This is a genomic window from Porphyromonas somerae DSM 23386, from assembly GCF_000372405.1.
In the GTDB taxonomy this organism is placed as follows: domain Bacteria; phylum Bacteroidota; class Bacteroidia; order Bacteroidales; family Porphyromonadaceae; genus Porphyromonas_A; species Porphyromonas_A somerae.
In genome coordinates this window covers 1-50,460 of the sequence record NZ_AQVC01000013.1, presented here as the reverse complement: position 1 = coordinate 50,460, position 50,460 = coordinate 1, and the positions used below count along the sequence as shown (strand labels likewise).

44 protein-coding genes and 2 pseudogenes are annotated in these 50,460 nt (G+C 47.4%); 5 read left to right on the top strand and 41 right to left on the bottom strand.

Annotated features, from left to right (window positions below):
• Nucleotides 1–340: 340 nt before the first annotated feature.
• From dnaJ to cmk, 40 genes and pseudogenes are all read right to left on the bottom strand, one after another.
• A complete protein-coding gene (gene dnaJ / locus A3GK_RS0103915) occupies nt 341–1,501 on the bottom strand; it encodes a molecular chaperone DnaJ (RefSeq protein ID WP_018028180.1) in 1,161 nt (386 codons plus the stop codon).
• Between the two features lie 21 nt (nt 1,502–1,522).
• Nucleotides 1,523–2,080 (bottom strand): nucleotide exchange factor GrpE, encoded by a 558-nt coding sequence (locus A3GK_RS0103910; protein ID WP_018028179.1) that lies wholly within the window; start codon nt 2,078–2,080, stop codon nt 1,523–1,525.
• 65 nt (nt 2,081–2,145) lie between these two features.
• Nucleotides 2,146–3,261 carry an ABC transporter permease gene (locus A3GK_RS0103905; protein WP_018028178.1) on the bottom strand — a complete coding sequence of 372 codons (1,116 nt, stop codon included), beginning with the start codon at nt 3,259–3,261 and terminating at the stop codon, nt 2,146–2,148.
• 4 nt (nt 3,262–3,265) lie between these two features.
• A complete protein-coding gene (locus A3GK_RS0103900) occupies nt 3,266–4,390 on the bottom strand; it encodes an ABC transporter permease (protein WP_018028177.1) in 1,125 nt (374 codons plus the stop codon).
• Nucleotides 4,387–6,095, bottom strand: a pseudogene (locus A3GK_RS11855) (ATP-binding cassette domain-containing protein). The gene A3GK_RS0103900 and the pseudogene A3GK_RS11855 overlap by 4 nt, the downstream one beginning before the upstream one ends.
• A 9-nt stretch (nt 6,096–6,104) precedes the next feature.
• The gene (locus A3GK_RS0103885) at nt 6,105–7,025 is read right to left on the bottom strand and encodes an HlyD family secretion protein (protein WP_244860720.1); all 921 of its coding nucleotides are present in this window, start codon (nt 7,023–7,025) and stop codon (nt 6,105–6,107) included.
• Nucleotides 7,022–8,320: a TolC family protein gene (locus tag A3GK_RS0103880; RefSeq protein WP_018028173.1), complete on the bottom strand. Its 1,299-nt coding sequence runs from the start codon at nt 8,318–8,320 to the stop codon at nt 7,022–7,024. The genes A3GK_RS0103885 and A3GK_RS0103880 overlap by 4 nt, the downstream gene beginning before the upstream one ends.
• 3 nt (nt 8,321–8,323) lie before the next feature.
• On the bottom strand, nt 8,324–9,106 hold the full coding sequence (locus A3GK_RS0103875; RefSeq protein ID WP_018028172.1) for a formate/nitrite transporter family protein: 783 nt from the start codon (nt 9,104–9,106) through the stop codon (nt 8,324–8,326).
• 416 nt (nt 9,107–9,522) lie between these two features.
• Complete coding sequence (locus tag A3GK_RS0103870; RefSeq protein ID WP_018028171.1) at nt 9,523–10,695, bottom strand: FtsX-like permease family protein; 1,173 nt, start codon at nt 10,693–10,695, stop codon at nt 9,523–9,525.
• A 55-nt stretch (nt 10,696–10,750) separates the two neighbouring features.
• Nucleotides 10,751–11,107: a 30S ribosome-binding factor RbfA gene (rbfA, locus tag A3GK_RS0103865; RefSeq protein WP_018028170.1), complete on the bottom strand. Its 357-nt coding sequence runs from the start codon at nt 11,105–11,107 to the stop codon at nt 10,751–10,753.
• Nucleotides 11,108–11,122: 15 nt separating this feature from the next.
• The gene (locus tag A3GK_RS0103860; RefSeq protein WP_018028169.1) at nt 11,123–11,770 is read right to left on the bottom strand and encodes an O-methyltransferase; all 648 of its coding nucleotides are present in this window, start codon (nt 11,768–11,770) and stop codon (nt 11,123–11,125) included.
• A complete protein-coding gene (gene pyk / locus A3GK_RS0103855) occupies nt 11,767–13,221 on the bottom strand; it encodes a pyruvate kinase (protein ID WP_021903648.1) in 1,455 nt (484 codons plus the stop codon). The genes A3GK_RS0103860 and pyk overlap by 4 nt, the downstream gene beginning before the upstream one ends.
• A 37-nt stretch (nt 13,222–13,258) precedes the next feature.
• On the bottom strand, nt 13,259–13,690 hold the full coding sequence (locus tag A3GK_RS0103850; protein ID WP_018028167.1) for a type II 3-dehydroquinate dehydratase: 432 nt from the start codon (nt 13,688–13,690) through the stop codon (nt 13,259–13,261).
• A gap of 87 nt (nt 13,691–13,777) precedes the next feature.
• A complete protein-coding gene (locus A3GK_RS0103845; RefSeq protein WP_040575962.1) occupies nt 13,778–14,656 on the bottom strand; it encodes a phosphatidate cytidylyltransferase in 879 nt (292 codons plus the stop codon).
• 12 nt (nt 14,657–14,668) lie between these two features.
• Nucleotides 14,669–15,775: an endonuclease/exonuclease/phosphatase family protein gene (locus tag A3GK_RS0103840; protein WP_018028165.1), complete on the bottom strand. Its 1,107-nt coding sequence runs from the start codon at nt 15,773–15,775 to the stop codon at nt 14,669–14,671.
• A 1-nt stretch (nt 15,776) separates the two neighbouring features.
• Entirely contained in the window at nt 15,777–16,421 is a 645-nt protein-coding gene (locus tag A3GK_RS0103835) for a rhomboid family intramembrane serine protease (RefSeq protein ID WP_021903644.1), read from the bottom strand.
• Entirely contained in the window at nt 16,396–17,064 is a 669-nt protein-coding gene (locus tag A3GK_RS0103830; RefSeq protein WP_018028163.1) for a rhomboid family intramembrane serine protease, read from the bottom strand. Before A3GK_RS0103830 ends, A3GK_RS0103835 begins: the two co-directional genes overlap by 26 nt.
• A gap of 71 nt (nt 17,065–17,135) precedes the next feature.
• The gene (locus tag A3GK_RS10390; protein WP_244860719.1) at nt 17,136–18,638 is read right to left on the bottom strand and encodes a glycoside hydrolase family 10 protein; all 1,503 of its coding nucleotides are present in this window, start codon (nt 18,636–18,638) and stop codon (nt 17,136–17,138) included.
• A gap of 24 nt (nt 18,639–18,662) precedes the next feature.
• The gene (panC, locus tag A3GK_RS0103820; protein ID WP_021903642.1) at nt 18,663–19,511 is read right to left on the bottom strand and encodes a pantoate--beta-alanine ligase; all 849 of its coding nucleotides are present in this window, start codon (nt 19,509–19,511) and stop codon (nt 18,663–18,665) included.
• Nucleotides 19,512–19,647: 136 nt separating this feature from the next.
• Nucleotides 19,648–20,331 (bottom strand): lipoyl(octanoyl) transferase LipB, encoded by a 684-nt coding sequence (lipB, locus tag A3GK_RS0103815; protein ID WP_018028160.1) that lies wholly within the window; start codon nt 20,329–20,331, stop codon nt 19,648–19,650.
• A 12-nt stretch (nt 20,332–20,343) separates the two neighbouring features.
• Nucleotides 20,344–23,280 (bottom strand): PD-(D/E)XK nuclease family protein, encoded by a 2,937-nt coding sequence (locus A3GK_RS0103810; RefSeq protein WP_018028159.1) that lies wholly within the window; start codon nt 23,278–23,280, stop codon nt 20,344–20,346.
• A gap of 50 nt (nt 23,281–23,330) precedes the next feature.
• A complete protein-coding gene (locus A3GK_RS0103805) occupies nt 23,331–24,749 on the bottom strand; it encodes a DUF4270 family protein (RefSeq protein ID WP_018028158.1) in 1,419 nt (472 codons plus the stop codon).
• Nucleotides 24,750–24,828: 79 nt separating this feature from the next.
• The gene (locus A3GK_RS0103800) at nt 24,829–25,677 is read right to left on the bottom strand and encodes a glycogen/starch synthase (RefSeq protein WP_018028157.1); all 849 of its coding nucleotides are present in this window, start codon (nt 25,675–25,677) and stop codon (nt 24,829–24,831) included.
• 773 nt (nt 25,678–26,450) lie between these two features.
• Nucleotides 26,451–27,884: an aspartate ammonia-lyase gene (locus tag A3GK_RS0103795; protein WP_018028156.1), complete on the bottom strand. Its 1,434-nt coding sequence runs from the start codon at nt 27,882–27,884 to the stop codon at nt 26,451–26,453.
• A 127-nt stretch (nt 27,885–28,011) separates the two neighbouring features.
• Entirely contained in the window at nt 28,012–29,262 is a 1,251-nt protein-coding gene (locus A3GK_RS0103790; protein ID WP_018028155.1) for a DUF1015 domain-containing protein, read from the bottom strand.
• 92 nt (nt 29,263–29,354) lie between these two features.
• Entirely contained in the window at nt 29,355–30,278 is a 924-nt protein-coding gene (locus A3GK_RS0103785; protein ID WP_018028154.1) for an NAD(P)-dependent oxidoreductase, read from the bottom strand.
• Between the two features lie 110 nt (nt 30,279–30,388).
• Entirely contained in the window at nt 30,389–31,453 is a 1,065-nt protein-coding gene (gene serC, locus A3GK_RS0103780; RefSeq protein WP_018028153.1) for a 3-phosphoserine/phosphohydroxythreonine transaminase, read from the bottom strand.
• Between the two features lie 169 nt (nt 31,454–31,622).
• On the bottom strand, nt 31,623–32,156 hold the full coding sequence (locus tag A3GK_RS0103775; RefSeq protein ID WP_018028152.1) for a ribosome maturation factor RimM: 534 nt from the start codon (nt 32,154–32,156) through the stop codon (nt 31,623–31,625).
• Between the two features lie 17 nt (nt 32,157–32,173).
• Nucleotides 32,174–33,481, bottom strand: a complete 1,308-nt coding sequence (gene murA / locus A3GK_RS0103770) for a UDP-N-acetylglucosamine 1-carboxyvinyltransferase (RefSeq protein WP_018028151.1) — start codon at nt 33,479–33,481, stop codon at nt 32,174–32,176.
• Nucleotides 33,482–33,510: 29 nt separating this feature from the next.
• Nucleotides 33,511–34,149, bottom strand: a complete 639-nt coding sequence (locus tag A3GK_RS0103765; RefSeq protein ID WP_018028150.1) for a DUF4290 domain-containing protein — start codon at nt 34,147–34,149, stop codon at nt 33,511–33,513.
• 5 nt (nt 34,150–34,154) lie between these two features.
• Complete coding sequence (locus A3GK_RS0103760; protein ID WP_018028149.1) at nt 34,155–35,495, bottom strand: glucose-6-phosphate isomerase; 1,341 nt, start codon at nt 35,493–35,495, stop codon at nt 34,155–34,157.
• A gap of 11 nt (nt 35,496–35,506) precedes the next feature.
• The gene (locus tag A3GK_RS0103755; RefSeq protein ID WP_018028148.1) at nt 35,507–36,511 is read right to left on the bottom strand and encodes an NAD(P)H-dependent glycerol-3-phosphate dehydrogenase; all 1,005 of its coding nucleotides are present in this window, start codon (nt 36,509–36,511) and stop codon (nt 35,507–35,509) included.
• Nucleotides 36,504–38,048, bottom strand: a complete 1,545-nt coding sequence (lysS, locus tag A3GK_RS0103750; RefSeq protein ID WP_018028147.1) for a lysine--tRNA ligase — start codon at nt 38,046–38,048, stop codon at nt 36,504–36,506. The genes A3GK_RS0103755 and lysS overlap by 8 nt, the downstream gene beginning before the upstream one ends.
• Nucleotides 38,049–38,190: 142 nt before the next feature.
• Nucleotides 38,191–38,937, bottom strand: coding sequence for a cell division protein FtsQ/DivIB (locus A3GK_RS0103745; RefSeq protein WP_018028146.1), 747 nt, complete (start codon nt 38,935–38,937; stop codon nt 38,191–38,193).
• A complete protein-coding gene (gene murC, locus A3GK_RS0103740; protein WP_026161698.1) occupies nt 38,934–40,307 on the bottom strand; it encodes a UDP-N-acetylmuramate--L-alanine ligase in 1,374 nt (457 codons plus the stop codon). The genes A3GK_RS0103745 and murC overlap by 4 nt, the downstream gene beginning before the upstream one ends.
• 2 nt (nt 40,308–40,309) lie before the next feature.
• On the bottom strand, nt 40,310–41,464 hold the full coding sequence (gene murG, locus A3GK_RS0103735; protein ID WP_018028144.1) for an undecaprenyldiphospho-muramoylpentapeptide beta-N-acetylglucosaminyltransferase: 1,155 nt from the start codon (nt 41,462–41,464) through the stop codon (nt 40,310–40,312).
• Complete coding sequence (locus A3GK_RS0103730) at nt 41,461–42,786, bottom strand: FtsW/RodA/SpoVE family cell cycle protein (protein ID WP_040575955.1); 1,326 nt, start codon at nt 42,784–42,786, stop codon at nt 41,461–41,463. The genes murG and A3GK_RS0103730 overlap by 4 nt, the downstream gene beginning before the upstream one ends.
• 13 nt (nt 42,787–42,799) lie before the next feature.
• Nucleotides 42,800–43,138 (bottom strand): hypothetical protein, encoded by a 339-nt coding sequence (locus A3GK_RS0103725; RefSeq protein ID WP_018028142.1) that lies wholly within the window; start codon nt 43,136–43,138, stop codon nt 42,800–42,802.
• A gap of 434 nt (nt 43,139–43,572) precedes the next feature.
• On the bottom strand, nt 43,573–44,493 hold the full coding sequence (locus A3GK_RS11685; protein WP_040575968.1) for a 4-hydroxy-3-methylbut-2-enyl diphosphate reductase: 921 nt from the start codon (nt 44,491–44,493) through the stop codon (nt 43,573–43,575).
• A gap of 84 nt (nt 44,494–44,577) precedes the next feature.
• Nucleotides 44,578–45,159: pseudogene (cmk, locus tag A3GK_RS11680) on the bottom strand ((d)CMP kinase); the annotation flags it as partial.
• Nucleotides 45,160–45,353: 194 nt separating this feature from the next.
• Here cmk and A3GK_RS0103715 point away from each other — a divergent pair.
• The 5 genes from A3GK_RS0103715 to upp are packed head-to-tail and all read left to right on the top strand — an operon-like array spanning nt 45,354 to nt 49,954.
• Nucleotides 45,354–45,926: a DUF5063 domain-containing protein gene (locus A3GK_RS0103715; RefSeq protein WP_018028140.1), complete on the top strand. Its 573-nt coding sequence runs from the start codon at nt 45,354–45,356 to the stop codon at nt 45,924–45,926.
• On the top strand, nt 45,910–46,674 hold the full coding sequence (locus tag A3GK_RS10985; protein WP_018028139.1) for a 3'-5' exonuclease: 765 nt from the start codon (nt 45,910–45,912) through the stop codon (nt 46,672–46,674). Before A3GK_RS0103715 ends, A3GK_RS10985 begins: the two co-directional genes overlap by 17 nt.
• 8 nt (nt 46,675–46,682) lie before the next feature.
• Complete coding sequence (locus tag A3GK_RS0103705; protein ID WP_018028138.1) at nt 46,683–47,867, top strand: class I SAM-dependent rRNA methyltransferase; 1,185 nt, start codon at nt 46,683–46,685, stop codon at nt 47,865–47,867.
• Between the two features lie 3 nt (nt 47,868–47,870).
• The gene (locus A3GK_RS10380) at nt 47,871–49,286 is read left to right on the top strand and encodes an MltF family protein (protein ID WP_018028137.1); all 1,416 of its coding nucleotides are present in this window, start codon (nt 47,871–47,873) and stop codon (nt 49,284–49,286) included.
• Nucleotides 49,287–49,297: 11 nt separating this feature from the next.
• Nucleotides 49,298–49,954 carry a uracil phosphoribosyltransferase gene (gene upp / locus A3GK_RS0103695; RefSeq protein WP_018028136.1) on the top strand — a complete coding sequence of 219 codons (657 nt, stop codon included), beginning with the start codon at nt 49,298–49,300 and terminating at the stop codon, nt 49,952–49,954.
• 256 nt (nt 49,955–50,210) lie between these two features.
• On the opposite strand, the gene A3GK_RS11600 is transcribed toward upp, so the two are convergent.
• Nucleotides 50,211–50,460: hypothetical protein (locus A3GK_RS11600; protein WP_211205454.1), on the bottom strand; the 250-nt coding region annotated here is incomplete at its 5' end.

The window sequence follows — 50,460 nt, the reverse complement described above, 5'->3', positions numbered from 1 at the left end:
TTAATTCCTCCTATTTAGGGAGGCGAATAGGTGATCTGATAGGTGGTCTGAAGAAGCTATAACATCCATAAAGAGAACGAGATGTGCTTTACTTCCCAACACAAAGCTATCAACCAAAAAGAATACGGCAAGGCGGTGTCTCCGCTGCGCTACGACAGCCTTGCCTTAATTCTTTCTTGGTCTATCTTTGTTGTTTATGGGAAGCAAAGCGAAAAAAATAAGTACATTTGCAGTTCAAAGAGGCATTCTGCCTTACACACTTTTTGGGTTACTACCGGACGAACCCCTTCGGGGTATAATAATGAGCAAAAAAAAACACCCGCTAGGGTGTTTTTTATCTTTACATTTCGTATCTGGCTCGTTGCTGCTCGATTAGCTTGCGCTTATCGGCCTCGGAAGGCTCGAAGTGCTTGCTTTGACTGAGCTGCTCTATCAGTTTCTTATCCTTCGCATCTAGCTTGTCTGGGATAAAGATGTGTACGACGATCAACTGATCGCCCTTGCCGGCCCCTCTCACACTTGGTAGTCCCTTATTCCTCAGTCGCAATATCTTGCCCGACTGAGTTCCTGGCTCAATGGTTACCTTAACCTTGCCATCAAGTGTGGGTACGACCACTTTATCGCCTAGTAGAGCTGTAGTGACAGGAATGAGTAGGTTGTAAACCACATCATTGCCGTTGCGGATAAACTCTGCATCGCTGATCTCCTCAAACTGCACTAGTAGGTCGCCATTCGGTCCTCCATTCGGTCCTGCATTTCCCTTGCCACGCAGGGTCATTTGCATACCCGAGGCGACACCAGCTGGTACATTGATCTCTATCAACTCTTCGCCTTGCTCTATCCCAGTTCCCGAACAGTGGGTACACTTATTCTTGATCACTTGTCCCGTACCATTACAGGTGGTACAGGTGGACTGGGTTTGCATGCGTCCGAAGATACTATCTTGCGTCCGAATGACACGACCCGAACCGTGACAGGTAGGGCAAGTCTCCTTGCTACTTCCCGCCTCTGCACCTGAGCCGTGGCAGTGGCTACAAGCTACGTTTTTCTTTACCTTGATCTTCTTGGTGGTGCCATTGAGTACCTCCTGTAGCGTCACATGGATACGTACGCGAAGGTCACTGCCATAATTGACGGTACTTCCTCCGCCTCCTCCAAAGCCACTGAAGCCTCCAAAGCCACCGAAGCCGCCCATACCTCCGAAGAGGTCACCAAACTGGCTGAAGATATCCTCCATGGACATACCACCGGCACCTCCAAATCCAGCGTTGCCATCTACTCCTGCATGTCCATACTGGTCGTAGCGAGCTCGCTTATCGGGATTGCTAAGGACGTCATACGCCTCTGCTGCCTCCTTAAACTTCTCCTCGGCCTCTTTGTCACCAGGGTTTCGGTCGGGGTGATATTTAAGTGCAGTCTTGCGGTATGCCTTTTTTATCTCATCGTCCGAGGCACCTTTACTGACACCAAGGACCTCGTAGTAGTCTCTCTTTTCTGCCATTATTGTCTTGCTCCTCTGCTATTAATTGCCTACCACCACTTTGGGGTGACGAATTACCTTGTCATTGAGGGTGTAGCCAGTCTGTACACAATCAATCACCTTGCCCTTTTTATCTGCCTCCTCGGTAGGTACCATAGCGACTGCTTCGTGTTGGTCGGCATCAAAGTCCTTGCCGATCACCTCCATGGCATTGACCCCCTGTGCCTTGAGGGCAGAGACAAACTTATTTTGTATGATCTCTACTCCCTCCACTAAGCCTTCTACCGACTCCGCCTGCTTCATATTCTTAATGGCTAGTTCGATATCATCCATAATATCTAGGAAGCCCCCCACTATCTTCTCACCGCCATATTTGATGAGGTCGCTCTTCTCCTTCAGTGTACGTTTGCGGTAGTTTTCGTACTCCGCACGCAATCTTAGGTAGTCGTCTTGAAGCGACTCTAGCTCGCTCTTCAGTGCCTCTACCTCATCTACTTCTGTTGGCTGCTCCTCTTGATTTGTTTCCGTGTTCTCTGAGGTCTCAACCTGCTCCTCATCGAGGAGCTGCTCCTCTCTCTCTATATCCTTATCTTTCTTCATATCTTCTTATTTGATTTATGTTTCTATCCTATTACTAGCAATAACCTTGCCAATCGGCCCAATTGTCAGTCGGCTCGTTTCTTGTGCGTCACTACTGCAATAACCCCAAATACCACTAGGAATGCGAGTAGAGCCAACAAGTCGGGGACTATCTCTAGGAAACCAGATCCACGTAGGTAGACCATTCGGGTGAGGCGATTGAAGTAGGTGAGGGGGTTGGCGTAGGCGATCACCTTTGCCCAAGCTGGCATGGCATCAACAGGGGAGAAAAGCCCACTCATTAGGAAAAATATGAGGATAAAGAAGAGGGTGAGGAACATTGATTGCTGCAATGTCTCAGAAAAGTTGGAGAGAATTACCCCCATAAACGAAAGAGCGATAGCAAAGATCAATACGCAAAATAGGTAGAGAAGTATGCTCCCTTGGAATGCTAGCCCATAGACCCAATAGATAACCGGAATGCTGATGAGGACAGAGATGATTGCCAATATCCAAAACGGTATAATCTTGGAGAGGATAAGAGTGGAGCGACGGATAGGGGTCACATTGAGTTGCTGGAGTGTCCCTTTTTCCTTCTCTTGTACAATGCTCATAGCTGGGAATATACTGCAGTACATGGTGAGCATAATGACCAGCAAGGCAGGTAGCATAAAGTACTTGTAATTGAGTGTACTATTGTACCGATAGGTTGGGAGTACGGCTATTGGTTCGATCTCTTCTTGCGAAAGCCCAAGCTCCTCCATCCGTAATTGCTTCGAATAATGTTGTACCAATCGGAGTAAGTAGCTCTGTGCTAGTCCAGCTTGTGTGCCATCCACCGCATTGATGAGCAGCTGTATCGAAGGCTCTTCTTGTAGCTGTAGCTTTTCGCTAAAATCTTTGGAAAAGACCATCACTGCCTTTGCTTTCCCTTGCTCAATATCATTCAAGGCAGATGGATAGTCGGGGTAAATACTTTGCACCTCTATGCTTTTCGTTGCCTTCAGCTTACCGATCAATCTTTGGGCATACCCGCCTGTATCGCTATTGACTATGGAAATCTTAAGTGACTTCAGCTCCTGAGTTACTGGCCACGGAAAGAAGAAGAGCACCATAATGGTGTAGAATATCAGCACCCCAACGATGACAGGGTTTCTGGAGAGTTGTTTGAACTCCTTTTCAAGTAAATAACCTAGTACCATCTTTCTACTTCAATCTTGGGCGAATACTTACAATCGCGATGGTGAGCATCAGTACCGCAAAGAGGGTGAGGGCAAGAACCTCTTGCCATATTCCCATAAAGGAGAGCCCCTGTATCATCACCTTTCGTGTGGCACCGATGTAGTAGGTGGCCGGCACGAGATAGGAGATCCATCGGAGGGCGGCCGGGATATTGGCCAGGGGAAAGAGCATGCCTGTGAGTAGAATGGTGGGCATCATCATACCAAAGCCTGAGACCACCACTGCATCTCTCTGCTGGCTAACCAGACTGGAGATCGCCAACCCAATAGCAAGTGCGACGAGTACGTAGAGCATTGTAACCAAGATGATGAGCAACAACGAACCTCGGATAGGTACTCCTAGCACAAAGTAGGAGAGTATCAGGATAGAAGCAATGTTGATGAGCGACACCACAAAGTAGGGCACCGCTTTCGCTAGAACCATGGTAGTGGCGTGCACTGGAGAGACCAGTAGTAGCTCCATACTTCCTCGCTCCTTCTCGCGAGCGATGCTCACGCTAGTCATAATGGTGCAGAGCACAATCAGAACCAGTCCCATAATTCCTGGCACAAAGTTGTAGCTCGACTTCATCATCGGATTATAGAGCATTCGGCTATTGACCTCTATCGAATAAGGAAGTCGGCTATCGCCACCAATATCCTCTACCACTACACTTTGTAGCAGTGCAGAGGCGTAGGATACCCGTATCTCTCCCGCATTAGGGTCGGAGGCATCCACCACCATCTGCACCTGCGTCGGCTGTTTTCGGTAGATACTTGCCTCAAAGGCGGTGGGCATCACAATGAAGAGATCCAACTTATCCTTTTGAAGTAGCTCCTCCGCCTCAGCCACCGAAATATGCTCCTCATAGAGTATAAAGTCGGGATGACTTCGGATCTTCGCCTCTAGTCGCTGCGTGTATCTATCTGGCTCCAAGGTGACTAATGCGGTACGGATATTGGTCACCTCCATATTGAGTGCAAAGCCAAAGAGTAGTAGCTCCACCACCGGCATAAGTAGCAGAATTAGCAATGTATAAGGGTCTCTAAAGATATGGATGAACTCCTTAGAGACAAAGGCATGGAATTGCTTAATACCTGACGCTTTCATTCTACTCGCCTCCCCTCTCTCGCCAATTGCTTAAATACCTCATCCATATTGCGTGCCCCCGTCTTTTCTTTGAGCTCATCAGGAGTCCCCATAGCCTTAATCTCACCATCCACCATAATAGAGACCCTATCGCAGTACTCCGCTTCATCCATATAGTGCGTAGTGACGAATACGGTAATCCCTTGACCGTAGGCTGCCTCGTAGATCAGTTCCCAAAATTGTCGCCTAGTAACGGGGTCCACCCCTCCAGTAGGCTCATCGAGAAATACGATCTGAGGCTGGTGAAAGATAGCAATGGAGAAGGCCAACTTCTGCTTCCACCCAAGTGGCAGCTTCTTCACCAAGGTCTTTTGGTATTCCAGAAAGTCAAGTCGCTTCAGTAACTGAGTAGTTTTCTGCTTGATCTCGGAATTGGGAATGCGATAGATGCCAGCAAAGAGGCGGATATTCTCCTCTACCGTAAGATCTTCATATAGGGCAAACTTCTGGCTCATATAGCCGATATGCTTCTTGATCTCTTCGTTTTCATGCAGGATATCGCACCCAGCCACCTGTCCCTCGCCACTCGTTGGTTTGCTCAATCCACATAGGATCTTCATCGCCGTGGTCTTGCCTGCTCCATTGGCCCCAAGGAAGCCAAAGATTTCTCCCTTTCTCACCTCAAAGGAGATATGATTGACCGCCAAGAAACTACCAAACGCTTTGGTGAGCTCCTTGACCTCAATCACTATTTCATTTTGATCGCTGACTCTCATAGGCTCCCTTATTCGGTTTTTGAAAGTAGTAAAAAGGCATCCTCCAATCCAGCTGTGATGGGGCGAACCTCACCACTTCCAATATGTCGGGCAATATCACTCGCTTCTACTCCTGCCTCGGTAGTGATGTGAAAGACGTCGCCAAAGGCAAAGCTATTGATCGCCCTTGGGAAGCTGTTGAGCCTTGCGAGTAGCTCCAGTCGGTTCTCCCCTTTCACCTCAAAGATAGGGTAGGGGTATTGCTTGGTGAGTTGCTCAGGACGATCAATCGTGAGGAAATTCCCTTCTTGCATAAAGGCCAAGCGGTCACACTGCTTTGCTTCGTCCATATAGGGAGTTGAGACCACGATGGTTACCCCTTGCTTTGAGAGTTTATGGAGCATATTCCAAAGGTCTACTCTACTGATCGGGTCAATGCCAGTAGTCGGCTCGTCCAAAAAAAGTATCTCGGGGCTGTGAATAAGGGCTGAGGAGAGTGCCAGCTTCTGCTTCATTCCTCCCGAAAGTGACTTTGCCTTGCGGTGCTTAAAAGGCTCTATCTGACTGTAGATGTCCTTTATCTGATCGTACTTCTCGGCGATAGTCGTATTAAAGATGGTGGCAAAGAAATTGAGATTTTCCTCCACCGAGAGGTCGGGATAAAGTGAAAAGGTGCCCGGCATATAGCCCACTACCTGTCTCAGTGCTTTGTAGTCCTTCACTACATCATATCCCACTACTCGGGCGGTGCCACTCTCGGGTAGCATTAGAGAGCAGAGCAGTCGGAAAAGCGTGGTTTTGCCAGCCCCGTCAGGACCGATCACCCCAAAGATTTCCCCTTGTTCCACTTCAAAGGTCAACCCACCGGGAGCAGTCCCTACACCTACTTTCCCCCCTGTAGGGGATGAAAAAGTAAGTCGTAGTCCCTCTGCCGATATGGCTGCTGCTTTCTCACTCTGTACGACACTCATACCACACTTTTATCGTACTACCTCTCCGTACATTCCTATCCGAAGGGTGCCATCAGAATTAGGCACACGCACCTTAATGGCATAGACAAGATTGGAGCGCTCATCATCGGTCTGTACCGTCTTGGGCGTAAATTCTGCCCGACTAGAGATCCAGGAGATCGTACCTGGGTAGCTACGCTTCTCTCCATTCTCTCCATCCACCTGCACCTTTACTTCATCGCCTAGGTGGAGAGTGCCCAATTGGTCATTCTGTACGTAGGCTCTTAGGAATAGCGTCTCAAGATTGCCCACTCTAAATAGCGGGCGCCCCTGCCCTGCTAGTTCCCCACGGTGAATATAATTGGCTAGTACCGTACCGCTGATCGGTGCCGCAATCTTTGATCGCTCAATCAAATCATCCACCTGTGCCACCTGTATGTCTATGGCAGAGCTTTGGGCAGTAATCTGACTACTTTGATTAGAAAGCGTACTGCGAGCAGCCGAGAGCTGACTTTCTACGGCAGCTATGCCACTATCTAGGTCATCTAGTTGCTTCTGTGTCGCCACCCCAGCTTTTAGCAGACGAGCGGTTCGGTCGCGATTGGATTGTAGCTCCTCCAACTTTACCTCCAGAGCTTTGGTCTGAGTTGCGATATTTGGCTGATTCGCCCTTACCCCTTTGCCCGAGCGAAGGAGTGCTTCACGCTGTAGAAATAGCTGAGTAGTATCTACCAGTCCTACTTGCTCCCCTTGCTGAATGTTGCTTCCCTCTTCAATCTTCCACTCTAGCACTCTGCCATTCACCTCGCTAGAGACCAGCACCTCGGTTGCTTCAAAGCTCCCCGAGCCGATCACTTCGCTTTTCTGGTTGTGGCAAGCCGATAGGAAAAGTGTAGCAGTAGCCACTGCTAGCCACCCCATCCAATGATCCCATTGATTCCTTTTTATCATAGTCCTAATCTATTTTGTACACGATACTTAGCCCTTAAGAGCTGTAGTTGGTCAACCTCTAGTGTCCTTTTGGCTGCATCTAGTTTGCTCTTCTGCTCCAAATACTCCGAGGTGGCAAGTGTACCCTCCTCTTCACTCTTCTTGGTGCGATTCAGTACCCGCTCTAGGGTCTCCACTAGCAGTTTGTCGCTAGTGATCTGTGTCTCATACCTCTCTACTTCATTGTATGCTTCACTCAGTTCACGTTGGAACTCCTTTTCGAGTGATGCTCGCTCAAGCTCTACTAGACGTTGACTTTGGTGGAGCTTCTTTTTTTGTGTCGAAAGATCGTATAGTTTGCCAAAGTTCCAGCTCAGCTTCGCTCCTGCAATGTAGTAGAATGAGGGGTCGGGGTTCATCATATTCAGACCAGGTCGACCATATCCCCCTCTAGCAAATAGAGCCAAAGTAGGCATTCCTTTAGCTAGATAGGCCTTCCAATCGGCCGATAAGCTCCTCAGCCGGCTATCCAGTAGCAGATGCTCAGCCCTATTGGGTGCCACCCGAGACCCCTTTTCAGTGGGGAGGGCGGGCAAACTAGGCAATTGTGCCACTGCTCCTTCTGAGAGCTTCAGCCCTGTATATATAGAGAGCGTTTCTAGCAGAGCCTTCCGACTTTGCTGGAGCTGATCACTCGTTTGCTTTGCTTTGATTTGTTCTACAGTAACCAAATCTAGGTCATTTTCGCTAGCCATCCCGGTGGCCAGTAACGAAGTAACCTTATCGGCTTGGCGATCGAGTTCCTCAATCACCACCTTCTGTAGCTCCATCTGCTTATCCACCAATAGCAGAGCAAAGTAGAGCTCCACTACCGCATCACGTACCTTTTTAGCACGAACTTCAGTCTCTGCTTGTTGAGCCACCGTCTCCGACTTTATCGCCTCGGTGCCGGCTTTTACTCTACCACCATCCCAAATCAGTTGCGTCACCTGAAGATAGGTATTGTACTGAAAGTGAGGTATCTTGGGCAGATCCGGAGGGGGCACCTTGATCCCCATCACCTCTGGCATCTTGATATCCAATTCCACCACATCGCTGAGATAATTAGCAGAAGCCTCTAGCGAAAGCTGAGGGACGTAAGCCAACCAAAGTGCCTTGCGTAGCTCTTCCCCAAGCTTCCCTTGGAGCTGCATCTGTTCGGCAGTAGGGTGGTGAGCAGTAGCCGCTTCTAGGCACTCCCCAAGCGTGATGCTCTGAGCCTGCAATGCTAGTGTGTTGAAAACTACTAGTACTAGCCAAATAACTCCTCTTTTCATAGTTTACTTTTTTGATCCGTAGGCATAGCTATAGACCATACCTACTAGGATAGCTCCTCCTACAATATTGCCAAGTGTCGCGGGAATCAAGTTATTCCAAACCATCTCCCATACGGTCACATCGGCACCCGACATAATCCCCATAGGGATATAAAACATATTAGCAATGCTATGCTCGAAACCGAGCGTCACGAAGACCATCACAGGGAGCCAAAGCCCCACCAATCGGCCAAACATTTCATTCGAACTCATTCCCAGCCAAATAGCAAGGCATACCAACCAATTGGCACCAATCCCTTTTAGAAATATTACGTGCCAAGGCTGCGAAACTTTACTGCTAGCTATACTAGCAATGCCACTTTGCCAAGGCTCTACTTGTAGTAACCCTGTTAGATGTGCGAGAAAAAAACAAACCAGTACCGCACCCACAAAGTTGGTAAGCCATGTCATCAGCCAGTTGGCAAATACGTATCTCCACGAGATAAAACCTTTACGAGCACCAGTGAAGAGGACTGCCGTATTGCCGGTGAATAACTCCCCTCCTACTAGTGAAATGAGTACTAGACCAATAGGGAATGCTAATCCTTGTATGAGCCTAAAAAAACCAGGAGACCCCTCCGTAATACCTTGTGATCCATAGGCTAAATAAAAGGAAAATAAACCACCTAAAGAGATGAATGCACCACCTAGGATGCCTAGAACTGCTAGCTTAATTTGCGACCCCTGATACTTATTAAGTGCCATTTGCTCTGTATTCTTTAGCACTTCAGCGGGTGAGTTGATCATATTACGTTTGTTATATTATTACTAATTAATTATTGACTCCCTCGTACAAAGGTACCAAAAAAGAGTGGGGCAACCATATGTGGCGATTTTAGGCACAAGGGTGACGCATTTGGTTACTCTTACTATAACGCTGTACAGGTAGGTCAAAAGTTGAGATGCAACTAAGCAATTGGCGAGTTGCAACTAAGCATTTGCCGAGTTGCATCTCGCCGATTGCTTAGTTGCATCTCGGTTGACGCTTATATATGATGTTGAATTTCAGTGAGTTATGAGGGTCGCATTTTGCTCTTTTTTAAGCGGTTTTTTCAAACTCTGAAAAGGTGAGTCCCCGATGGTACAAAAAAAGGTGCCTTCGCACCTCTAATACATAACCCCGTACTTTGGATAGGAGTTGTAAGAAACATAATAAGCAGAGCCTACCCTCGTTTATTCCAGCGGAAAAGTCGGAAGGCAATGAGACTACTCAGTATGCCAATCACCAGGATCACTAGTGAGACAAGCAGTAAGTCGAGTGGTCGGTAGTCTACAGGATAGGCCTCAATAAGGAACATTGAGGTATCTCCTCCTCCTAGCTTCGCAAAGCCAAACTGCTGCTGGAGCCATACCAATACTGACCCTACCACTAAACCAATTACCAAGCCCGTTGCTGAGAGTAGCCACCCTTCAATCAAAGGAATCAAATTGATCATCCTATCCCTTGCTCCGAGAAACATCAGCGTGCGAGCATCTTCTCGCTTTTCAATAATCAGCATACCAAGCGTACTGATCACACTAAAGAGGGAGAGCAGTAGCACAAATAGGAGTAGTACAAAGGAAAACCACTTCTCTATCTGTAGGATTTTATAGACATCGGGGTGTTGCTGATACCTGTCAAGGATCTGAAAGCCCTCTGGCACCTCAATCGGTGCTGAGAGGGCTAGATATCCTACCTCATCTTCATCGTACTGTAGAAGTCTCCGCACCTCATCTAGCAGTACAAATACCACCTCCGTATCCTCTGCTTGATCGGTACTGAAAATGCCTGTAATATGGTAGCTACCGCTCTGAAAGCTTCTAAGAGGGTTGATGGTAGAGATACGCCCTAGTCGCTTTGGCAGCATCACCTCCAGTGGTGAGACATATCCTGCTCCAGCCCCTAATGGCATCGCCACCCCTAGGCCTAAGATAGCTGTAGGTACCTCAGTAGTCCCAAGGTCAAAGTCTCCAGAAAAAAGATACTCTTGCAATGGCACTATCTCCGAGTAGCCATCACCCAATCCTACCAACTTGATAGCGGTGCTATTATCCTCAAACCGTGCTACCGCCTCCGTTTCGAGCACCCCAACTCCCTCACTGATCCCGTAGGCAGAGGGTGAAAAAGGTTGCCCATCATTTCGCTGTAACTTATATTCGGGCGATAGGCTAGAGAGCTGTGAGGTGGTGAAGAGCTCAAAGCCATTGAATACAGAGAGTACCACCACCATAGCAGTAGTGACTAGAGAGATCCCTAGCACTGCTATGATAGATAGGATATTGACTGCGTGGGTACTCTTTGGCGAAAAAAAGTAACGCCATGCAATCCTAAATGCATTGGTGAAGTGGTACGACATATAGCCTGAACGGTTGGTAGAAAGCTTCCTAAAAGAGGAAGTAGCTCCAAGCGGATTACTCCTTAGTTGGTTGGTCAGTTAGCCCCAGTAGTTCATCAATTCGCTGAGCGTAGGCCTCACTATTATCTATCTCAAAGATAAGCTCTGGGATATGTCTTAGTTGTGACGCCATCCGATTGCCTAGGTCATAGCGAACCGTCGAAGCATTCTCTTTAATCCACTTCATCATCTCCTCCGCCCTTTCATCGGGGAAGATGCTGAGGTACACTCGAGCACTACTTAGGTCAGGTGAGAGCCGTACCTCCGTTACCGATATCATGATCCCTTTGGTTTTACGGGTCTCCTCCTGAAATAGTATTCCTAGTTGGCGTTGTATCTCTCGTGCTACTTTTTTAGTTCTTAGTTGATCCATAGTTATCTCCTTTTATTAGTTAATCATGATCATTGTGAGCCCATCTCGCATCGGGAGGATCACTTTCGATACCCTCTGATCTTCGGCCACAAGTTGGTTAAATCTACGTATTCCCACAGTTTGTGGATCGTGAAAATTATCGTGCCATACTTTTTCGCCCCAAAGCGTGTTATCGGCCAATATGAGGGCGCCCTTGGGGAGGCGAGAGGCGAGCAATTGGTAGTACTCAGGGTATTGAGCCTTATTGGCATCGAGGTAGACTAGCTGGTACTCCTCTAGCGGTAGCTCGCTGATGATCTCAAGAGCATTACCCATCAGTAGCTCCACTCGATCCTCTACGCCCGCTTGCTGGAGGTGGTCAAGGATACGACTACGCAATTCGTCATTCAGCTCTATCGTGGTGAGCTTTGCTCCCTTCGGCAAAGCCGTGGCGAGGGCAATGGTAGCATAACCGACAAAAGTGCCTATCTCTAGTACCTTTGAGGGCTTCATCAGCTCTACAATCATCTGGAGAAACAAGCCCTGAATATGCCCAGACACCATGCGGGGATGGGTGAGCGTGAGGTGAGCTTCTCTACTGATTTTGGCCAATAGATCTGGCTCTGGTGAGGAGTGGGTGGCGATGTACTCCTCCCTTGCTAGCTCCTCTAATCGCCGATTCATTTCTTTTGCTCTTCCTCGCTATAGAAGTCAAGTAGGTCACTTACTCTATTAAATTCAAGGCTGGTAGTGCCCACCTCATTGCTTAGGGTACCTCCAATATAGGCGATGAGGTCATCTGTCTTCAGCAGGCCACGCTCCAAAAGTGTCTTTACCGCCTTGACATAATACTGGCGCCTATTGTATCCCTCATGACTCAGGTAGATAGGATAGACACCGAAAGAGAGATTGAGCTGACGGGTAATGTATTGATCCTTACAAATAGCATAGATCGGAGCCTCTCCTCGGTAGGCACTTAGGTTGCGTGCACATCTTCCCGAAGCCACATCGGTGATGATCGCTTTCACTCCAAGCCGGAGGGTGGACTTCACGGTGTACTTTGCTAGGTAGCTAGTAACCCCTAGGATATCATTTTCGCCCTTACGAAGCTTAATACCGCCCCGATAGCTAAGATGCTTCTCCGCCTCTACGATGATACGCTTCATCGTCTTAACCGCATCCACAGGGTATTTACCATTGGTAGTTTCCCCACTCAGCATCACCGCATCAGTATTCATCAAGATAGCACTAGAGACATCCGATACCTCTGCACGGGTAGGGCGAGGATTGTGGATCATGCTGTGGAGCATCTGTGTGGCAATGATTACTGGCTTCTTCTTCAGGATACAGCGGTGTACAATATCATTTTGGATGGCTGGAATCTTCTCGAAGTCTATTTCAATGCCAAGGTCGCCTCGAGCGATCAAAATACCATAGCTGGCATCAATGATCTCATCAATATTATCTACTCCCTCTTGATTTTCAATCTTAGAGATAATCTTGATCGCCTCGCCACCATTTTCATCTAGGATACGGCGTACCTCATCCACATCTTTATGGCTACGTACAAAGGAGTGAGCGATAAACGCAAGCCCTCTCTCTATCGCATAGAGGATGAATTGATGATCTCGGTCACTCACTGCAGGTAGATTGATATGGACATCAGGCACATTGACACTCTTGCGAGAGCCTAAGACGCCATCATTCTCTATCACACAGTAGAGCTGCTCTGTATCCTTGTCTAGCACCTTAAGACCCACTTCGCCATCATCAATCAGGATGCGAGCACCTACAGGTACATCGTGTACAAAGTTCTTGTAATTCACATAGATACACGCTTCGGTGGAGGTTCCCTCAGGGTCGGCCGCTATGGTGATCTTATTTCCGGCTACGAGGTTAGCTTGATGCTCAAACTTTGTGGTGCGTACCTCTGCCCCTTTGGTGTCAATCATAATTGGTACCTGAGGATCTACGCTACGGACGTTGTCAATTATCCGATCAAATCCCTCCTTATCAATATGTGCCGAGTTGAGTCGAACGACATTAACACCGGCATCAAATAACCTTTTAAGAAACTCTGTGTCACATCTTTGGTCAGAAATTGTGGCAACTATTTTTGTCCTTTTATTGTCCATAATCAATCAATCGTAATATATACTTTCTTTCTTTCTTTTACCTTCTAGCAATTAAGTGTGCAACAGCCAAGCGGTATCCATCTAGCCCAAACCCCATCAAGGTCCCTACACACACCTCGCTCAGGAGGGTGATGTGTCGGTGAGGCTCCCGTGTAGCAAGGTTGCTAATATGCACCTCTACCACAGGACACTCTATCGCACGCACCGTATCCTGTAGAGCATAGGAGTAGTGTGAGAGGGCACCAGCATTGAGAATCATCCCACTAGAGTAGGGGGCTTGGCTCTGCATATAATCAATTAAGTCTCCCTCGTGATTGCTTTGGAAGTAGACCAATTCCCATGCCGGAAATAGATCCCTCAAGCGTTCGAGGTATTCATCAAATGGGGTGCACCCATATATCTCTGGCTCCCTTGTCCCCAGCATATTGAGGTTGGGACCGTTTATGATATGTATCTGTCTGCTTTCCATGCTATCGCTTCCTTTGTCTATTGCAAAGATAATCAATTTATTCGTGGCGGAAAATAGCGGATCGTACTATCTGCATAGATGCTTCCCTTACGCCAAGATGACCAAATTAATGTAGAAAAAGGATGGGATCGCTACAAAGAGAAGACTATCAATCCGATCCAAGATGCCCCCATGCCCAGGGAGAATGTTGCCCGAGTCCTTTACTCCATAAGAGCGCTTCAAGAAACTCTCAAAGAGGTCACCGAAATTGCCAAAGAAAACAATCAACACCGCCAGCGTAATCCAGTTGGACATAGTTGCTACCTCAGGGAAAAGGGAGTGAAACCCAATAGCCCCAAGAATGGCTACCACGCCACCACCGATAGCACCCTCCCAACTCTTATTAGGGGATACACGGCGGAATAGCTTGTGCCGACCCAGTAGCGAGCCGATGAGATAAGCTCCAGTATCATTGAGCCAAATGGTTACCATAATGGGCAGTAGCCAAAAGGTGTCGGGGAAAGCAAAGTCGCTGCCTAATCGCTCAGCCACACCATATCGGCTTCCCATGGTTAGTACCAGTAGACCAAGTGGTAGAGCTGTATAAAGGTGGGCAAAGAAAGCGTGCCCCAACTCAACTGAGGGCTGCCGTTGAAGCCTATAGATCTCTCCAATCAGATAGAATAGTAGGTAGCAAAAGTAAGGGAGTAGTACTAGGAGTGTCCTTTGCCAATCCCCCGAATAGTCAACCAGTGTATAGGCGGCTAAGATAGGAAGACCAGCCACCATACCATGAACAATTCTTAGGAAAAGGGCATAGAGATTGGCCCCAGTCATCAATTGATATTCGTATGAACCTAGCATGGCGAAAAGGGCTAATACCCAGGCCATTAAATCGATCCGATTGGTCAGTATGCAACCTAAAATGATACCGACATAGACAGCTCCTGTAACCGCTCGTGAGGCTAATGATTTAAGTTTCGACATACAGATATTTTGCTAATTCCACTTGAAGTCAACAATAAGTGGATTGTGATCACTATACAATTTATATTTTGGAATACTACTTCCAATCGCTTTAATTTCCCCCTCATAAAAGAGGTGGTCAATGCGGAAAGGCATAAGCCGTTCGTTGAATGAGACAGAAAGTCCTAGCCCAGTTTCGCTATAGGCATCTCTCATCCGGCTCCTTAGCTGACTGTAGGTATAGCTCATGGGCGTATCGTTGAGGTCCCCTACAACAATTGTCGCCTGAGGCTGATACTTATTCTGTAGCTTTTCCACATCCTTTCGCACCTTACTTGCCACGCTAGCCCGTTGGTTCAGTCTAGGACCCAATCGACGCTTCACCTTGATAAATTGCTGAGGTAGATCCCTTATGCTAAAGTCTTTAATATAACCTTTGTATTCCTCTACTTCCGAACTATTAAGGCTATAAGACTCTAGATGGTTATTGACCAATAGTAGAGTGCAACCCTCCTTTAATTCAATGAGGTACCCGCACGATCCATTGTGTGACGATTCATACTCAATATCCTCTACAGCCTTGATTGGAAACTTTGACAGGATGGCTTGTGTCTTGTGAACGTGTCGGTAGGGGTAGCTACTGAAAAGGCTCCTCAGCTTCCCATCTGTTGGGAATTGGTCGGGGTATAGATTTGCCTCTTGGAGAGCTAGAATGTCGGGGTCGTAGCTTTTAATTAGTTGAGGTGCTAAGAGTGTTCCCGCTTCGTCTCTGCCCAGAAAACTCTGTACGTTGTAGCTCATCACCCTGAGGTCATACTCCTTCTTTAGACCCTTACCAAAATGAATGGGGAAGTAACTAAATATATAGCCTATTGATAGGATGAATAGCAATGTATAGCAGCCGAAGTAGAGCCACTTACGACGGAGTAGATAAAAGAGCCAAAGAAGCAACAGTCCAGCTAACAATAGGGGGTAAGCAAGATTAAGAAAGGCTGGGATCTGTGTCTTAAGTGGCGAAATAAAGGGAGAGAGCACCGCCAGAATGTAGAGTGCAATAAAGAGTAGGTTTGGAATCAACTCAATAGCACGAAATGTGGTATTGAGCAGACGAATAGTCCTATCCTTACGCATCCTCTTCATATTACTTGAGCTGCTCCTGCTCCTCCCTCGTGAGTGAATGATAGCCAGAAACCCTCGTCTTTTCCACGAGTAATTCGGCAGATGGTGTCTCCCCTAAATGCTTCTTCCGCTCAGAGAAAATAACCCATAGAGTTCCCACAATATAGCCCATCAGATGTACCCCTTGAGTCACCTGCCCTAGCTTTCTTTGCGTTGCGAAGTCAAAGACGAGCACAAATAACATTGCATAGAGTAGCCACGCTCTTTTTTGGCGAACCGACTTATAGAGCACTAGTGGCACAAGGGCGGCAATGCCAGCAGAAGCACCTACCAATACGCCATCGCCTATGAGCAGAAAGAGCAAGCCCCCTGAGAGAATGCCGCAAAGAAATAGGCCCAGTACCGTACGGTTACTAATGCCACAACCCACAGAAAAGAGTAGTAGCATCAAGAGCATCCCCACATTGATTACTATATGACGCCAATAGGTATGCACAAAGCCGTAGGTCACTAGGCTCCACGGCTGGCTGAGAAAGGTACCCCCATCACTAGGAAGTACTAGCCTGCTGATAGCCCCGTTCCCCCACGATATCACTACCCAATAGAGCAGAAGTATCGGGATAAGCAGTGCAAATCGTCTATTAGTAAAAGTCTTGCCAGCCATCATCGAGTTGTCGTGCTCTAGCTCTCTTTTCCCAAAGTTTGATTAGAATAAATCCGAAGAGCATCCCCCCTAGGTGGGCAAAGTGAGCTACTCCATCTGCCGAGCCTGTCACTCCCAAGAAGAGCTCCATCACACCGTAGCCGATTACCAGCCATTTTGCCTTGATAGGAATAGGGATAAACATAATGAAGAGAGGCACATTTGGAAACATCATGCCGAAGCCGAGCAAAATGCCATATACCGCACCACTGGCCCCTATCGTAAGCAGCTGCTCAAGGAGGTAGGGTGGGTATCCCGCAAAGCTAAAGCTCCACACCAGCTCCTGCATCAGCCCTGCACCAATACCTGTAATGAGGTAGAAGAGGAGAAATCGCCAACTGCCCCACAACCGCTCCAACGTATTGCCAAACATCCAAAGGGCAAACATATTGAAGAATATGTGACCCAGTCCTGGGGCGTGTAAAAACATATAGGTGACCAGCTGCCAAATCCTAAAGGAGTCAGACCCAATATAGTGCAGACCCATATTCCAGGTGAGGTCATACCCTATCCTTGGTAAAGCAGACTGTGCTAGCCAGCATATCACATTGATGATGATGAGGTTTTTCGTAACATCCGAAACCCTATCTCGTAACTCTATTCTCATCCTATTTATCCTCTATTTGCGTGCTTACTACTTCACAAAGATACTCTTTTTTCTCGTTCTTTCCTATCTCTCTACTGCACGGGGGCCTCCTCTTCCCTTTCCCTATAGTAGTAGACCCCTCCAGTCAGCGGAAGTACTTCTAGTTGAGTTGATAGATCATACTCACTTACTTTGATACCGATGAGCTGACCCCGCTTCAAGACACTCCATGGGATAGTTGCTTCCTCTTTAGTTGTAACAAGAAAGGGGGCTTCTACCCCATTTGGCACCTCTCCATCGTGTGAAAGATAGAGCGCAAATAATTGTCCCTTACTACTTCCATGCCACGCCACATGTAGCCCATTAGGCCGTCCCTCAATCTGTAGTTCCTGGCCATCGAGCCAGTCCATCCATACTCCTCTATCGAGGGGCAACTGTGCTCTTTTATCCCAAAATTCTCTCAATGGTGTAGACAAACCAATGCCATGCGAGATGGCGTGCTCTGCTCTGAAAAGAGCCACCCCAGCAATATTGGAGAGACTATCAAGATAATTGATCTGATCCATCACCTCATTCTTGGGCCAATTACCCTCTCGCTCCAATACCATATAGGGTGCCAAGCCCACTACTAGCGGCACATTGAGTAGCTTTTGCCACTCCTTCACAAAAGGGTAAAAGCGTTCGCCACGAGAGTACATCATCGGCACCACGAAGTCGATAATACTATCACGGCACCAAGCCACTGGGTCTTGCCAAGCCTCATTCATGGCGGTCCAACCACTATACTTCAGCCCTGGCACATTGTCGTAAGTGCCAATCACCGATGCACTCAGTAGCACGTCAGGGTGTCCCTCCTTAGTCGCTTTATGAAGAGCCTTCACCAGTTGCGTAATATTGTCCCGACGCCACTCGTCTAGGCTCTTGCCTCCGCCACTCTTTCGATACTCATCGGCATCGGGAAATTGCTTTGCTCTATCGGGGTAGCGAATATAGTCGAGGTGTATGCCTGCTAGAGAGTAGCGATCAAGTAGTTCCCGAATGAGACTGCTGAGTAACTCAGCAGTACTTGCCTTAGCTGGGTCTAGATACCAGCCCCGTTTATACCTCGCCATCTCATTGCGGTACTTTTTGGGAAAGCTCCACGACGGCATGCTATTCACCTGCTTGTCATTGCCCATGGGCGTCACTGCCACCCACGCATGCACCACCATTCCTCGTTTGTGGCACTCTTTGATGGCAAAGTCAAGGGGATCGTAGCTCAGTTGGTAGCTACTACTTACAGGCACAAAGTCGCCACTCATCGGCTCAATCTTTGAGGGGTAAATGACCCGCCCTCTACTACGCACCTGCAGAAATACGGTATTGATGCCCAGTTTTTGAAGCTGGTCTAGCATCCGTACCAATTCTGCCTGCTGCTGTCTCTCTCCTGATACGCTAGTGGCGGGGCGGGAAGGCCAGTCAAGACCGTAGTTTGTGGTAAGCCACACCGCTCTCATTTCATACTTTCTGCCTACCTCTGATGCCCACAATGATGATGTGGAGAACCAGAGGAAACCCACAAGGAGTAGAGCGACTATTTGTCTCTGCCTACTCACAGATTGCAACTTGCTCACCCTCTATTATCCTTCGAATGAGATGTGGTCAATCAAGCGTACTTCACCGCAGTAGACTGTGATACAGCCAGTAGTATTGCCGTTCCAGGCCTTAGCCTCCTCCAGAGTGTCGCTGTTGACGATGCTAAAGTACTCCACCCGAAGGAGCGGGTCTGCATTTATCTGTTTCACCACAGCCGCATGTACCTCTGCCACACTCTTGCCAGATTCCTTCAGTCGCTTTCCCTCTTGCAACGCCTCGTAGATCTTAGGGGCTGCCGCACGCTCCTCCTCAGAGAGTCGGCGGTTGCGGGAACTCATCGCTAGACCATCACTCTCACGAATAACCGGGCAAGAGATAATCTCAATATCCGCCAAGTCGGGGCATAGAGCACACATTCTCTTGATGACCGCAATCTGCTGAAAGTCTTTCAAGCCAAAGTAGGCTCTATTGGGTCGAACCAAGCGGAAGAGTTTGCTCACTACCCATACCACGCCACGGAAGTGGCCAGGTCGGTGTGCACCCTCCATCACCTCTCCTACACGTCCGAGGTCTAGGTTAGGTGCCTCCTCTCCTTCCTCATACATATCCTCGGCAGTTGGAGTAAAGACAATATCTACACCCACCTCGCCCAGTAGTTTCAGATCCTCCGCCATATCGTGCGGATAGGTCTTCAGGTCGTTGGGGTCATTAAATTGCGTGGGGTTCAAGAAAAGACTCACCACCGTTAGTTCGCATTCACGCAAACTACGCTCCACGAGGCTCATATGTCCCTCATGTAGTCCGCCCATAGTAGGTACAAAGCCCACCAGTTTCTCCCCTCTTATCTCATTTAGCTGAGCTACTAGCTCCGCTTTAGTCATTGCTATCTTCATAAGTCAATACAATTACCATTCTCCATATTCCCCTAACTAATACTATTCTACACAAAAGTAAAGATAATTTATGACACTCATCACAAAGAGTGGGCAAAAACGACTGTTCCCACCTTGCTACAGAGACTTTACCAAATTAGATGGCTATATTTCTCTGGAATATCTCTTGGAAGCTCTCTATAAGGTCCTCCTTAGCTTGCTTCATAGAGATTTCGTGCTGAGCCTCAATAGAAAGATTGGTAACCCCTCTATCCGTAAATCCGCAGGGGTTAATCACATTAAAGGCTTGAGGTGGTGTGCTAACGTTAAAGGCGATGCCGTGCATGGTAACAAACCTGCTAGCTTGGATCCCGATGGCGCATAGTTTGCGTGGCCGTTGAGAAGGATCTACCCAAACACCAGAAGCCCCATGCATCCGCTCCCCTTTTACACCATACTTAGCAGCCACATTAATGGCCACCTCTTCAAGTAACTCAACATAGCGACGCAGTCCTATCCCTAGCTCCTCGAGATCAAATATAGGATAAATTGTCCACTGTCCAGGCCCATGGTAGGTGACATCCCCTCCTCGCTCTATCTGGTAGCATTCTATTCCTTGGGCGTGAAGGCGCTCAGGAGAGAGTAGGATATTATGCGGGTCGGCATGCTTACCAAGTGTGAGCACAGGGTGATGTTGATTGAAAATCAGATGGTGCTGCACTGGTAGGTGTTGTCGCTTTGCTTCAAGGGCTTTCTGGAAGAGATCCTTTTGCTGAGCAAGTGAGTCTTGGTAACTAATGAGCTGACCTGTGGGGCTATTGTCAATGAGTTGAATATCCATAGTAATATATAGTTATCTGTTTGGAAAGAGCTTTGCCTTATTGCAGAGCTCTCTACCAGCACAGTAGTTGCAGCTATTCTTTCGGTTGTTGGGAATAAATTCATCATCTGTTTCGGCGATACGACGAAAGGCTTCATTCAATTGCTCTTTGAATCCTGTCTCAATCAGACTAAAGCTATCAATTGTCTCATTTTTAGTCTTGTCAATATTGTGTACAAACCAGCCCTGATCGGCATCGCGTACTTTGATGAGCATAGGAGCGATATCCTTGACCGCTTTCTTTCCATAAGCCTCTAGATACATCACGCAGTAGGTGAGAAGCTGTATGGCAGCCCTATCAATATTGCTGTTTTCGGGGTCAAAACTTCTTTCGAGGTTAAACTCTAGTTTATCGCTACCAGTCTTGTAATCTACCAGTCTTATTTTGCCCTGCTTGATATCAATACGGTCGATGGTGCCACGTAGATGGATGCATTCTCCATTTTGTCCGTAAGAATACAGTGTGGATATGGTCTGTTCCCCTCCGCAGTAGGTAAAAGGGGCGTTTTTGTTGATGTCCAGTTGAATGGTATTTTGGACGTCTTGAAAGATGAGGTCTTTGTACATCTCAAAATAACCATTGAATTGGGTTTCATCTGTCTGATAGGCTTTATAGTAAGCTTCTCGGACGGCATTGATGATAAGGTCGGGTTTGTCAAGAATCCCCTTTAGATGTTCTTTGGTCACCACGATTCCATTAAAGCCATTATACAGTATCTCAAGGGCTTTGTGGGTAATGGTTCCGACATCATTTTTTTCTAGTACATCGGTGAGCTCGTCTGGGTCCCGTAGTCCAAGAATGTTTTGGTAGTAAAACTTTCGGGGGCAGGTGAGGTAGTTGATGAGAGCACTCGGAGAGAGCCCATACTTGGATTGCGGCTCTTTACTAGTCAACTGGGCTCTATATGCTTGGATCTTCTGAAGGTCGGGCTGTAGCTCTTTAGAAGGTATGGGAGAAAGTGGAAAGTAGGCATTGTACCGCTTGGCTGACACTCCGTAAATATGAGTGAGAAGTGTAAGGTAACGAGAGGGCTCTCCGCTAGCTCTTGCCGTTTTACGAGAATCATAGAGGGCGTACAGTCGCTCACTTCGCCCAATCATGTGGAAAAAGTTGTAAGCACGGATAGCATCTTGCCATTTGTAGGTGGGGAGCCCTTTCTCATACCGTATGTTCTGAGGAATGAGTCCATATTTCCGGCTTTTGGCTGGTAAGAGCCCTTCGCCCGCATCCATCACGATGATATTCTCAAAGTCTATGGAGCGTGCCTCCAATATTCCCATCACTTGTACCCCTTCAAGAGGTTCGCCTGAGAATGGAATTCGAGCTTGAGAAATAGTGGTATGAATAAGGTCGTGTAGGAGGGGTAGGGTGAGCTGATTTCGTGCCGTTTCGTGGGCCGTAACAAATCTGTCGAGCGAACCTTTGATCTCCAGGAGTAGCTCTTCTACCACGGTAAGAGCCATTTTGATGGTAGCATCATCGTAAAACTTCTCTTGAAGGTGTGTGAGTAGCGTGAGCGTATTATGTAATAGGTCACCTTGCTCGGATCTGTCAAGGTTGAAAAGCAGGCGTAGGTCTTGGTGCTGCTCTATTTCAATCGCCTGAGAGAGCTCCTCCTCTGTGAAGTAGAGCTTCTTAGAGGTTTTAGGGTTGAGTAGCTTGGTGGTATCAAAAGTGCCTTGATCTAGCTCCAGCCCGAAGAGATCAATTAATTCCTCCCGCCGCCAAATGGGCATCTCGTTCTTCCGACGTCCATAGGCTAATCTCTGGAGATTCAGGAGGTGTAGTAGCTTGGCGATAATCGGAAGGTACTTGATGGGAAAGCCCATAGTGATATTGAGCTTGAGGGGAGCTTTCCCAACTTCACTATCCTGTAAGTTGGAAAGGAGATTGGTGAGCTGGCTTTCATCTGGAAGGATAATGGCGGTATTGGGGTCGCGTAGGTTGATCAGCTCATCGGTCTGTAGTTGTGGGATAATCTTTTGAGCAATATAATTTGCTTGACCTAGTTTGGAGGGGATAGAGATAATATGTAGCTGTGGCTGGTGTCGTGAGTTTTTATCTCTCGTATAAGCCAGCTTATCATCTGTAGGCTCAGGGAAAAGGCTATCTCTTACTTTTCTGTTTTTACCTGTAAACTTCTGCTGTACGAGGTAGCTATCATAATCCCAATAAAAAAGGGTCTCGCTATTTTCCTTGAAGTGCTTGAGTATCCTTTGCTCGCTTTGTGAAAGCGCATTGAGTCCGATAAATACATTGACCTTGGACTCTTTGAATAGCTTTAACTCCCCATTCTCTAGTCTTTGGGTAATGTCACGCATAAGCATGCCATTATAGACCAGCCTCTCGTCTTGGAGGGTTTTCTTGAACTGGGTGTAGATTTCAGGGACGTACTGCCAAAAAGCCGTATATCCCTTGTCTAGGTTTTTCTCGAAGTTAGGTGCATATTTTTTTAGAGCGTCAATCTGATCTTGGTTCAGTAGATCCTTGGCTGGTATCGTGAGCTCATCGAGTAAATCCATATTCTCAAATATCGATAACGCATCGGCAAGATGATTGTCGATATCATTGAAGTCAGCCAAGAGTTGCTTCCCTATTTCGTAAAAGTTCTCAAAGCTATATTCACTCTCTTTGTATACTAGCTTATAACTGGTGTAGAGGTGGTAGATGAGTAGCAACTCATTATTGACATTCTCCTCCGGAAGATGGACTGCCCGCCTCAAAAAAGCGCCTAGTGTCGTTACCTCAGGAAGTAGTAGCAACTCGTCTCCTGCCACTTGCCTGAGATAGTGGAGAAAGAAATGACCGGATCTTTTGTTGGGAAAGAAGAAACGGTACTTATAGAGTTGCTTGCCTTCGGTCCGAAAGAAATGCTGTGCTAGTCCCCTGAGGTATGAAGTGTGGCTCATAGTGATGCTACAAAACTTTTATGGTGTGGAAATGCCAGCTTTCTGATCAATTAGAAGGGCTTACCCTCTTTACGCTGTATGATAGTAGCTTCGAGCTTAGTATTCTGTGGGGTGATAGCAAACTTAACTGCTGAAGGTGGCACCAAGTGGGTAAGACTAATGGTGGCTCCTCCTGCATCTTGGCTCGCTTTCGTTAGCTCTACAGGAAGGATATAGACCTCTAGGTCTTTATTCGGTTCCTCTTTGATATGCTTGATAATAGCAGAGCCAATATTGCCGAAGTGATAGGTGCTGGAACCCCTTACGACCATCTCGCCGATAAATGAGGTATAGGCAGCTCCAAGTGAGTTTTCAGTTAACTCCTTTTCAAAAAACGTCTTGGTACTATCTACTGGTAGCATGAGAAGGGTTTCGGGAATGCCATATTTTGTGGCAGTAGCCGCTGAGGCGGTAGTCCCTTGCAGGGTATATGTGACTGCATTGAGTGTGCGGGAGTAGCCTGCTGGCGCCTCTTTTAGCTCCTTGGCAATCGCGCGAGTAGGTAGTGTGGCTTTTATCCAAAGACCTGCTGGTGCTTTGATAGTAGCAAATCCTTGATCCTTAAGTAGCTGATCCACTCTGAAATTGGCAAAGCGCGATAGCTGTGGTACCTCCGAGGTGTGTATCAATCTCTGTGCAAATGGCTTGATCTCTTTCTTCTTTTTCTTGGTTTTGGTATCCTCTACCTCAACCTCCTTGGAGTACCAAAAGGCTAGCTCAGTACTGGTGACTCTTATGACACTTCCTTGCCCCGCCGTAGTGTGGAGGTATAGGCCAGAGAACCACTGGTCAAAAGCGGCCTGATTGGCAAAGACGGGGTCTCCAGCTTTGGAGCGTGTGAAGAACTCCTCCCCTAGTTCCTTGGGGAGTGCAATGGAAAGCATATAGTTTCCTTTTCCGGAATTATCTTTTATCCTCTGTGACCCTCTGCCTGCCCAGTAGGAAAGGGAGCCGAGCTCTTCTCCTACATACTCCTTTACCTCTGTGATAGAGTATTTATTATGCTTCAGTGGCTGCTTAACTCGGTTGGCAGTCACGGTCATGCTGGAGATAGTATCACCAGCAAATCCGTCGTAGTAGATGTAGAGCATTACGGAGTCAATGCCAGTGATGACTGACTCGTCTTTGAATCTAAATCCGCTAGGAATGCGAAACTGGGTTAGATACTCTGTCTCAATGCCCCCGAACTCTTCGCTGGACATCCGACCTAGGTAGCCCAATGCACTACCTACATAGATATCATTATTCCCAGCTTCGGTACCTGCTGGTACGGTGCGAAGTGTGAGTGCAAAGTCTTTGCTTATGGGCTCTCCCTTAAGATATTCAGGGAGCAAATCCAATCCAGTGGCATGTTGATCATTTTCACAACCCACTAGGAGTATTGCTAGCACTACTCCTACACTTAGCCAACCTTTTATAGTTCTATTCATATATTTGCTCTATATATTGATAGCCTTTTATACAGCTATCCTACCGAATTTTATTATTGGAAAAACATCTTTTTTGTCCCTATTCTTCACTCTCTTCCTCTTCTTCTTCACCAATAATGCTATTGTAGAAGTCTGCTACCGACTCTATCAATTGGTCATCGCTTTGGAAGTCAAGTACACTCTTCCCTGAGCCCTCTATTGCAGCAATAAGTTCTTCAGAACTATTGGTTTTGGAGTAGATGATGCCATCCACATATTGTAGAATAAGCTCTACAAGTGCTTCCCGATTAAGTGCCTGCCCATCCAGAAGTGGGTGCTTGATCTGGTCATACGCCAGTACCTCGGTGAGTTGTTCATCAAACGGATACTCTGGAGCTGTATCGTAAGCAGAGTAGACGATCTTGGCACGGGAGAGGGCTGGGTCATCCTTGAGTAGTGTCCTCAAATAAAGGGGGGCTAATCCGGTGAACCAACCGTGACAGTGGATCACATCGGGTACCCATCTTAGTTTCTTTACGGTCTCAAACACTCCACGGATAAAGAATACGGCACGCTCTACATTATCCTCGTAGTAGGTGCCTTTTTCATCTGTGAATACCCCTTTTCTACCAAAGAAATCCTCATTATCAATAAAGTAGACCTGCATACGCTGTGGCATCAGGCTCGCTACTTTCACCACTAGCTGGTGTACTTTGTCATTGACAGTAAGATTGACACCCGATAGACGGATCACCTCATGAAGTTGGTGGCGACGTTCGTTGATCACTCCATAATTGGGCATAAATGTACGGATATCATTGCCTCTACCCATGATGCCCAAAGGGATAAGTTTTGAATCCTTACCTACCTTACTATCCTCTAGGTAGGGATAGATTTCTTGTGCTAAGTATAGCACCTTCTTCCTTGCCTGTCGCCGTTTCCTTATCATTCTTTTTCTCCTTTGTTTTTAATATATATCTGCCAATTCCCTCGCTAAATAACTTGGCAAACATCCGTCTTAATAGGCTACTCATCCCCCATTAAACTCCTCAAAGTTACTCATTTTTCAGCACATAGGCAAAAGTCGCTATTTATCGTATGGAGGCAATTTCATGTTGTCGTTGCTCTGTTAGCTACTAATTCTTGTGAGCTACTCCATCATCGTTGGGCAACTCTTCCAATCTCATGTTTTAGAGGTTAATTGTCCAAGAGATAAGAAAGGAAAAGTTTAGTTGCAACTAAGCAAATGACGAGTTGCAACTAAGCAATCGGTGAGTTGCAACTAAGCATTTGCTGAGATGCAACTAATTTGGGGCTAATTTATACGACTGGATATCAGCTTGTTATAAAATGACTCTTGGCATTGGCTAACTCCTTCGTTTGATATTCTCAATGATTGAGAATATCAAACGAAGTGCCATTCTCGCACATTTGAATCAAATGCGCTGAGACTTTGAACGAAGGATGAGATGCAAGGCCTGAGGGTGAGGGCAAGGTGCCGTAAGGCACCAAGGCCCAACTAGGGCGCTGGGAGCGTACTCACGTACGTGACCGAGCCCGAATCCCGAAAGCAACGCCGCAGATCGTCTTCGTGCAACAGTCTCTGATTGATTCTAATCGCTTAGTCCTAGCTACTGGCTTTCGGTGGAAAGTGTAAAAAATAGGGGTGGCATGTCTATGACACACCACCCCTATGGCAGTATCCATTATGTGGATATAGGATTAGTCCTCGAAGTTTTTGAGAGGCTTGATATCTAGACGTACTGGCTTGATCAGGTTTTCTGGCGCTAGTATTTGGTCTAGTTGCTCCTTGGAGAGGATGCCCTTTTCTAATACAATCTCTACGATGCCTTTGCCGGTGTTGATCGCTTCCTTGGCAATCTTAGTAGAGTTCTTATAGCCGATGTATGGGTTAAGTGCCGTAACAACACCAATGCTACTATGTACTTGCTCTTCGGTAATGTTTTTATTGGCAGTGATGCCATCGATACAGAGTGTGCGAAGAGTATCGCAAGCCTCTACCAATAGGCGAGCACTCTCAAAGCAGCACTGTGCCATAATTGGCTCCATGGCATTGAGCTCCATCTGTGAAGCCTCACCAGCCATCGTAACGCACATATCATTGCCTATGATCTTCATAGCAACTTGAGTCACTACCTCTGGGATCACTGGATTGACCTTACCAGGCATGATGCTGGATCCTGGCTGACGTGCAGGAAGGTTGATCTCGCTAAGTCCTGCTCTTGGACCACTAGATAGGATACGAAGGTCGTTGGATATCTTGCTGAGCTTTACAGCGATTCGCTTGATGGCTCCAGAGAAGCCAATCATGTGTGAGGTATCGGAAGTGGCAGCAACCATATCCTTTGCCATCTTCACCTTCCACCCAGTGATCTCACTCAATGCTTCGGCACACGCCTCGCGATAGCCAGGCACTGAGCAGATACCTGTACCGATAGCAGTGGACCCCATGTTGTTTACCAATAGTTGGTCGCAAGCATGCTTAAGGTTGGGTAGCTCTTCCTCAAGAATGGAAGCAAACGCGTTGAAGGTCTGACCCAAGGTCATAGGCACTGCATCTTGTAGCTGAGTACGCCCCATCTTGATGATCTTCTTAAACTCTTTTCCTTTGGCCTTGAAGCTCTTGATCAGATCTTCAATGTGAGGAATCATCTCAACATAGGTGGTATAAAGACCTAGGTGGATGGCTGTTGGGTAAGCGTCATTCGTAGACTGTGATAGATTGGTGTGGTCGTTAGGGCTGAGGTGTTTGTAGTCGCCTCTCTCGTAGCCCATAATCTCTAGGGCACGGTTGGTGATGACTTCATTGGCATTCATATTGGTGGAAGTACCTGCACCTCCCTGAAACATATCTACCACAAAGTGCTCGTGATGCTTGCCAGCCAGGATTTCGTCACAAGCTTGCTCAATAGCTTTAGTTTGCTTATCGGTGAGTAGGCCCAGCTTATGATTGGCCATCGCTGCCCCTTTCTTGGTAAGAGCTAGTCCCTCAACGAAGTGTGGATAATCGTTGATTTTGAATGGCGAAAACTTAAAGTTGTCAATGGCACGTGCCGTTTGTACACCATATAGGTGGCTATTATCTAGCTCCACCTCGCCTAGTAGGTCGCTCTCTACTCTCTTTTTTGATGACATAATAATATTGCGAAATAGTAATAAATATAGAAAGTGAGCACAGTCCCCGCGGTGGGGAGTGTGTCACTTTCTCTTTGTTTGGTATTTAGATATAATAAATTCCTGCTAATCGTAGCATAGCTGCTGCTTACTCCTCCTCTAATGAGTGGATAACTAGTCCGGAGCGAAGTTTTGGCTCGAACCAAGTGGTCTTTGGAGGCATGATATTACCAGTATCGGCAATATTGATAAGCTGATCCATAGTCACTGGATAGAGTGCTAGGGCAGCGATCATCTCTCCACTATCTACACGGCGCTTGAGCTCCTCTAGTCCGCGGATACCGCCTACAAAGTCAACTCTGTTGCTGGTACGAAGATCCTGAATATCTAGAAGGTCGCGAAGGATGTAATCACTTGAAATGGTTACGTCGAGGACACCAATTGGATCATTATCATCATAAGTGCCTTCCTTAGCGGTTAGTGAATACCAGTGACCACCGAGGTAAAGTGAGAAGTTGTGTAGTTTATTGGGGTGATAGATATTAGTTCCCTTATCTTCAACCACAAACTTATCCTTTAGCTTCTCTAGGAATTGAGCGGGAGTCATTCCGTTCAGATCCTTTACCACACGATTGTAGTCTATGATGTGTAGGTGGCTTGCTGGGAAGCAAACAGCCATAAAGTAGTTGTACTCCTCATTGCCAGTGTGGTTGGGGTTTTGCTTACGCTTTTCATCACCAACAAGTGCGGCAGCTGCAGATCTGTGGTGTCCATCAGCGATGTACATGTAAGGGATCTCCTTGAAAGCCTTGGTGATGGTCTCAATGTCCTTATCGTCACTAATCACCCAGAAGGTGTGTCCAAATCCATCTATATCAGCAACAAAGTCGTACTCTGGAGTAGTTTTTTTGTACTTGTCAATGATGCCCTGTAGGGTGGTATTATCCTCAAATGCAAAGAATACAGGCTCTACGTTGGCATTGTTGACGCGCACGTGCTTCATACGATCTTCCTCTTTATCCTTACGAGTAAGTTCGTGTTTCTTGATCCTGCCTTGCATATAGTCATCTACGTAAGCACCAAGTACGATACCATACTGTGTCCTACCATCCATAGTCTGTGCATAGATGTAGTAGCATGGCTTTTCGTCTTTTACGAGCCACCCTTTCTCTTGGAATAGTGCAAATTGCTTTGCAGCCATCTCATACACATCCTCATCGTGCTCGTCCTTTCCCACAGGGAAGTTGATCTCAGGGCGGATTATGTGGTAAAGCGACATCTCATTGCCCTCTGCCTCCTTGCGAGCTTCGTCGGAATTCAGTACATCATAAGGGCGAGAATTAACCTTTTCTACTAGGTTTTTTGGAGGGCGAATGCCTCTAAATGGTTTAACGATCATATCTTTCTTATTTGTATTGAGGAGTGGGGGGTAGGTAGATGGAGTGCGACTTTTTTAGCCATCACTCCATCTGCTTACCTTACTACTATGATTTACTTATTTACTCTGAACTTTTCGTTGCCAGTAAGAAGATAGCTAGCGATTTGAGAAGCAGCAGCCATACCGGCATTGATATTAGCCTCTGCGGTTTGTGCACCCATCTTCTTGGCAGTTGAGAAGTACTGCTTACCAAACTTCTCTATGATCTCAGCCTCTGCATCTGGCTTCACGTCGGTGAGGTAGCTAAGGTCTGGACGCTCTGCTAGTACCTTCATGAGGTCAGCCTCATTGATAAGGTCTTTACGAGCAATATTTACTAGGATAGCCCCCTTTGGCATAGCGCTCATTAGCTCATAATTGATCATGCCCTTGGTGTTAGCTGCAGATGGCATAGCAAGTACCATGATGTCGCAAACCTCAAACATTGCCTTGCGATTTACGAAGAACTCATAGCCATCCTTAAAGAAATAGTCTGCTGGGGTTGAACGGCTGTATGCATATACGTGCATACCGAAGCCCTGAGCGATACGAGCAGCATTTTCACCGATATTACCATAGCTCATCACACCTAGGCGCTTACCCATAAGCTCGCTACCGGACGCTCCAGTGAAGTTCTTACGCACATGATAGAGTAGCATGCCAAATACGAGCTCCGCTACAGCGTTGGCGTTTTGTCCAGGGGTGTTCATCACTACTACATTGTGCTTTGTAGCTGCATCACAGTCTACGTTGTCGTATCCTGCACCAGCACGCACTACGATCTTAAGGTTCTTAGCAGCCTCAATTACTTCTGCATCTACCTTGTCGCTACGTACGATCATAGCGTCAACGTCCTTTACAGCGTCTAGTAGTTGGCTTTTATCTGTGTACTTCTCTAGCAGTACAAGTTCAAGACCGTTATTCTCAATGATGCCTCTAATCTTCTCTACAGCTACAGGTGCAAATGGTTTTTCAGTAGCGATTAATACTTTTGCCATATTTTCTATATTCGTTATTTAGTGTATTTGGTATTTTGATATAAACCGCGTCCACGGAGCAGTGGTCATGACCACTGCTCCATAGATGCGGCATTAATGATTGACTGTGATCAGATCTTCTTCTCAAACTCCTTCATCACATCTATCAGAGCCTTTACGCTCTCGATAGGAAGTGCGTTGTATGTAGAGGCACGGAAACCACCAACGGAGCGGTGACCCTTGATACCCATCATACCACGAGAAGTAGCTAGGTCTAGGAAGTCCTTCTCAAGCTCCTTGTACTCATCCTTCATCACAAAGCAGATGTTCATAAGTGAACGATCCTGCTCACGAGCAGTACCACGGAAGATCTTAGAGCTATCAATAGCATCATAAAGAAGAGCAGCCTTCTCCTCATTTCTCTTCTGCATTGCAGGGATACCACCTAGGCTCTTGTACCATTTAAGGGTTTGAAGAGCTACATAGATTGGGAATACTGGAGGAGTATTGAACATGCTACCCTTGTCAATATGAGTCTGGTAGTTGAGCATAGTAGGAAGGTCGCGATCTACCTTACCAACAGCATCCTTCTTTACTACTGCGAAAGTAACACCTGCAGGGGCAAGGTTCTTCTGCGCACCACCATAGATAAGGTCGTACTTAGATACGTCTACTGGACGGCTAAAGATATCAGAAGACATATCGCAGATAAGAGGAACATTAACCTCTGGATCCTTCTTGATTTCTGTACCATATATGGTGTTATTGGAAGTGTAGTGGAAGTAGTCTACATCACCTGGCACGGTGTACTCAGGGATATGAGTGTAGTTGTCGTCCTTAGAGCTTGCTACTACTACTACCTCACCTACGCGCTTAGCCTCCTTGATGGCCTTGCTTGACCATGTGCCTGTATCTAGATAGGCAGCTTTCTTATTAAGGAAGTTGAGTGCACTCATGTAGAATTGTAGGCTAGCACCACCTCCAACGAAAACAACCTCGTGTGTCTCAGGAACGTCTAGAAGCTCCTTGAAGAGGGCTACGGTCTCGTCCATTACGGCTACGAACTCCTTACCTCTGTGAGATACTTCTAGGATTGAAAGGCCAGTACCTGCAAAGTTTTCAACTGCCTTGCCAGCCTCTTTGATTACTCCCTCATTTAGGATTGAGGGACCAGCATAAAAATTGTGCTTTTTCATTGTCACAGTGTTTCTTAAAGTGTGAATAAACGATAATGATTTTATATTCGATGATAAAGGTACCCAATACCTTTCAAATAACCTTGAGAATGTGCCAAACCTTGCAAAATAACATCTTTTTGACCCCCTTCTCACTGTTTTTATTAAGAATGAAGTGGGTAAAGATGGGTTAAAGCTCAAGTAGTTCCATAGGGAAGTTGAGAGTTAGTTTTCTACTTTCCTCATCAAGTTCTATTAGCCACTCAGGGGTAAGTGGTATAGGTACTTGCTTATTGTTTTTTGCAAGCTCTACAAGGAGCAAGATATTGGTTGTGGTACTATCTATTGCTACTATTTCTCCTATCACCTCTCCATTATCATGTAGTAGGCTGTAACCAATGAGTTTTGAAATATCAGGCGCTTCGCCCATTGGTAGTTCTTCCTTAAGGATCATAAGGTCACAGCCTACGAAGGGCTCCGCCTCGCATAGGTTGTGTAGCTCTTGGAGCTTAATAATTAATTGCTCTGCACTTCCCCTCACCTGCTCCACACGATAGGGGATAGGTATCTCATCAATCACGGGAAATAGAAACTCAGGCAGTATATCCTCGTATGTTGGAGAAGAGAGTGCCACCAAAAGCTCCCCTTGGTATCCGTGCGTCCTACGTACCTTTCCGTAAAGGGTTAGATCATTACCTTCTATTGTAGGGTAGGGGTTGAGCATACTCCTTATATATATATTTATACGCGGGTGATGGTTGCTCCTAATTGATTGAGTCGTTTATCAATAAATTGATAGCCCCTATCGATTTGGTCAATATTATTGATTCTACTAGTTCCATCGGCCGACATCGCTGCGATGAGTAGTGCAATACCAGCACGGATATCTGGTGAAACCATGGTGCCGCCCCTGAGCTTAAACTTACGGTCAAGCCCTATCACTGTAGCTCTGTGGGGGTCGCAAAGTATAATTTGAGCTCCCATATCAATCAACTTATCTACAAAGAATAGGCGGCTCTCAAACATCTTCTGGTGGATCAATACACTACCTCTTGCCTGTGTGGCGGTAACAAGTAGTACACTCAAAAGGTCTGGCGTTAGCCCTGGCCAAGGAGCATCGGCAATGGTCATGATAGAGCCATCCATAAAGCTCTCTATCTCATAATGGTCGTGTGCTGGTACATAGAGGTCATTATCTCGCTCTTCAACGGTAATACCCAATCGCCTGAAGGCATTGGGGATGATCCCTAATTCGTGTACATCGGCCTCCTTAATGGTAATCTCCGACCCTGTCATAGCTGCCATTCCGATAAAGCTACCCACCTCAATCATATCAGGCAAAAGCCTATGCTGTGTACCTCCTAAGCTCTCCACACCAGTGATGGTAAGTAGGTTGCTCCCGATACCTTCAATTTTTGCTCCCATCCGTACAAGCATCCGGCAAAGCTGCTGAATATATGGTTCACAGGCGGCGTGATATATAGTAGTAGTTCCTTCTGTAAGAACTGCCGCCATAATGATGTTGGCGGTACCAGTTACAGAAGCCTCCTCAAGTAGCATGTAGGTACCCCGCATTGGCTCCTCTGCCTCTATCGTAAAGAGTTCCTTTTGAGCGTCGTACTTCATCTGAGCACCAAGGTCTATAAATCCTTGGAAGTGAGTATCTAGCCTTCGTCTTCCTATCTTATCGCCACCAGGTTTGCCTATCAATGCTTTCTTGAACCTAGCTAAAAGCGGTCCAATGAGAAGCACACTACCTCGAAGCTTTCCACTTGCCTCTAGGAAAGCCTTAGAGTAGGCAAAGTCTAGGTTGATATTATCGGCCTTGAAAGAATATGTGTCCGCTGTCAGTTTCTTTACCTGCACCCCCATATCCATTAGGAGCTGGATCAAGTTATTGACGTCCAAGATATCAGGGATATTGCTGATCTGCACCTCCTCTTTAGTGAGAAGCACTGCCGAAATAACTTGCAGGGCTTCATTCTTTGCTCCTTGTGGATGGATATTACCACGGAGTTGGTGACCACCCTCTACAACAAACGAACTCATAGTACTTTAATATTTAATAGATGATGTAATTACCTCCTCTTCCTACGGTTGTTTTTATTCCTTTTCATCGTGTAGGTTCGGTTCTCCTTTTGTGGAGCTTGAGACGCGAATTCCTTAGCATCGGGTAGCTGACAAGTTAGCTCATCCAAATATATTTTCCCCTCCGATAGCTCATAGAGATCTGAGAAAATCTTAGCATTGGCTACGCTGTCCTTATTCCACTGCATATAGCTACGTTTCATCTGCAAGGCGGTTTCCTTTGCCAATGCGTCACGCTCTTCTCCCTCTGGCAGTGCCAATACTGCTTGTATCATTCGCTCAATAATCCTACCATAGTGCCTATAGAGAGGTTTTTGTTGGTGGTCATTATCTAGCGCACATTTTATCTGCGAGTGATACTCCTCTTTTGAGGTCACCTGATAGGGGAAGTCAATATCCAGTTTGAAGTCCGACATAATGTATAGGTGATCCCACAACACTTGCGTATGATCTTCCCGCTCCTTATCACGGGTTGAGACCATATCCATCGTAGCTATAATTGACTCTGCACAGCGCTGCCTCTCCGCTTCGTCCTTCAAAGTCAAGCAGTAATCTACCATATTTTGGATATGCCTCCCATATTCAGGTAGGATCAGAGGCTTTGAAAGTGTATTGTAGCTTTTATCCATAGGTGTTACAGTTCATTGACGCGCCCTTGAATAGACTTAGAGGCTTCCTCATATCCAGGCTTATTCAGCAGTGCAAACATATTCTTTTTGTAGGCTTCTACACCTGGTTGATCAAATGGATTGACCCCAGTGAGGTATCCACTAATCGCTACCAGCTTCTCAAAGTAATAAAAGAGTTGCCCAATATTGTATGCATCTAGCCGTGGTAAGGTGATATTAACTAGTGGCACGCTTCCATCTAGGTGAGCCAACATAGTCCCTTTCTCAGCCTGTTTGTTGACAAAACTAATCCGTTTACCGGCAATAAAATTAAGTCCATCAAGATTCTCCTGATCACTTGGTATCTCAAGACGGTGCTCGCTCTCATCTATCGTCACAAAGGTCTCAAAGATGATCCGCTCCCCATCTTGGATCCACTGCCCCATAGAGTGGAGGTCGGTGGTGAAGTCCACAGCAGCTGGGAATATTCCTTTGTGGTCTTTTCCTTCACTCTCTCCGAATAATTGTTTCCACCACTCATTAATATAGTGCATCTTGGGGTGAAAGTTGACTAAAAGCTCAATCTTCTTGCCACTCTGATATAGGGCAATTCGTGTGGCAGCGTGTTGCTCTACAATAGTCGCCTCACTGCTATTAATATCTAGCTTTTGAGCCATATCTTTCGCTCCATTAACCAAGGCCTTAATATCAAAGCCTGCGGTAGCTATAGGTAGTAGACCTACTGGGGTCAGTACGCTAAAGCGACCACCCACATTGTCAGGTATAACATAGCTCTTGTATCCTTTCTTATCGGCAAGTGTGCGTAGGGCTCCCTTTGAATGGTCGGTAATGGCTACGATATGTTGGCGAGCAAAGTCTTCTCCCTCCTGCTCCTCTAGCAGTTGCTTAAGAAGACGGAAGGCAATAGCTGGCTCAGTTGTAGTACCACTCTTTGAGATGTTGATAAGCCCAAACTTATGCCCCTTCACTAGATCCAGAAGCTCTGAAAGATAATCCTCAGAGATGTGGTGACCTGCAAATAGCAAGTGGGCACCCGTAGCTGGTTTTAGATGGGCAAACGAGTCCGAAAGAGCCTCAACCACCGCTTTGATACCTAGGTAGGAACCACCAATGCCGATTGAGATAACGTACTCACAATCTTCCCGTAGCCTATCAGCAGTCTTTTGGATATCTGCTATCATCTCATCAGAGATCTCAAATGGAAGCTCTCTCCAGCCTAGGAAGTCATTTCCCTTGCCCTCTTCGGAGTGTAGGAGTTGGTGACTCTCTTTAGCTTTTGGCAAGAGTGCTTCATAAAGGCTCTTCACCTTATTATCTCTAAGAGCATTATTTATAGTTACTTTCATCTTATCTTTATTTACTTAAGTTTTAAGCTCAGTTTTTCAAAGGTTTCCCGTGCATTCTCCTTCTTGTAGAGGAGGTCATAGACAGCTTGTGCTATAGGCAACTCAATTCGGTGCTTTTTCAGGAGTACGTGGATGCACTTCGCCCCATAATATCCCTCTGGTGTCAGCTCCATTTCATCTTGTGCCTGCATCACCGAGTACCCTTTTCCTATCAGAGTGCCGAGAGTGCGGTTGCGACTGTAGCGAGAGTAGCCAGTTACCAATAGGTCACCAAGGTATACAGAGTCATTTATATTTCGCTCCGCATCAGTCACTTCCGAAAGGAAGTAGTCCATCTCCTTTATCGCGTTGGAGAGCAGTACCGCTTGGAAGTTATCTCCCATGCGAAGGCTTTGGCATACCCCAGCAGCTATAGCGTAGATGTTCTTTAGTACACTCCCCAGCTCTATTCCACGTACGTCCGTACTGACATTACAAAACGTGTAATCAGAATTAAATATCTGACTCATCTGCTCTGCCCTCTTCCCATTACTACAAGCCAATGTGAGGTAGCTCAATCGCTCAAGTGCCACCTCCTCTGCGTGAGTTGGACCACTGATCACTGCTATTTGCTCCTCTGGTATCTGTAGTTGGTCGCTCAAGTAGTCCGAAATCACCACATAGTTGTCAGGTATAATACCCTTAACTGCGTTGAGAATGGTTTTTTTCTGAAGCGAGCCAGGCTTTGCTTTATCAAGTGTTCCCTTGATGTAAGGGGATGGGGTCACTAATATAAGAGTGTCCGACTTAGCTACGATCTTAGGAATATCCGTAAAGAAATCAATCCTATCTGTATCAAAAATCTGACTAGTAAGGTAGGTGGGGTTGTGCTGCGAGTGCTTAAACTGCCGCACCGTCTCTCCGAAGCGGAAGTACCAATTGATACGCTCCTCATGCTCCAAGACAATCTTGGCAAGAGCAGTGCCCCAGCTACCGCTACCGATGATCCCTATTTTACCCGGTTGCCAGTTACTCATCGTCTTTTTCTGTTGTTTCACTCTTCGCCTTTACCTCGGGTTTCATTTGAGGGAATAGAAGCACCTCTTGTATGCTTTCTTGTCCCGTCAATAGCATCACAAAGCGATCCATTCCGATTCCCATACCGCTCGTTGGTGGCATACCATACTCCAGAGCTCTTACAAAGTCTTGGTCAATCAGCATCGCCTCATCATCTCCTTTCTCCGAAAGCTCCATCTGATGTTGGAAACGCTCCAATTGGTCAATAGGATCATTCAGCTCCGAATAGGCATTGAGAAGCTCCTTACCATTGACCATTAATTCAAAACGCTCCGTAATTTCTGGTTCTGTGCGGTGCATCTTCGTAAGAGGCGACATCTCCACAGGATAGTCGGTAATATAGGTGGGTTGAATATAATTACCCTCACACTTCTCACCAAATAGCTCATCAATCAGCTTTCCCTTGCCCATGGTTTTATCCACAGCTATTCCCTGAGCCTTACATGCTTCACGGAGCTCCTCCTCGCTCTTCCCCTTGATGTCAAAGCCTGTGTACTTTAGAATGGCATCACGCATCGTCACACGAGGGTAGGGCGCCTTAAAGTCAATCTCGCGGTCACCTACCTTGGTCTTGGTCGTCCCATTCACCTGGATAGCGATGTACTCTAGCATCTGCTCCGTCATCTCCATCATCCAGTTGTAGTCGGTGTAGGGTACATAGACCTCCATCGCTGTAAATTCTGGATTGTGGGTACGGTCCATTCCCTCATTGCGGAAGTTTTTGCTAAACTCATACACCCCATTGAATCCACCCACAATCAGTCGCTTTAGGTAAAGCTCATTAGCAATACGCAGGTAAAGTGGTATATCCAGAGCATTGTGGTGAGTGACAAAAGGACGAGCTGCAGCACCACCTGGGATGCTTTGTAGGATAGGAGTCTCTACCTCCAGATAGCCACGTGCATCTAGGAATTCACGCATCGCCTTGAACGTCTTACTGCGCTTGATAAATACCTCCTTCACTTGAGGGTTCACCACTAGGTCTACATACCTCATACGGTACCTCTGCTCAGGGTCACCAAAGGCATCATAAGTGACGCCATCCTTCACTTTTACCACAGGAAGAGGGCGTAAGCTCTTGGATAGGAGCTTCAGCTCCTGTACGTGGATAGATACCTCACCCATCTTGGTACGGAATACATATCCCTTAATGCCAATGAAGTCACCGATATCTAGGAGCTTCTTAAATACCGTATTATAGAGCTCTTTATCCTCACCAGGTGCAATATCGTCACGAGTTACATAGAGCTGGATACGCCCAGTGGAGTCTTGTAGCTCACAGAATGAAGCTTTACCCATGATACGACGCATCATAATACGTCCTGCCATACTCACCTCTCTCCGAGGAGCTTCATCATCAAATGATGCCAATACCTCATCGGCATATGCAGTCACTTTGAATTCCTCTGCTGGATAGGGGTTAATTCCCATTTCCCTCAACTTCTCCAGACTCTGACGTCTTAATACCTCCTGCTCACTTAGCTCTCTAGTACTCATCTATATATAGAATATTATAATGTCTAATATGTTCCCCTCAATAGGTTGTCCTATTGGGTGATACAACTCTTTGCACAAACTTACCCAAAATTATTGAGTGGTGTTAATGATTAAAGCTTTTTCGTCTCTTTTTGGAGGTCGGTTATGGGCGACGCTTACACACAATCTGCCCAGAATAAGAGAGTTTGACTAGTTGATAGCGATTTGCTCCCACTTGTGGCACAATCTTATTGTAAAAGGTATGTATCTTCTCCAGGTCCTCCTCCAGATTAGTCGTTCCCAACACCTCAAATATATAGTCACCAACTCGTGGATAGAAGTGCAGGCGATTGCCCTCCTTCAGTTCAATCACACTGAAAAAAGAGGCCCAATCCTCGTGTGTCTGCATAAACTGACTGAGTGGTAGAAGCGTCTGCTTGAGCGTGATAGAGTCGACCTGGTGAGCTCTTACAATGGGAAGGTACACCGAGACGCCCACCTTCGTACGCATTGGGTTCCCCTCATCATCAAGGTGAAAGGAGCCTTGGTCAGAGAAAAAGCGCAAGACTGGTTTGCGACTCTCCACCTGTACCGTCATCTGATGCGCAGCGGGCGAAATATAAGCATTAACCTTCTTGGCATAGGGTATTTCTTGGCGTACTCGGCCTTCTATCCCTGCCAAATCCACAGAGACCGTCGTGGTGTCGGTAATATCGATGGGAAGTATGCGCGACACATCATCCTTATCTAAAAAACCTGCCTCACTCCCATGGATCACTATGCGAGTACGATTGGGCTGCACAATGTAGCGCGACTGCCCTCGGAAGGCAAAGTAAGAGTAGCCCATAACCCCTAATAGGGTGAGTGCTATCAGCCAAATCAATAGGGTTGAGGCTTTCTTTCTCGTCATATCACTACACTCTTGAGATAGTCACGTACCTCGGGGAGCAGATACTCAATATCTCCTGCCCCCATCATTACTAGCACATCAAAGTGGTGCTTACGTAGCTCAGGGATCAGCCCCTCCTTCGTCACAGAGGCCTTTAGCGGAGAGGTAACTAACTTTGCCAATGCATCTGATGTCACCCCTGGGATAGGCTCTTCACGGGCCGGGTAGATAGGAATTAATATCACATTATCCACCACCGAAAGTGCTTCGGCAAACTCCTTCATAAAGTCAGCAGTACGACTAAAAAGGTGGGGCTGAAAAACCACTGCGATCTCTTTGTCTGGGTAAAGCTTCCGAATAGAGGTGAGCGATGCCTTGATTTCATCGGGGTGATGGGCATAATCATCAATCATCACCGGGTGTTGGGGCTCATTGAGCCATCGTTCAAAGCGGCGACGGCTTCCCAAGAAACTCTTCAACCCCTCCCTCAATTCCTCCTCAGTTGCTCCTAGGTGCTGAGCTAGTGCCAGTGCCGCCGTAGCATTCAGCACATTGATTTCCACCGGAGTGCCGATTTGGAGCTGTTGGTAGCACCCACCAGGGTAGTGCCAGTCGAAATAAAGCTCTGCATCGCGGTAGATCACATTGCTATACCAGTAGTCGGATTGTGAGGAGCTCCCATAGCGCAATAGCTTCACCCCCTCAGGGCATTTATCTAAATGTGCCTTCTCATTGAGGAGCAACACTCCCCCATCGTTAATCTTATCTGCAAAGATCTGAAAAGCCTCTCGGTATGCCTCAGGTGTTCCATAAATATCGAGGTGGTCTGGCTCTGTAGAGGTGATAATCGCGTGCGTTGGGGTTAGTTGATGAAACGAGCGATCATACTCATCCGCTTCGATAACCACATAAGGGCTATTGGGGTTTAAGTAAAGGTTGCTTCCACTATTTTGGGAAACTCCACCGAGAAATGCATTGGCACCAATGTGCGATTGCTCAAGGAGATGAGCCAAAAGTGTACTAGTAGTAGTCTTACCATGCGTGCCCGCCACACAGAGTGCATTTTGCCTTCGGGTGATCTGCCCCAGCACTACCGAACGCTTCACCTGCTCGTAGCCATGCTGTGCGTAGTATTGGCGGATATGATTATCCTCGTGTATTGCAGGCGTGTAGACTACCTGCACCTCCCTAGGTGCTTGGTATTTGGTGGGAATCAGCTCCGGACGATCTTCATAGATAATCTCTGCTCCTGCCTCCTCCAAAGCCGTGGAAACCTTTGAGCGGATCCTATCATATCCTCCCACATGAGCCCCTTCGGCAAGGAAATAGCGTGCAATGGCACTCATGCCGATGCCCCCAATACCGATGAAAAAATAACTCTTCCCTTTCATATCTACTTCTTTGTGGCTTTCTTCGCTTCCCACTTCTCCACAATTTTCACCACCTCATCCACGATCGTCTCATCCGCCTTTGGACAGGCTAGCTTCAGGGCATTGGAGCCCAGCACCTCCAGCTGTTTCTCCGCCCCAAGTAGCTCCAGAGCTTTCGGCACCAAAGCCTCTCGTGCGTTGGCATCCGCCACCATCACCGCAGCGTTATCCGCTACCAGAGCTTGCGCATTTTTAGTTTGGTGATCCTCCGCCACATTAGGGCTAGGTACCAAGATCGAAGGCTTCCCCAGCATACATAGCTCCGAGATAGAGCTAGCTCCCGCCCTAGAGATCACCAGATCGGCCACCGAGTAGGCATAGTCCATACGGTTGATAAAGTCAGTGAGTACAATGTTTTTATCTTCCAACCCTTGGCTTTTGAGATGCTCTTGCCCCTCTTTTATGTAGCCCTTTCCGCACTGCCATAGGAGTTGCATGGTCTCCCGCTCACTCGCAAAAAGCTTCACGGCAGCTGCCATACTCTCATTGATTGTCCGTGCTCCAAGGCTTCCCCCAATCACTAAGAGCGTTCTTTTTTTAGGGTCCAGCTTGAAGTGCTGATACGCCTCTATAGCGTGTGGTTGTATATCAGCCAATTGCTTACGGATTGGATTTCCCGTAAGTATGAGGTTTTTTCCCTTCGGAAAAAAGCGAGCCATATCCTTGTATGCCACACAAATTGTCTCCGCCTTTTTGCCGACTAATTTATTTGTTTTGCCTGCAAATGAATTTTGCTCCTGCACCAAAGTCGGTATTTTTAGCCCATTTGCCTCCAAAAGGGTAGGGGCACTGGCATACCCTCCCACACCGATCACGATTTGTGGCCGGATCCTTTTTAGCTCCTTACGGATTTGTTGTCGGCTCTTAAGTAGTTTCCAAAGGGTGATGAATAGCTTAATGGGATTCTTGCCTCGGCTCAATCCCTCTACCGGTAGCAAGATGATATCATACCCTGCTGCAGGTACCTTTTCCTCCTCCATACGTCCCTTGGCGCCCACAAAGGTCACCTCACACTCTGGGTATCGACGTTTTATCTCATTGGCAATAGAGATGGCGGGGAATATATGCCCCCCTGTGCCACCACCGCTGATGATTACATTGGTTAGTTTTGTACTCATGGCTCCACATTTTCTACTGGTTCACTCTCTATTGGAGGCATCTCTGGGATAGCCTCTGTAGCAACTATTTGGTTGAGACCCCCTGCTTTGGCAATCCGCTCCTCCTCCTTCCGTTTATTATCGTGGCTTACCGCCAAAAGGATGCCGAAGTAAATCCCCGTCACTAGATAGCTAGAGCCACCTCGACTGATAAATGGGAGGTTTTGCCCAGTGATCGGGAATAGATTGACACAGATGAGCATATGCAGGAAGGCTTGTAGTGTGATAATCAACCCTATCCCCTGTACCAAGAGGGTTTGGTAGACACTATTGGTACGCCTTCCGATCCCTCCGATAATAAAGAATAGAGCCAAGTAGGTCAGTACCACCAAAATAGCTGCGGCAATTCCCCCTTCCTCCACCAAGATGCTAAATACAAAGTCCGAATATGGCTCGGGAAGGAGGTTGCGCATCTCACTTTTACCAAAGCCTACACCCAACAGGTGGCTATTGGCAATCGCTCTTTGTGATGAAACAATCTGCAGATCCTTTCCATCAATATCGCTGTAGGTATCCGAATTGATAGGTGCTCCCACTTGCGTTATGAATCGCTCAATTCGAGCATAGCCTGTGCCCAAGCGAGTTACTCCGCCCTCTCGAATACTTGGCACCAAAACTAGTAGCATAATCACCAATGCCAAAGCCCCTAAGCCCCCCAAAAGCAATCGCCTCATCATCTTCCGATTGGCACCTCCCATGTAAGAGATACAAAAGACCACCGAGGCAAGGATCAGAGCTGTCGATATATTCTCTAGGAAGATAGGCAGACAAAATAAACCGGTGGTGATGAATATCACCCAGAAGTTACGTGCCGAAGCGTGTCGCCCATCTTTGAACCTCAGTTGCGTTGCCACAAAGTTGATCAAGGCGAGCCTCGCTAGCTCTGAAGGCTGAAAGGAGATACCCGCGAGTGAGATTTGTCGCTTTGCATCATTGAGATCCTGACCCCTAAAAAGCACGTAGAGGAGTAGGATAAAACTGAAAAATAAAAAGAGCCTCGCATACTTCCTAAAGAAACGTAGTGGAATATGTGATACCGCCACACAGAGCCCAATGGCTAATCCCATTGAAAGTATGTGCTTTCCAAACATATTAAAGAAGCCACCTCCACTCGCCCAAGAGCCAAACGCCTTGGTGCTGGTCGAAGAAAAAACAATCCATAGGCTAATCGACATCAGTACCAACATTATAGCCCATATTGCTTTGCTACCGATGAAGAGCCTATTGGGGTGCCACCACGCCTGCGTCGGGGCTTCCCTCACTATAGAGCTTTCGTCACTCATATCGCTATTCCACCTATTCCGGCCAATTTTTTCCTGTCCATATAAACCTTATCTCTCCTCTTGAGGTCAACTCTTTTACGATGATCTGATATCGCTGTCCCTCCTGATAATGGCGGTCAAAACCTTCAATCTCCTTGATAGCAATGAAAGGTTTTGTCGTCATCGACCCCTCCTCCTTGATGAGCGTACGGTATCTACCAGCCTCATCCTTTTCTTCCAGTATCACAAGGTAGAGCCTCCTCACACTCATGGGAATCGGCGACTGCTTGGAGCAACTCTCCACTAGCAAGAGCAGTGCTAGGCACCCCACTAGCGCCAAGATCCATCGAACCCATTGATGATTACTCGTCATGCCTTAATTGATTATCTATTCTACTCCCCCAACTAACCCCACACCTTTCCGCAAATCTACCAAAAATTATCGCGGCTACCTCAATATTTCGAGACAGTTATCATAGCTGAAAAATTAGAATTCCCCCTACTGCCTGTATACGTCATAATGCTAGTAATTTTTCTCCAGCTGAGGTGAAAAATAGCTTTATCATCAGTCTCAGACAGAGGCTGTTGATTACTCTTCTTTGGCAACTACCGACAACTAGATTCTCGACTTTTTTGCCCGATAAAATCGCCTTTTGTAATGGATTGATTCTTAGTACTATACACTGGCGTTTTCTTAGTTGCAACTAAGCAATCGGTTAGTTGCAACTCGTCAATTGCTTAGTTGCAACTCAGCAAATGCTTAGTTGCATCTCCACTTTTGCCTAGATGCAGGGGGGTAAAAATCTGTTATTTGTCGTGAGGTTGGGATGTGTAAGCTTGCTCCTCTATTTTTTGTTTTACCGCCTCCATCTGCCACCTTGGGGTAGAGGTAGCTCCGCAGATACCCACCGTGTGTACCCAGGAGGGGAGGGGAGTGGTGATCTCGTCGGGGGAGGTGATGAAGTGGGTATTAAGATTGGCACGTAGGGCGGTTTGGTAGAGCACCTTGCCATTACTGCTGTGAGCTCCGGCGATGAAGTAGACCCAATCCTTTTCCTTGGCAAACTGGGTGATTTCGGGGACCCGATTGGAGACCTGTCGGCAGATGGTATCGTACCACTCCACCTTCACCCCTTCGTGAACCCATTCACGCAGGGCGGTGTGAAGTGCCTCAAACTGGTTCTGATCCATAGTGGTCTGACTAAATAGTGCTACAGCGCGATTAGGATCAATCAATTCACGTGCCTCTTCTACCGATTGTACCACGATGGCGGTGCCATCGGTTTGGCCCACCAGTCCATTCACCTCGGCATGCCCTCGCTTTCCGAAGATCACGATTTGCTGTCCCTCTTCTAATCCCTCTAGGTACTTGGTTCGGATCCGCTTTTGGAGGGTGAGTACCACAGGGCAGGTAGCATCTATCACCTCGATGCCCTGCTTTCGGGCCTCCTCGTAGATCTTGGGGGCTTCGCCATGAGCTCTGAAGAGTACTCGCTCTCCCTTGAGCGATGGTAGCTGGTCGTAGCCGACTGCATGGAGCCCCTCTCGGGAGAGGCGTGCAACCTCTTCGCTGTTGTGTACGATATCGCCGAGGGAGTAGAGGGGGCGCTGAAGCTTTAGCTCGGCCTCGGCCTTGCTGATGGCGTGGATCACTCCGAAGCAAAAGCCCGACCCCTCATCGATCTCTACTGATAGCTCGCCCGAGGAGTTGCCCCGAATGACGCGCATCGCCACCTCCCATACTAATTGCTGTTGCTCCTCGAGGGATAGTGCACTATTGTCTAGCAGGATGGCATCATCGGCACGGCGAAGGGGGTCGATGGCTCGGGTGCTATCGATCCGATCGCGTGCCTCTACATTCTGTAGCACCTCCTCGTAGCCCACCTCGTCGCCACGGCTACGTAGCTCTGCCACACGTCGGGCAGCTCGTACTTCTGGTGTGGCGGTGACGAAAAACTTGAGCTCGGCATGGGGCATGACTACAGTGCCGATATCTCGGCCATCCATCACCACACCACCTGCTGAAACCCATGATTGCTGTATGGCTACTAGGTATTTTCGTACCGCTGCGATGGTGCTGATGGGGCTCACGTGGTTGGAGACCTCCATGCCCCGAATCTCTCGCTCTACATCCTCTCCATTGAGGAGGAGGTGCTGGCCATCTGCTTTTGTTTCGAATGCGAGGGTGACCTCCTGTGCCACTCGCTGGCTGATGGCCTCCTCGCAAGGTTGGCCATCGGACCAAAGGCCCTCTCGGAGCGACCAGAGGGTCACCCCGCGATACATCGCCCCTGTATCCACGTAAGTATAGTCGAGTTGGCTAGCTAGTCGCTTGGCAATGGTGCTTTTGCCACAAGAGGAGTGCCCATCTAGGGCTATATTGATTCGTCTCATAGAGTTTTCTCCACACATATATATATTAGTATCCCAATGCTCATTCTCCCTCAGTCACAAAGTTACCAAAAAAGGGGTAGATAATCTTTGGTGGCTCGCTTCATGACGAGCATTGGAGAATAGGAGTGGTATTTGCTCAAAAATGTCTACCTTTGTATGAAGTACACATTTAATGAGTGATAGAAGCGATAAGCATGAGAGCTAAGAGCAGTGACGGGGGTACAGGTGTATTGGGGAATAGTGGGGTGCTGGACTTTGTGGCCGCCGCCGCACGCTATTGTGCTTTGGTGGAACCAGTGACGACACCGCTATGGACGAGGGAGAGCTTGGTGGAGTGTCGGCAGGTACTGGCCGATATCTATGCTGAGGGGTTACGGCTACCCACTTGGCCTATGGAGGCTTTTGGGGAGGAAGCTGGTCGGTTGGTGACGGAGGAGGAGTATGACCTGGTTCGGCAGCGGTTGGTTCGCATCTTAGGGAGCTATGACTACTTTCTTGACGCTGAGGAGGAGGCGATGAAGTATTCAGAGACGCCTATCGGTGTGAGTACTGCAGAGCTTTTGGCCGATATTTACCAGGTGCTGGGCGACTTTGTATGGGTAATGCGTGGGGGTAATGAACGAGCAATGTATCAGGCGGTGGCGGAGTGTCGCTACACGATGGAGGAACGTTGGGGTGAGCTATTGCTGACGGTGCTGAGGCAATTGCATCGCTTATACCACGACCCTCTCTTTGAACTTCAAGAAGAAGATGGAGGAGATAACTAGGAGTAAGATCAGCAATGAGGAGCTGAGAGAGCTAGAAGCAGAGGTGCTTGAGGTGCCACTAGTGGTGCTTTCGCATAGAACTTCTGTTCAGGAGTTTGTGGCTCAGTGTTCGGCACTGGGTGATGGGGTAAGTGTGCTGGGGCTGGATACGGAGACGAAACCGGCCTTTAAGCGTGGTTGTAGCCATAAGGTATCACTTCTACAATTGGCGACTGCCGACCGAGCACTATTGATTCGATTGGAGCCGGTACTCTCTCAAGAGCAATTGGCACCAGTGAAGAAACTACTTGAGGATCAAAAAATCACTAAGGTGGGAGTGGGTATTGGTGATGATGCCAAGGGACTTTGGAAGGATCGCCAACTGCGTCTCAATCGGATGGTGGATCTCAGGCTGCTTTCTAAGGCAGCTGGTATTGAGGTGCTTTCGCTCTCAAAACTCTATGCGGTACTATTCGGTAAGCGGATTAGTAAGGGGCAGCGCCTCTCGGATTGGGAGCGTGAGGAGTTGACGGAGGCTCAATTGGATTATGCAGCACTTGATGCGGTGGCTGGTCTACGAATCTACCAAGCTTTGGAGGGGTGGCTAAATGAGGAAATGTATCGGGACTTAGAGGGGCTGCCTAAGGAGAAAAATAAACGCTCTATCCGGAAGTCTTTGAAAAGGGGACGAATCGCTGGGACATCAAAAACAAAGGAGGCAAAGAATAGGGGCAAGAGTAAGGGGAGTAAAGTAGCAAAAAAGAAATAGTAGTCAATATGAAGCAGATAGAGCTAAAAGCGGGGCGAGAGGCCTCAGTGGAGCGTAAGCATCCTTGGATCTTTTCACGTGCCCTTGTCTCTACCAAAGAGATAGAGGCTGGGGATATGGTGGAGGTGCTGGATAGTGAGGGGCACTTTTGTGGAAGAGGTTATTATGAAGGTGGCTCTATTGCGGTTCGGCTTTTGACCTTTGTGGAGGGGGAGCAGATAGATGCTTCTTTGTGGCAAAGACGGTTTCAAGAGGCTTTGGAAGCTCGCAGGGCACTTGGACTTTTGGCTTCTCCTCGTGAGGGTTTCCGCTTGGTCTATGGGGAAGGAGATAGTTTGCCAGGACTGATTGTGGACCTCTACGGAGGGGTGGCTGTGATGCAAGCTCATACGCTTACGATGCACTTGAGACGTAGAGAACTGTCGGAGTCACTGGCAACGGTGCTAGGGGAGCGGTTGGAGGCAGTTTACTATAAGTCGTCGGACTCTCTACCGATGGTGGAGGGGGTGGTGGATGAATTGCTTTACGGATCTATTGATGCGGTGGAGCAGGTGGTGGCAGAGGAGCAAGGCATTCGTTTCTCCCCAGATATTCTAAGGGGGCAGAAGACAGGCTTCTTCCTCGACCAACGTCAGAATCGCGCTAGAGTAGGGGAGCTGGCGAAGGGAAGAAGGGTACTGAATATGTTTTGCTATACCGGTGGCTTTTCGCTCTATGCCCTAAGAGGTGGTGCAGAGCGGGTGGTGTCGCTAGATAGTTCGCCTAGAGCGATGGATCTGCTGGAGGACAATTTGAAGCTCAACTTTGGTGAAGTTCCTACTTGCCATGAGTCTGTGGTAGGGGATGCCTTTAAGTATCTGTATGAGATGGAGGAGGGGGCTTTTGATATGATTATTTTGGACCCTCCAGCTTTTGCTAAGAGGAGGGAGGTATTGCGAAATGGTCTGCAAGGCTATCGCAAACTGAATAGTGCGGCACTTCGTAAGATAGCAAAGGGCGGGCTACTCTTTACTTTTTCCTGCTCACAAGTGGTGGGGGTAGAGGAGTTCCGGCAGGCTCTTTTTACCGCTGCGTTGCATGCTGGTCGCGAGGTGCGGGTGCTGGAGCAGTTTGGTCAGTTTGCCGATCATCCAGTAAGTATTTACCACCCCGAGGGGAGTTATCTGAAGGGCTTTTTGCTCTATGTGTCTTAAGAGATGATGAGAACTATTTATCTACTTGGTCTGCTTTTGAGCCTATTGCTCTCTGCCTGTAGTCAGGAGGAGGGGGATGAGTCGGCACAGCATTTCCGTGGCTGGCAGGAGGTGGTAGATAGTGATACGCTGAGGATAGGGACGCTTACCTCGCCCGAAGACTTTTACCTTCTGAGGGGTGAGATGATGGGTTTGGAGTATCAAAAGGCGGTGGACTTTGCACAAGCTCACGAACTTGTACTGGATGTGCAGATTGAGCGGAGCTTGGATAGTTTGCTTTGGCGATTGGAGCAAGGGGAGATAGACCTTTGTATTACCCCTTTGGCTATGTCACGAGGAAATCTCGAGCGGTTTTCTTTTGGCGGAATCATTGATACGGCATCTCTAGTGCTGGTACAGAGAAAGGCAAAGGAGGGGATGATTTCAAACCTTTCAGAACTGGGAGGTAAGAAAGTGTGGATAGATGCTGGGGGTGCTGCAGAGGTTCGGTTGCATCAGATTGAGGAGGAGATAGGGGAAAATATTGAAGTGGTCCCTTCGGACTCACTCAGTATGGAGGAGCTTTTGGTGCAGATGGGCACGGAGGGGGGAATAGACTTCCTACTCGTAGATGAGCATCTGGGGCAGTTGGGGATGAGGTATTTCCCTTCGCTTAATGCCGACCTTCGGGTGAGTGCACCGATTAAGTATGGGTGGGCTCTTTGTAAAGAGAATAATTCACTAAAGAAGCAGTTGGATACCTACTTCCTAACAGGTGAAAAGTTGGGGCATTATAGTCGGCTACGTGACCAGAATAGCCATCTGCAGAGCTATATTCAGGAGTTTGCGATGGTAAAGGAGCGGGTGCAATTGACGCAAGGGGTGATCTCTCAGTACGATGCTTTATTTGAAAAAGAGGGGGCTAGGCTGCCTTGGCACTGGACGGTGTTGGCGGCTATTGCTTATCACGAGAGTCGTTTTAGAAGCGATGTGGTAGGCTGGAGTGGAGCTAGGGGATTGATGGGGATTATGCCACGCACTGGTGCTAGTTATGGGGCAACGAAGGAGGAGTTGCTTCGGCCTGAGGTATCAATTCGAGTGGCGGTAGACTGTCTTTTGGAGGTAAGGAAGAGCTTCGGAGATATGACTGATGAGGCGACTCAATTGAGCTTCACACTTGCAGCCTATAATGCTGGACTGGGACATGTGCAGGATGCAATGCGGCTTGCCCGGAAACATCATGCCCCCGACTCTATATGGCAGGGCGGGGTGAGGGAGTATATCTTACTGAAAAGCCATCCAGAGTACTACAATGACCCAGTGGTTCGCTTTGGATACCTGCGAGGTAAGGAGACGGCTAACTATGTAGATGATGTGATGAGCAGAAGTCAGGTGTACCACGCTTTATTGCAAAAGAAAAATTCAAACCATAAGAAATAGTATATAAGATCATGAAAGTAATCAACCTTTCGGAACAGAATTCAATCCTCAACCGCTTTGTGGCGGAGTTGCGAGATGTCAATATCCAAAAGGATCGTATGCGCTTCAAGCGAAACATTGAGCGGATAGGCGAGGTGATGGCGTATGAGATTAGTAAGACGTTTGAGTATCAGCCTAAGGAGGTGCAGACTCCACTAGCGATCTCGCACGACCAATTGGATCAAAATGAGGTGGTGATTGCCACGATTCTACGTGCTGGACTTCCTCTCCACCATGGATTTACTAATTACCTAGATAGAGCAGAGAACTGCTTTGTTTCGGCCTATCGCAGGTATAAGGACCGGCTCAATTTTGAGGTGATGATTGAGTATCTTTCCTCTCCTTCAATAGAGGGTAAAACGCTGATTTTGGTCGATCCAATGCTGGCAACTGGAAGCTCTATGGAGCTGGCATACAAGGCAATCCTCACGAAGGGAACTCCTAAGGTATTGCATGTGGCCTCTGTGATTTCTAGTCAACCAGCACTGGATTATCTGCAGAAGGTAATGCCTGAGGATTGTACGCTTTGGACCGCTGTCAACGATCCTGAGATCAATGAGCACTCTTATATCGTACCAGGTCTCGGTGATGCTGGAGATCTCTCTTTTGGTGAAAAGTTAGACGACTAGAGACTGTTGCACGAAGGCGATCTGCGGCGTTGCTATCGGAATTCGGGTTCGGTCACGTACGTGAGTACGCTCCCTTCACCCTCATCCTCAGCACCTTGCATCTCATCCTTCGTGCAAAGTCTCGGCACATTTGAAGCAAATGTGCGATAATGGCACTTCGTGCAACATTCTCGACTAAGTCTATTTTCATCTTAGTATAAAATAAAGGAGCCCTCACATTGCGTGAGGGCTCCTTCGTAGTAGTATGACGGGCATGTCATACATCTGTGGTGAAAGTCCACTCGGGGCGTAGTTGCCAACGAACCCCATAGCGACTTGCAAGTTTCAAGGGGTGACCCTTGGGAGAGAAGAAGCAATAGCGAATTCGTGGCCTGACGAACAGAAACCTAATACTAAGGCGTATCAAGCGGACAAGCTGGCTACAGGCAGTGAAGTTCCAAAAGGCAACCGTAACCTTGATGCGTAAATTAGGCAGGTAAACGATGAAAGATGTATGGCTTATCCCG

Excerpts from the sequence above, each read along its gene's own strand:
- A3GK_RS0103835 (WP_021903644.1), bottom strand. The coding sequence starts at position 16,421 with ATGATGGCTGGCAAGACTTTTACTAATAGACGATTTGCACTGCTTATC.
- murG (WP_018028144.1), bottom strand. The coding sequence starts at position 41,464 with ATGAGTACAAAACTAACCAATGTAATCATCAGCGGTGGTGGCACAGGG.
- A3GK_RS0103875 (WP_018028172.1), bottom strand. The coding sequence starts at position 9,106 with ATGATCAACTCACCCGCTGAAGTGCTAAAGAATACAGAGCAAATGGCA.
- murA (WP_018028151.1), bottom strand. The coding sequence starts at position 33,481 with ATGAGTTCGTTTGTTGTAGAGGGTGGTCACCAACTCCGTGGTAATATC.
- A3GK_RS0103845 (WP_040575962.1), bottom strand. The coding sequence starts at position 14,656 with ATGTCGAAACTTAAATCATTAGCCTCACGAGCGGTTACAGGAGCTGTC.
- lysS (WP_018028147.1), bottom strand. The coding sequence starts at position 38,048 with ATGAGTACTAGAGAGCTAAGTGAGCAGGAGGTATTAAGACGTCAGAGT.
- A3GK_RS0103775 (WP_018028152.1), bottom strand. The coding sequence starts at position 32,156 with ATGCTCAACCCCTACCCTACAATAGAAGGTAATGATCTAACCCTTTAC.
- dnaJ (WP_018028180.1), bottom strand. The coding sequence starts at position 1,501 with ATGGCAGAAAAGAGAGACTACTACGAGGTCCTTGGTGTCAGTAAAGGT.
- A3GK_RS0103900 (WP_018028177.1), bottom strand. The coding sequence starts at position 4,390 with ATGAAAGCGTCAGGTATTAAGCAATTCCATGCCTTTGTCTCTAAGGAG.
- A3GK_RS0103765 (WP_018028150.1), bottom strand. The coding sequence starts at position 34,149 with ATGGATAAAAGCTACAATACACTTTCAAAGCCTCTGATCCTACCTGAA.
- A3GK_RS0103785 (WP_018028154.1), bottom strand. The coding sequence starts at position 30,278 with ATGGCAAAAGTATTAATCGCTACTGAAAAACCATTTGCACCTGTAGCT.
- A3GK_RS0103790 (WP_018028155.1), bottom strand. The coding sequence starts at position 29,262 with ATGATCGTTAAACCATTTAGAGGCATTCGCCCTCCAAAAAACCTAGTA.
- A3GK_RS0103755 (WP_018028148.1), bottom strand. The coding sequence starts at position 36,511 with ATGAGTAACTGGCAACCGGGTAAAATAGGGATCATCGGTAGCGGTAGC.
- serC (WP_018028153.1), bottom strand. The coding sequence starts at position 31,453 with ATGAAAAAGCACAATTTTTATGCTGGTCCCTCAATCCTAAATGAGGGA.
- A3GK_RS0103840 (WP_018028165.1), bottom strand. The coding sequence starts at position 15,775 with ATGAAGAGGATGCGTAAGGATAGGACTATTCGTCTGCTCAATACCACA.
- A3GK_RS0103745 (WP_018028146.1), bottom strand. The coding sequence starts at position 38,937 with ATGACGAGAAAGAAAGCCTCAACCCTATTGATTTGGCTGATAGCACTC.
- upp (WP_018028136.1), top strand. The coding sequence starts at position 49,298 with ATGAAAGTAATCAACCTTTCGGAACAGAATTCAATCCTCAACCGCTTT.
- A3GK_RS0103760 (WP_018028149.1), bottom strand. The coding sequence starts at position 35,495 with ATGAAAGTAACTATAAATAATGCTCTTAGAGATAATAAGGTGAAGAGC.
- A3GK_RS10985 (WP_018028139.1), top strand. The coding sequence starts at position 45,910 with ATGGAGGAGATAACTAGGAGTAAGATCAGCAATGAGGAGCTGAGAGAG.
- A3GK_RS0103860 (WP_018028169.1), bottom strand. The coding sequence starts at position 11,770 with ATGAATCGGCGATTAGAGGAGCTAGCAAGGGAGGAGTACATCGCCACC.
- A3GK_RS0103805 (WP_018028158.1), bottom strand. The coding sequence starts at position 24,749 with ATGAATAGAACTATAAAAGGTTGGCTAAGTGTAGGAGTAGTGCTAGCA.
- A3GK_RS0103870 (WP_018028171.1), bottom strand. The coding sequence starts at position 10,695 with ATGTCGTACCACTTCACCAATGCATTTAGGATTGCATGGCGTTACTTT.
- A3GK_RS0103850 (WP_018028167.1), bottom strand. The coding sequence starts at position 13,690 with ATGGAAAGCAGACAGATACATATCATAAACGGTCCCAACCTCAATATG.
- A3GK_RS11685 (WP_040575968.1), bottom strand. The coding sequence starts at position 44,493 with ATGCGCGTCATTCGGGGCAACTCCTCGGGCGAGCTATCAGTAGAGATC.
- rbfA (WP_018028170.1), bottom strand. The coding sequence starts at position 11,107 with ATGGATCAACTAAGAACTAAAAAAGTAGCACGAGAGATACAACGCCAA.
- A3GK_RS0103885 (WP_244860720.1), bottom strand. The coding sequence starts at position 7,025 with ATGATAAAAAGGAATCAATGGGATCATTGGATGGGGTGGCTAGCAGTG.
- A3GK_RS0103905 (WP_018028178.1), bottom strand. The coding sequence starts at position 3,261 with ATGGTACTAGGTTATTTACTTGAAAAGGAGTTCAAACAACTCTCCAGA.
- A3GK_RS0103800 (WP_018028157.1), bottom strand. The coding sequence starts at position 25,677 with ATGATAAGGAAACGGCGACAGGCAAGGAAGAAGGTGCTATACTTAGCA.
- A3GK_RS0103705 (WP_018028138.1), top strand. The coding sequence starts at position 46,683 with ATGAAGCAGATAGAGCTAAAAGCGGGGCGAGAGGCCTCAGTGGAGCGT.
- A3GK_RS0103810 (WP_018028159.1), bottom strand. The coding sequence starts at position 23,280 with ATGAGCCACACTTCATACCTCAGGGGACTAGCACAGCATTTCTTTCGG.
- A3GK_RS0103830 (WP_018028163.1), bottom strand. The coding sequence starts at position 17,064 with ATGAGAATAGAGTTACGAGATAGGGTTTCGGATGTTACGAAAAACCTC.
- A3GK_RS0103880 (WP_018028173.1), bottom strand. The coding sequence starts at position 8,320 with ATGAAAAGAGGAGTTATTTGGCTAGTACTAGTAGTTTTCAACACACTA.
- A3GK_RS0103795 (WP_018028156.1), bottom strand. The coding sequence starts at position 27,884 with ATGTCATCAAAAAAGAGAGTAGAGAGCGACCTACTAGGCGAGGTGGAG.
- A3GK_RS0103725 (WP_018028142.1), bottom strand. The coding sequence starts at position 43,138 with ATGACGAGTAATCATCAATGGGTTCGATGGATCTTGGCGCTAGTGGGG.
- A3GK_RS10380 (WP_018028137.1), top strand. The coding sequence starts at position 47,871 with ATGATGAGAACTATTTATCTACTTGGTCTGCTTTTGAGCCTATTGCTC.
- pyk (WP_021903648.1), bottom strand. The coding sequence starts at position 13,221 with ATGGACAATAAAAGGACAAAAATAGTTGCCACAATTTCTGACCAAAGA.
- A3GK_RS0103910 (WP_018028179.1), bottom strand. The coding sequence starts at position 2,080 with ATGAAGAAAGATAAGGATATAGAGAGAGAGGAGCAGCTCCTCGATGAG.
- A3GK_RS0103730 (WP_040575955.1), bottom strand. The coding sequence starts at position 42,786 with ATGAGTGACGAAAGCTCTATAGTGAGGGAAGCCCCGACGCAGGCGTGG.
- lipB (WP_018028160.1), bottom strand. The coding sequence starts at position 20,331 with ATGGATATTCAACTCATTGACAATAGCCCCACAGGTCAGCTCATTAGT.
- murC (WP_026161698.1), bottom strand. The coding sequence starts at position 40,307 with ATGAAAGGGAAGAGTTATTTTTTCATCGGTATTGGGGGCATCGGCATG.
- A3GK_RS0103715 (WP_018028140.1), top strand. The coding sequence starts at position 45,354 with ATGAGAGCTAAGAGCAGTGACGGGGGTACAGGTGTATTGGGGAATAGT.
- panC (WP_021903642.1), bottom strand. The coding sequence starts at position 19,511 with ATGAAGATAGCAATGACTAAAGCGGAGCTAGTAGCTCAGCTAAATGAG.